This is a genomic window from Leucobacter chromiireducens subsp. chromiireducens (assembly GCF_016758255.1).
GTDB classification, from domain to species: domain Bacteria; phylum Actinomycetota; class Actinomycetes; order Actinomycetales; family Microbacteriaceae; genus Leucobacter; species Leucobacter chromiireducens.
Genome location: NZ_QYAD01000001.1, coordinates 512,256 through 569,926, shown reverse-complemented (window position 1 = coordinate 569,926; position 57,671 = coordinate 512,256). Strand labels below are relative to the sequence as shown.

General features: G+C 67.0%; 44 protein-coding genes and 1 tRNA gene (2 of these 45 cut by a window edge). 19 read left to right on the top strand and 26 right to left on the bottom strand.

The genetic code is table 11. The annotated features are described in order from the left end of the window. On the bottom strand, positions 1-3,993 hold the 5' portion of the coding sequence (locus D3226_RS02605) for an HtaA domain-containing protein (protein WP_202380851.1). The gene continues 192 nt to the left of window position 1, outside the view; only the first 3,993 of its 4,185 coding nucleotides appear in the window; its start codon is at positions 3,991-3,993; the stop codon falls past the left edge of the window. 299 nt (positions 3,994-4,292) lie between these two features. On the opposite strand from D3226_RS02605, the gene msrB reads away from it, so the two are divergent. Together msrB and D3226_RS02595 are read left to right on the top strand one after the other, a co-directional pair. Further along, entirely contained in the window at positions 4,293-4,736 is a 444-nt protein-coding gene (msrB, locus tag D3226_RS02600) for a peptide-methionine (R)-S-oxide reductase MsrB (protein WP_202380850.1), read from the top strand. Then, complete coding sequence (locus D3226_RS02595; RefSeq protein ID WP_420029077.1) at positions 4,733-5,293, top strand: nitroreductase family protein; 561 nt, start codon at positions 4,733-4,735, stop codon at positions 5,291-5,293. Before msrB ends, D3226_RS02595 begins: the two co-directional genes overlap by 4 nt. Here the strand turns inward: D3226_RS02595 and D3226_RS02590 are convergent. The 4 genes from D3226_RS02590 to secA form a co-directional block, all read right to left on the bottom strand. Next, positions 5,280-6,236 carry a DMT family transporter gene (locus tag D3226_RS02590; protein ID WP_337248876.1) on the bottom strand — a complete coding sequence of 319 codons (957 nt, stop codon included), beginning with the start codon at positions 6,234-6,236 and terminating at the stop codon, positions 5,280-5,282. The two genes, D3226_RS02595 and D3226_RS02590, sit on opposite strands and share 14 nt — an antisense overlap. A gap of 60 nt (positions 6,237-6,296) precedes the next feature. Further along, positions 6,297-6,372: transfer RNA gene (locus D3226_RS02585), tRNA-Thr, on the bottom strand. Between the two features lie 37 nt (positions 6,373-6,409). Continuing rightward, positions 6,410-7,363: a DsbA family protein gene (locus D3226_RS02580; protein ID WP_202380848.1), complete on the bottom strand. Its 954-nt coding sequence runs from the start codon at positions 7,361-7,363 to the stop codon at positions 6,410-6,412. A gap of 60 nt (positions 7,364-7,423) precedes the next feature. Next, positions 7,424-10,153, bottom strand: a complete 2,730-nt coding sequence (gene secA, locus D3226_RS02575; protein WP_202380847.1) for a preprotein translocase subunit SecA — start codon at positions 10,151-10,153, stop codon at positions 7,424-7,426. Positions 10,154-10,310: 157 nt separating this feature from the next. Between secA and D3226_RS02570 the strand changes: the two genes are divergently transcribed. The 3 genes from D3226_RS02570 (at position 10,311) to D3226_RS02560 (ending at position 13,181) form a co-directional block, all read left to right on the top strand. Continuing rightward, positions 10,311-10,769: a Fur family transcriptional regulator gene (locus D3226_RS02570; protein ID WP_202380846.1), complete on the top strand. Its 459-nt coding sequence runs from the start codon at positions 10,311-10,313 to the stop codon at positions 10,767-10,769. Positions 10,770-10,833: 64 nt separating this feature from the next. Continuing rightward, the gene (locus tag D3226_RS02565) at positions 10,834-12,294 is read left to right on the top strand and encodes a catalase (protein WP_202380845.1); all 1,461 of its coding nucleotides are present in this window, start codon (positions 10,834-10,836) and stop codon (positions 12,292-12,294) included. 119 nt (positions 12,295-12,413) lie between these two features. Further along, complete coding sequence (locus D3226_RS02560; protein WP_202380844.1) at positions 12,414-13,181, top strand: polyprenol monophosphomannose synthase; 768 nt, start codon at positions 12,414-12,416, stop codon at positions 13,179-13,181. A 41-nt stretch (positions 13,182-13,222) separates the two neighbouring features. On the opposite strand, the gene D3226_RS02555 is transcribed toward D3226_RS02560, so the two are convergent. From D3226_RS02555 to truB, 12 genes are all read right to left on the bottom strand, one after another. Continuing rightward, positions 13,223-20,581 (bottom strand): DUF5979 domain-containing protein, encoded by a 7,359-nt coding sequence (locus tag D3226_RS02555; RefSeq protein ID WP_202380843.1) that lies wholly within the window; start codon positions 20,579-20,581, stop codon positions 13,223-13,225. A 234-nt stretch (positions 20,582-20,815) separates the two neighbouring features. Beyond that, a complete protein-coding gene (hpf, locus tag D3226_RS02550) occupies positions 20,816-21,445 on the bottom strand; it encodes a ribosome hibernation-promoting factor, HPF/YfiA family (protein WP_202380842.1) in 630 nt (209 codons plus the stop codon). 95 nt (positions 21,446-21,540) lie between these two features. Then, the gene (locus D3226_RS02545; protein ID WP_202380841.1) at positions 21,541-22,248 is read right to left on the bottom strand and encodes a ComF family protein; all 708 of its coding nucleotides are present in this window, start codon (positions 22,246-22,248) and stop codon (positions 21,541-21,543) included. A gap of 99 nt (positions 22,249-22,347) precedes the next feature. Further along, positions 22,348-24,057: an LpqB family beta-propeller domain-containing protein gene (locus tag D3226_RS02540; RefSeq protein ID WP_202380840.1), complete on the bottom strand. Its 1,710-nt coding sequence runs from the start codon at positions 24,055-24,057 to the stop codon at positions 22,348-22,350. Beyond that, positions 24,054-25,751 carry an MtrAB system histidine kinase MtrB gene (gene mtrB / locus D3226_RS02535; protein WP_202380839.1) on the bottom strand — a complete coding sequence of 566 codons (1,698 nt, stop codon included), beginning with the start codon at positions 25,749-25,751 and terminating at the stop codon, positions 24,054-24,056. Before mtrB ends, D3226_RS02540 begins: the two co-directional genes overlap by 4 nt. Before the next feature lie 4 nt (positions 25,752-25,755). Beyond that, positions 25,756-26,439 carry an MtrAB system response regulator MtrA gene (mtrA, locus tag D3226_RS02530; RefSeq protein WP_202380838.1) on the bottom strand — a complete coding sequence of 228 codons (684 nt, stop codon included), beginning with the start codon at positions 26,437-26,439 and terminating at the stop codon, positions 25,756-25,758. 127 nt (positions 26,440-26,566) lie between these two features. Continuing rightward, positions 26,567-26,998, bottom strand: coding sequence for a hypothetical protein (locus tag D3226_RS02525; protein ID WP_202380837.1), 432 nt, complete (start codon positions 26,996-26,998; stop codon positions 26,567-26,569). A gap of 20 nt (positions 26,999-27,018) precedes the next feature. Further along, positions 27,019-28,416: a DUF5719 family protein gene (locus tag D3226_RS02520; protein WP_202380836.1), complete on the bottom strand. Its 1,398-nt coding sequence runs from the start codon at positions 28,414-28,416 to the stop codon at positions 27,019-27,021. After that, entirely contained in the window at positions 28,413-31,568 is a 3,156-nt protein-coding gene (locus D3226_RS02515) for a glycosyltransferase family 2 protein (protein WP_202380835.1), read from the bottom strand. Before D3226_RS02515 ends, D3226_RS02520 begins: the two co-directional genes overlap by 4 nt. A gap of 70 nt (positions 31,569-31,638) precedes the next feature. After that, positions 31,639-31,947, bottom strand: coding sequence for a WhiB family transcriptional regulator (locus tag D3226_RS02510; protein ID WP_025134760.1), 309 nt, complete (start codon positions 31,945-31,947; stop codon positions 31,639-31,641). 205 nt (positions 31,948-32,152) lie between these two features. Further along, complete coding sequence (locus D3226_RS02505; protein ID WP_202380834.1) at positions 32,153-32,509, bottom strand: hypothetical protein; 357 nt, start codon at positions 32,507-32,509, stop codon at positions 32,153-32,155. Continuing rightward, on the bottom strand, positions 32,506-33,471 hold the full coding sequence (gene truB / locus D3226_RS02500) for a tRNA pseudouridine(55) synthase TruB (protein WP_337248875.1): 966 nt from the start codon (positions 33,469-33,471) through the stop codon (positions 32,506-32,508). Before truB ends, D3226_RS02505 begins: the two co-directional genes overlap by 4 nt. 75 nt (positions 33,472-33,546) lie before the next feature. Between truB and D3226_RS02495 the strand changes: the two genes are divergently transcribed. Then, complete coding sequence (locus D3226_RS02495) at positions 33,547-33,990, top strand: DUF2871 domain-containing protein (RefSeq protein ID WP_202380833.1); 444 nt, start codon at positions 33,547-33,549, stop codon at positions 33,988-33,990. A 17-nt stretch (positions 33,991-34,007) separates the two neighbouring features. Beyond that, positions 34,008-34,913, top strand: coding sequence for an A/G-specific adenine glycosylase (locus D3226_RS02490; RefSeq protein ID WP_202380832.1), 906 nt, complete (start codon positions 34,008-34,010; stop codon positions 34,911-34,913). A gap of 31 nt (positions 34,914-34,944) precedes the next feature. On the opposite strand, the gene rbfA is transcribed toward D3226_RS02490, so the two are convergent. Further along, positions 34,945-35,379, bottom strand: a complete 435-nt coding sequence (gene rbfA / locus D3226_RS02485) for a 30S ribosome-binding factor RbfA (protein ID WP_202380831.1) — start codon at positions 35,377-35,379, stop codon at positions 34,945-34,947. Positions 35,380-35,475: 96 nt separating this feature from the next. Between rbfA and D3226_RS02480 the strand changes: the two genes are divergently transcribed. The 3 genes from D3226_RS02480 to D3226_RS02470 are packed head-to-tail and all read left to right on the top strand — an operon-like array spanning position 35,476 to position 37,047. After that, complete coding sequence (locus D3226_RS02480; protein WP_202380830.1) at positions 35,476-36,174, top strand: DUF805 domain-containing protein; 699 nt, start codon at positions 35,476-35,478, stop codon at positions 36,172-36,174. Between the two features lie 11 nt (positions 36,175-36,185). After that, on the top strand, positions 36,186-36,629 hold the full coding sequence (locus tag D3226_RS02475) for a helix-turn-helix transcriptional regulator (RefSeq protein ID WP_202380829.1): 444 nt from the start codon (positions 36,186-36,188) through the stop codon (positions 36,627-36,629). Between the two features lie 10 nt (positions 36,630-36,639). Next, entirely contained in the window at positions 36,640-37,047 is a 408-nt protein-coding gene (locus tag D3226_RS02470; RefSeq protein ID WP_202381499.1) for a VOC family protein, read from the top strand. Between the two features lie 112 nt (positions 37,048-37,159). Here the strand turns inward: D3226_RS02470 and infB are convergent, their stop codons facing one another. The 4 genes from infB to D3226_RS02450 all read right to left on the bottom strand — a co-directional run bounded on the left by infB (position 37,160) and on the right by D3226_RS02450 (position 43,359). After that, positions 37,160-39,916 carry a translation initiation factor IF-2 gene (infB, locus tag D3226_RS02465; RefSeq protein WP_202380828.1) on the bottom strand — a complete coding sequence of 919 codons (2,757 nt, stop codon included), beginning with the start codon at positions 39,914-39,916 and terminating at the stop codon, positions 37,160-37,162. A 74-nt stretch (positions 39,917-39,990) separates the two neighbouring features. Continuing rightward, a complete protein-coding gene (locus tag D3226_RS02460; RefSeq protein WP_202381498.1) occupies positions 39,991-40,248 on the bottom strand; it encodes a YlxR family protein in 258 nt (85 codons plus the stop codon). 190 nt (positions 40,249-40,438) lie between these two features. Then, positions 40,439-41,434, bottom strand: coding sequence for a transcription termination factor NusA (gene nusA / locus D3226_RS02455; RefSeq protein ID WP_202380827.1), 996 nt, complete (start codon positions 41,432-41,434; stop codon positions 40,439-40,441). A gap of 158 nt (positions 41,435-41,592) precedes the next feature. Beyond that, the gene (locus D3226_RS02450; RefSeq protein WP_202380826.1) at positions 41,593-43,359 is read right to left on the bottom strand and encodes a proline--tRNA ligase; all 1,767 of its coding nucleotides are present in this window, start codon (positions 43,357-43,359) and stop codon (positions 41,593-41,595) included. A gap of 64 nt (positions 43,360-43,423) precedes the next feature. Between D3226_RS02450 and D3226_RS02445 the strand changes: the two genes are divergently transcribed. Then, positions 43,424-45,025, top strand: a complete 1,602-nt coding sequence (locus D3226_RS02445; RefSeq protein WP_237462195.1) for a dolichyl-phosphate-mannose--protein mannosyltransferase — start codon at positions 43,424-43,426, stop codon at positions 45,023-45,025. 55 nt (positions 45,026-45,080) lie between these two features. On the opposite strand, the gene D3226_RS02440 is transcribed toward D3226_RS02445, so the two are convergent. Both D3226_RS02440 and D3226_RS02435 read right to left on the bottom strand, forming a co-directional pair. Beyond that, a complete protein-coding gene (locus D3226_RS02440; protein ID WP_202380825.1) occupies positions 45,081-45,767 on the bottom strand; it encodes a response regulator in 687 nt (228 codons plus the stop codon). After that, complete coding sequence (locus D3226_RS02435) at positions 45,764-47,200, bottom strand: ATP-binding protein (RefSeq protein WP_202380824.1); 1,437 nt, start codon at positions 47,198-47,200, stop codon at positions 45,764-45,766. The genes D3226_RS02440 and D3226_RS02435 overlap by 4 nt, the downstream gene beginning before the upstream one ends. Positions 47,201-47,313: 113 nt before the next feature. Between D3226_RS02435 and D3226_RS02430 the strand changes: the two genes are divergently transcribed. After that, positions 47,314-49,104, top strand: coding sequence for a PspC domain-containing protein (locus tag D3226_RS02430; RefSeq protein ID WP_202380823.1), 1,791 nt, complete (start codon positions 47,314-47,316; stop codon positions 49,102-49,104). Then, positions 49,101-49,451 carry a hypothetical protein gene (locus D3226_RS02425; protein WP_202380822.1) on the top strand — a complete coding sequence of 117 codons (351 nt, stop codon included), beginning with the start codon at positions 49,101-49,103 and terminating at the stop codon, positions 49,449-49,451. Before D3226_RS02430 ends, D3226_RS02425 begins: the two co-directional genes overlap by 4 nt. Before the next feature lie 68 nt (positions 49,452-49,519). Here D3226_RS02425 and D3226_RS02420 read toward each other — a convergent pair whose 3' ends face one another. Then, on the bottom strand, positions 49,520-51,031 hold the full coding sequence (locus tag D3226_RS02420; protein ID WP_202380821.1) for a histidine kinase N-terminal domain-containing protein: 1,512 nt from the start codon (positions 51,029-51,031) through the stop codon (positions 49,520-49,522). Positions 51,032-51,236: 205 nt separating this feature from the next. Here D3226_RS02420 and D3226_RS02415 point away from each other — a divergent pair, with 205 nt between their 5' ends. Continuing rightward, positions 51,237-51,728 carry an Rv3235 family protein gene (locus D3226_RS02415; RefSeq protein ID WP_202380820.1) on the top strand — a complete coding sequence of 164 codons (492 nt, stop codon included), beginning with the start codon at positions 51,237-51,239 and terminating at the stop codon, positions 51,726-51,728. 29 nt (positions 51,729-51,757) lie between these two features. Here D3226_RS02415 and D3226_RS02410 read toward each other — a convergent pair whose 3' ends face one another. Further along, positions 51,758-52,798, bottom strand: coding sequence for a LacI family DNA-binding transcriptional regulator (locus tag D3226_RS02410; protein WP_202380819.1), 1,041 nt, complete (start codon positions 52,796-52,798; stop codon positions 51,758-51,760). A 213-nt stretch (positions 52,799-53,011) separates the two neighbouring features. Between D3226_RS02410 and D3226_RS02405 the strand changes: the two genes are divergently transcribed. The 5 genes in view from D3226_RS02405 to D3226_RS02385 are tightly spaced (at most 6 nt apart) and all read left to right on the top strand, a layout consistent with a single transcriptional unit that may run on beyond the window. Beyond that, positions 53,012-54,664 (top strand): ABC transporter substrate-binding protein, encoded by a 1,653-nt coding sequence (locus tag D3226_RS02405; protein ID WP_337248874.1) that lies wholly within the window; start codon positions 53,012-53,014, stop codon positions 54,662-54,664. Between the two features lie 6 nt (positions 54,665-54,670). Beyond that, on the top strand, positions 54,671-55,642 hold the full coding sequence (locus D3226_RS02400) for an ABC transporter permease subunit (protein ID WP_202380817.1): 972 nt from the start codon (positions 54,671-54,673) through the stop codon (positions 55,640-55,642). Further along, positions 55,639-56,514 (top strand): ABC transporter permease, encoded by an 876-nt coding sequence (locus D3226_RS02395; protein WP_202380816.1) that lies wholly within the window; start codon positions 55,639-55,641, stop codon positions 56,512-56,514. Before D3226_RS02400 ends, D3226_RS02395 begins: the two co-directional genes overlap by 4 nt. After that, positions 56,511-57,395 (top strand): ABC transporter ATP-binding protein, encoded by an 885-nt coding sequence (locus D3226_RS02390; protein ID WP_202380815.1) that lies wholly within the window; start codon positions 56,511-56,513, stop codon positions 57,393-57,395. Before D3226_RS02395 ends, D3226_RS02390 begins: the two co-directional genes overlap by 4 nt. Further along, on the top strand, positions 57,392-57,671 hold the start of the coding sequence (locus tag D3226_RS02385) for an ABC transporter ATP-binding protein (RefSeq protein WP_202380814.1). Its footprint extends 497 nt past the window's final position; 280 of the gene's 777 nt are visible here — the first part of the coding sequence; the start codon lies at positions 57,392-57,394; its stop codon lies off the right edge, out of view. The genes D3226_RS02390 and D3226_RS02385 overlap by 4 nt, the downstream gene beginning before the upstream one ends.

Genomic DNA, 57,671 nt, shown 5'->3' with positions numbered 1-57,671 from the left:
CTCCTGCTTCGCGGGGGCCTTCGCCTTCTTCTCTGCCTTCACGACGGTGAACACCGCACCGGCGTCCTTGCTGCCCTGGAGCGTGATCGTGTGCTCGCCGACCGGCAGGTCCTTCGGCAGCGAGCCAATCCAGCGGACCACTCCGTTCGCGTCGGCACCGGCCGCGTCATCGAGCACCGTCGGCTCCGAGTACAGCACCACGAGCACATCGCGCTCGCCGGGCTCGAAGCCAGCTGCCTCGAACTCGATCTCGCCACCAGGAACCAGCTTCTTCGCATCGGTGAGGATCCGAATGCCGGTGGTTACCGGCGGCGCATCTGCCGCGGTGCGCTTCGTGCTCTTCGCGTCGACCGTGGTCGATCCGAAGCTCGCACCCGAGACCGCGCCCACAGTGAAGGAGATCGGGTCGGCGCCAAATGCACCGCCACCACCGCCACCACCACCGGCGATCCCGCCGGACAGCGGCACGCCGCTCCAGGTGACCTCACCGTTCTGACCCACGGACTTGCTGCCGGCAGCCAGGTTCAGGCCGAAGCTACGCCCGCCCGCGGTCAGGGTTCCGCTCGACGGTCCTGTCACCGTAATGACCGGGTTCGCGAACGACTCCGACATGAGGCCCTTGTGTCCAGTGAACGTGACGACGCCCGAGTACTGCACGGTGCCCGTCTGGGTCGTGGCGTTCCAGGAGCTCGAGGACTGCGGGAACACGTAGCCCCCGGCTCCCCCGCCCACACCGCTCGTGGAGATGCTGCCCTTGGCAATGCGGCCCGTCGTATAGGCCGCGAAGCCCGACGACACGCCCCACGTCAGCGACCCGGCCTGCTGGCCGCCCGCGCCCGGCGCCACCGGCGCAACGGGCACGTTCGGCTTGGGCTTCGGCTTCACCACGGGCGATACCGGCGGCTTCACCGGCTTCACGTTGGCGGCGGCCCCGATGGTGAAGCTCGCCGAATCCATGACTGCCGTGGTGTCCAAGTAGCTGTCGAAGTACTCGGCCGCACCGGCGGTAGTGAGTTGCACGGGCACGCCGGTGAAGCGTACTGCGTTGCCGCCGGGCGCAGACTTCTTGCCCTTCGAGAGGTCAAGTGTCGCGATCGTCAACAGCTTGCCCTTGTGCACAGCTCGGAGCTCAGCCTTCGACGCAGACAGCACGTGCAGCTCAGGGTTCGCGAGGTTCAGGTTCAGTACGCCGTCATGGCCTGTGAAGTTCACGTTGCCCGCAAACTTGACGGATCCGGTCTGCTTCTTGGCGTCCCAGGTGCCACCCGCAATCTGGGGGAACTTGTACACGGACGACCCCGATGCCGGGTTCGACACAGTGATCTTGCCCTTGGCGATCGAGCCCGTGACGTAGTCGCGGAACTCCTTGCGCACGCCCCACTCGAAGCTGCCGTCCATGGTCTCCACCTTGGGCGGGAACACGGCATCCCAGTTCGCCTTCGTCACATCGACCGGCAAAGTAAGGACGTTTGCTGAGCCTCCAGCAGACTTCCCGTCCCAAACCAGCACCTCGTACGTTCGCGTGCGGTCGAGGGAGCTCCCCGTGGCAACCACCTTGGCATCGAAGGCCCCGTTCTTGGGGATGTCCGTCACCCGGACCGTGCCGATCGGCTTCGGCTTCTCCGAGGTTCCCGCAACAATCACCGCTACGTTGACTCCCGAAGAGAAACGTGCAGGATCGAACCCACGGAGCTTCGCCGTGACTTCGAGCTTGCCGGCGCCCGCACCAGTCACCCCAGCAGTACCCCCTGCGGTGAAGTCGACCCCGAACACCTCGTTCCACTGCGCCTCGGTGATGTCCACCGTGTCGCGCCCCACCATCCGGTCAGGCGTCGGCATAGCGTGAGCACGCCAGACGATGACCTCGTACGACTTAGTTCGGTCGAGCTTCGTCGCGCCTGCGTCAAGGACAACGGTTGTCTTGCCGTCACGAATGGCATCGCGCTTCACGAACGCGTATCCCGCCCCCATGTTCTCAGGCGTGATCAGTCCTTCAGTGCCTCGCTCAATGAGCGACGCGTAAACCCCAGCATCCAGCGAATCCAACGCGATGCCAGAAATGGTGGCAGTTACCGAAATCCCGTCCGCACCCGCGTGCGAGACCCCGGCTTGGACCTTCGCTCCTCCCGTGGGGAATACCTGGTTCCACTGCGCGAGCGAGACATCGAGCGCCGCGACCCCGTACGTCGTCTCCGCGGACGGCATCGAATGCCCCGTCCACGCAACAACCTCGTAGCTCTTCGAACGATCAAGCTTCGCAGCAGGCACCTCAAGCGTGCTCGTCGCAGCACCACCCGTGAACGACGCAGGACGCACCCACTCCATCGCGAGACCCATATTCGACTCGGAAACCTCAGACAGCTTCCCAGCCTCGATCACCGCAACATACGCACCAGTCTTCGACTCAATGTTCGCAAGCTCAGTCGTCACCGTCAGACCCGTCTCCGACGCAGCCGACACCTTCGGCTTCACCGACGCAGCAGCCTTCGGGAACACCTTGTCCCACTCAGCAGCCGACACATCAAACGGCAACACCTTCACAATGTTCGCAGCAGTCGGATTCGACCGCCGCGGCCACACCACAACCTCGTACTCCTTCGAGCGATCCAACTGCGCAACCGGCACCGTCACACTCGACTCGAACTCACCCGACGCAGGAATCACATTCACCGACTGCGTACCACCCAGGAACGACGACTGCGTCGCACCATCAGCAGTCCCACGAAGCACCACACCAACATGCACACCAGCAGGCTGCGAAGCCGGATCAACCCCAGCCACCTTCGCCTGCACCGTCAAACCAGTCTCAGACGCAGCAGACACCACCGCAGAACCAGTTACCTGCTTCGGGAACACCTTGTCCCACTCAGCAGCCGACACATCAAACGGCAACACCTTCACAATGTTCGCAGCAGTCGGATTCGACCGCCGCGGCCACACCACAACCTCGTACTCCTTCGAGCGATCCAACTGCGCAACCGGCACCGTCACACTCGACTCGAACTCACCCGACGCAGGAATCACATTCACCGACTGCGTACCACCCAGGAACGACGACTGCGTCGCACCATCAGCAGTCCCACGAAGCACCACACCAACATGCACACCAGCAGGCTGCGAAGCCGGATCAACCCCAGCCACCTTCGCCTGCACCGTCAAACCAGTCTCAGACGCAGCAGACACCACCGCAGAACCAGTAGCTCCTTCCGGCTGCTGCACCTCCACGACCTCAAGCGTCATCGCTGCCGAGCTGGACGCGACGAACGCGGCAGAATCGGTCGGCGAGAATGCAGCGGTGAAGTTGTGCATCCCGACCGGCAGAGTCGTCGTGGTGAGCGTCGCCGTCCCATCAAGCACGGCAGCAGTGCCGAACTGTGTCGATCCCTCGAGGAACGCGACGTTACCGGCGGCGGCGGGAGCTACCTGCGCGGTCAGCGTTACTGGCGCCCCCACTTCAACGGTGGTGGCCGAGAAGCTCAGCGTTGTTGTGGTCTGAACAGCCGGCACCACGGGCGGGAACACAGCATCCCACTGCTCCGCAGCTATCTCTACAGGAACGCGAGCGACAATGGCGTCGTCGTCAGGGTTGCCGTGAGCCCACCAGAGAATCGCTTCGTAGCTCTGATTGCGGTCGAGCGACGCAGCGGGGATGGTGTACTTGAACGTTCCTGCGCCCCCGCGAATGGCGGCCGTGGGGAGGAAAGCGCCGGTGCCGAGCACAGCAGAGGTCCCAGCCGGCACGAGACCCGCGTACACCCCTTGCTTGTCCGCCGGGACCGCGATACCGGTCGCAGCCACGGAAAGCTCGATCCCGTCCACAGCAGCACGAGAAATGGTCGGTGCTGCCACAACCTGAGTCGCCGCGGCCTCGCTCGCCACCGGGTCAGTCGGCTCAGCGCTCGCAGCGCTCGTTCCGAGGAATGCGGCTCCCGCGACAAGCGCGGTAACCAAAGTCGCTGAGAGGACCCCACGGGCCCTTCGACGTGCAAACATGCGTTGCGTGCTCCTTGTTGTGACACCAAGACCGGGCCCGAGAATGTGGCGATACGCTCACATCGGATCGAACTGAGGTACGCCTTACCTCAAGTCCACCACTTAGTCTGACGAATATCATCCGATGATGCAAGTCGGCTTCGAATCCCGAGGTCTCACATCACCCGATCGGATGAGATCTTCAGCAATGAGGCATCCCAAGGACGCCGGGATTCGCGTGCTGCTCACCCGGGCACCGAGCTGAACACGCGCGCGGGTGCTCGGCGTACACTGTTGCCGACCCTGATTGGAGACCCGTCATGAGCAGCAAGCCCATCGATTCGGCCGAGTACCCGTTCCAGCTTTCCGAGAGCGAGTGGCGTGAGAAGCTCGGCGGCGACGAGTACACGATCCTTCGGCAGGCCGGCACCGAGCGTGCGGGCACCGGCGAACTCCTCGACGAAGAACGTGACGGCCTCTACCGCTGCCGCGGCTGCGGCAACGAGCTCTTTGTTGCGGGCACGAAGTTTGACTCGGGGTGCGGCTGGCCGAGCTTTTACGAGAGCGTGCGCCCGGAGGCGGTTGAGCTGCTCGAGGATCACAGCCTCGGCATGACGCGCACGGAAGTCCGCTGTGCGGAGTGCGGGTCACACCTCGGCCACGTCTTCCCCGATGGCTTCGGCACCCCAACCGGCGATCGCTACTGCATGAACTCGCTTGCGCTCACCTTCGAACCTGGCGCACGCCCCGAGCGCGACGCGTGAGCGCATCGATGCCCGCACGCGCGGCATTCGACGCGCGCCGATCCTTCTCGAAGGTCACTGCCGAGGCGCCCAGCAGCGACGAGCTTCGCGAGCTCGTCGCCCCATTGGCGAGCGTCGCTGATCACTCCGGCTTACGCCCCTGGCGGCTGATCGAGCTGCGGGGCGACGCCCGCCTCCGGCTCGGTGACGCCATGGGCGACGCAGCGGGAGGAAAGCACGAGAAGTACCGCGCCAAGGCGACGCGCGCGCCGCTCGTGCTCGCCATCGTCGTTGCCCCGCAGCCGAGCAAGAAAGTTCCGCTGTGGGAGCAGGAAGCCGTGGCGAGCGGTGTGGCTCACGGGCTCGGGCTCCTCCTCCACGAAGCCGGCTGGGGCTCCATCTGGCGCACCGGCGAGCTCACTCGCACCGATGCTGTGCATGCTGCCCACCAGTTGGGTGCCGACGAGTACCTCCTCGGCTGGCTGTACATCGGGGGGATCCCCGATCGCGGGCGACCAGAAAAGAGCCCCAAGCCCAGGAAGCCCCTCGACTTCACGCGCCACCTCAGCGCACTGTAGTTGGCCCTCCGCGCCACGGCAGCGCGGCAACAACCACGGCAAGGAGCGCAACCGCCGTGCCCGCGATCATGCCCTGTGTGAGGCCACCCGTCAGCGGCGCGCCCAGCTCAAATGCGACCGCAGCGATGAGCTGCCCTGCGACATTCGACATGCTGAGGAGCAGCACACCCGCGGTGCGCACGAGCATGGCGGCGACCGCGATGAAGATCGTGCCGACGAATCCACCGATGTAGTAGTACGGCTCGCTCGGCCAGTTCGTGGGCCAACCCGCGATCCCAATCGAGACCAGCGCCGCGGCACCAAGCAGCGCCGTCCCCACGACGAAATTGATGAATGTCGAGGTGACTGCGCTCTGGGATGCCGCGCGCACCAGTCCGTTCACCATGGACTGCGCGGCAATCCCCGCACCGACGAACACGGGAACGAGAATCAGCCACACTGGCCCGTGGTCAGCGCTCCCGCCCAGTCCCGCCGAAAGCGCGACCGCAATCACGGCGAGCACCGTTCCGGCGATTCGCGTGGGCGTGGGATCGATGCGTCCGCCTGGGCCAAGGCCGACACGGTCCATGAAGAGGCCTCCCAGCACCTGACCGGCGACGATGCCGACCGTGAAGAGCGTGAGCCCCATGAGCGGCGCGACAAGACCCTGGCTCAGCACGAACAGCGCGCCGCCTGCGCCGCCGAGAAGCGCCCAGGCCGGAATCCGCGACGCTCGGAGTTCTCCACGGAGCCGGGTGAATCCAACTCTGCCGCGACGCGAGAGCAGCAGCACCGCGCACATGATGAGCAGACCGATACCGAATGAGACGGCCGCGGTGACGTAGCCGTTGCCGAGCTGCTGACTCAGGCCGCCATTGATGCGCGACTGGAGCGCGACGAGCACGCCGGCGAGGCCGGAACCGAGCAGGGCTGCCCAAACAGGGAAAGAGCGGGTGCGAGTCACTCGCACCACCCTACTCGGGTGTGGGCGGTGTCGGACGCCGAATGGCATCGCCGCGAAACATGGAGCCGCCTATCGGACTCGAACCGATCACCTGCGCTTTACAAGGGCGCTGCTCTACCAGATGAGCTAAGGCGGCACTGTGGGGCGGATCCGAAGAACCGCCCCAGAGCATACTACTCGGACTTCTTGGCGTCCGCGTCCTGCTTCTGCTCGAACTCGCCCTTGACCTTCAGAAGGTAGGACTCGAGATCGCCGTCGCGAGCCTGGTTCCACTGCTGGCCGTTCACAATGACGGTCGGGGTGGAAACGAGTCGCTGCGGGCCGTCAGCCGGCTGCGGGGTCACGCCGTCGGAGCTGAGCATCTGCGCGCCCTTCGCAAGGCCGAGGATGCCGGTCTCGCTCGCGGACTTGTAGTTGCTCGAAATGAAGTTGCCGAAGCGGACATCCTTCACGCACTGGCGCAGCTCGGTGGTGAGCTCTGCGCCGGCAGCCTCAGCCTGCTCAAGCAGCTGATCGTCGGTCAGGCCGGTGGTCTGCTCCTTCGGCTGCACCTCCGGGCTCAGCAGACGGGTGTGCAGGCTGAACGCGACCTCGGGCTGCTCCTCAACCACGCAGCTGAACAGGTTCGCTGCGCGGGTCGAGTACTTCGAGCCATTCGACATGCTGTCGAGGAAGTTCAGCGGGTAGATGCCGAGCTCGATGTCGCCAGCGCCCACGTAGTTCTCGAGCATGGTGCCGTACTGCTGCTCGAACGCACCACAGGCCGGGCACATGTAGTCGGCGTAGACCGTCACGTCGAGCGGCAGCTCATCACGGTTCACCTCACGTGCTTCGCGATCCGCACCCGATTCGAGCGCGGGGGTCTTCAGCACCTCAAGATCCTTAGTGAAGACCGCGGCGCCCGAGGCCATGTTCTTCGGACCGGGGCCCGCCGGCTTCATGGTCTGCGTGAGCACGAGCGCGACAATGCCGAGGATGGCGAGCACGCCGAGGACGATGCCGCCCTGCAGGAAGAGGCGATTCCGCTTCTCCCGCTTCTTTTCCTGCTCACGCGCAACGCGGGCCTGCTCACGGGCCTGAGCGCGGCGCTCGTTCTTCGTAGGACGGTGGTTAGTCTCGCTAGACATCAGTGTTTCTCCCAGTCGGTCCGCTGCTGCGGATCACGGATTGGTATGGCGCTTCCGGCCCTACTTCTTCTTATTCGAGCGGCGCTCAGCGCGGTTGCCCGCGGCCCCGTCAGCGGGCACCTGCTGGCCGAAGGCGCCACGCTTGGTCGCGCCGCCCTGTGCCCCAGGCTCAGGCGCACCGCTCACCGCGGGAGCGCCGTCCTCGTCAGGCGCGCTGTACGACAGCTTGGACTGATCCGGCGTGGTCTGCTCCTCGAGCCCGCCACCCTCAAGGTGCACGTGGCCCTGTGCATCGACCTCTTCGCGAACCTTGACCTCAAGGTTGTAGAGCAGCCCCATCGACTCCTCCTTGATCTGCCCCATCATGCCCTCGAACATGGTGTAGCCCTCGCGCTGGTACTCGACGAGCGGATCGCGCTGCGCCATCGCGCGCAGGCCGATGCCCTCTTTGAGGTACTCCATCTCGTAGAGGTGATCGCGCCAGCGGCGGTCAATCGTGGCGAGCACCACGCGGCGCTCGAGCTCGCGCATGGCCTCGCTACCGAGTGCCTGCTCGCGGTTCTCGTACGCAACGACCGCATCGGAGAGAATCTCGCGGCGGAGGAAGTCCTTGTCGACACGGCCCCCACCGGTCTCGGCGAGGAGCTCGTCGACCGTCAGCCCCACGGGGTAGACCTGGCGCAGGTCACTCCACAGTGCGTCAAAGTCCCACTCACCATCGGTACCGTGCGAGTCGATGATCGCGTCGATCGTCTGCTCGCGGAAGGCTTCGATCCGAGACTGGATTTCTTCGCCGTCAAGGATCTGCTGGCGATCGCCATAGATGGCCTTGCGCTGGCGGTCCAGAACGTCGTCGTACTTCAGCACGTTCTTGCGGATCTCGGCGTTGCGCTGCTCGACCTGGCTCTGGGCGCTCTGGATGGCGCGAGAGACTACCTTCGACTCGATCGCGAGATCGTCGGGGAAGCTATCGCGGTTCATCAGCGCGGCAGCAGCCCCCGAGTTGAAGAGGCGCATCAGATCGTCGGCGAGCGACAGGTAGAAGCGGCTCTCGCCGGGGTCGCCCTGACGGCCCGAACGACCGCGCAGCTGGTTGTCGATACGACGCGACTCGTGGCGCTCGGTTCCCAGGACGTAGAGTCCTCCAACCTCGTGCACCTTCGCGGCTTCCTCGGAGACGGCCTCCTTCACCGCAGCGAAGACATCGTCCCACGCAGCCTCGTAGGCATCCGGATCTTCCTCGGTCGACAGTCCGCGTGCGGTCATCTCCTGCACGGCGAGGAACTCGGCGTTGCCACCGAGCATGATGTCAGTACCACGGCCAGCCATGTTGGTCGCGACCGTGACCGCACCGAGGCGGCCGGCCTGCGCGATGATCGCGGCCTCGCGCGCGTGGTTCTTTGCGTTGAGCACCTCGTGACGCACACCCGCCTTCGCGAGGAGACGCGAAAGGTACTCGCTCTTCTCAACGCTCGTCGTGCCGACGAGGACGGGCTGGCCCTTCTCGTAGCGCTCGGCGATGTCGATGACCACCTGAGCGAACTTCGCCTGCTCGTTCTTGTAGACGAGGTCGGGCTGATCCTTGCGCTGCATCGGCTTGTTGGTGGGGATCGGCACCACACCGAGCTGGTAGGTCGACATAAACTCGCCGGCCTCGGTCTCGGCCGTACCGGTCATGCCGGAGAGCTTCTTGTAGAGGCGGAAGTAGTTCTGCAGGGTGACGGTGGCGAGCATCTGGTTCTCAGCCTTGACCTGCACGCCTTCCTTCGCCTCGATGGCCTGGTGCATGCCCTCGTTGTAGCGACGCCCGGCAAGGATACGGCCGGTGTGCTCGTCAACGATGAGCACTTCGCCGTTCAGCACGACGTAATCCTTATCGCGCGTGAAGAGCGCGTTCGCCTTGATCGAGTTGTTGAGGAACGAGATCAACGGCGTGTTCACCGACTCGTAGAGGTTCGTGATGCCGAGGTGATCCTCGACCTTCTCGATACCGGGCTCGAGGACACCAATGGTGCGCTTCTTCTCGTCGACCTCGTAGTCGATGCCAGCCTTGAGCTTGCGCGCGATGCGGGCGAACTCTGCGAACCAGCGGTTCGCTTCGCCGGAAGCGGGGCCGGAGATGATGAGCGGAGTACGGGCCTCATCGATCAGGATCGAGTCGACCTCATCGATGATGGCGAAGAAGTGCTCGCGCTGCACGCGCTCCTCAGCCGACGAGGCCATGTTGTCGCGCAGGTAGTCGAAGCCGAACTCGTTGTTCGTGCCGTACGTAATGTCAGCGTTGTACTGCTCGCGGCGCACCGTCGGATCCTGGCCAGCAACGATGCAGCCGGTCGTCATACCGAGCGCACGGAAGACGCGTCCCATGAGCTCCGACTGGTAGCTCGCGAGGTAGTCGTTCACCGTCACAACGTGCACGCCCTTGCCGGCGAGCGCATTGAGGTACGCAGGCATGGTCGCAACAAGGGTCTTGCCCTCACCGGTCTTCATCTCGGAGATGTTGCCGAGGTGGAGGTTTGCGCCACCCATGACCTGCACCTCGAAGGGGCGCAGACCGATCGTGCGCTTCGCCGCTTCGCGAACCGCCGCAAACGCCTCGGGGAGCAGATCGTCGAGCGTCTCGCCCTTCTCCAGGCGGCCGCGGAATTCCTCGGTCTCGCCTCGCAGCTCCTCGTCGCTGAGCTCTGCGAAGGACTCCTCAAGGTCGGCGACCAGTTTCGCCTGCCGCTCGAGCTTCTTCAGAGTGCGACCCTCGCCGACGCGAAGGAGCTTTTCGAGAACTGTCGCCACGTTGTCTCTCCTGTTAGTTTGCACGGCTTGCCGACCCGCCATGCGGAGCCACCGTCGTTGCCAAATTGTGACAACGCCTCAGCTTAGCAACGCAAGGAGTTCCAGCGCTGGGAATGCCGTCTTTTGAACGACTCAAAATAAGTAGTAGACTGGGATCATGACCGCAGCAGCCCCGCACCACCCGGTGCACCCCTCCGTCGCCGAGCGACTGAGCGCTGCTGGGCTCCGTTCGACCGCCCCTCGTCGCGCTGTCCTCGACATGCTCGCCACTGGCGGCCACATGGACGCCAGTGCGGTCTACGAGCAGCTGCGGGAAACACTGCCCGGCACCTCACTGCAGGCGGTATACGGCGTACTCAGCGCGCTCACTGACGCGGATCTGGTGCGCAAGATCACCCCCGACGGGGGCCCGGCCCGCTACGAAGCTCGCGTGGGAGATAACCACCACCACCTCATTTGCCGCGACTGCGGCGTCATCGAGGATGTGCCGTGCGTCGTCGGCTCCGCGCCGTGCCTCGAGCCAGCCGATCATCTCGGTTTCACCATTGACGTCGCCGAGGTCGTGTTCCGCGGGCGCTGCGCCGCATGCTCAGCCGCGCAGTCTGACGCTGCCTAACCCCCGGCGCACGGTACCGACACCTCACAAGCCACCCCACCACCCATCCGAAGAAAGAGGCGCTATGTCTGACATCAAGCCCACTACCACCCAGACGGGTACTCCGGTTGCGAGCGATGAGTTCTCGCTGACCGTTGGCACCGACGGCCCCACGGTGCTGCACGACCGCTACCTGGTTGAGAAGCTCGCTTCGTTCAACCGTGAGCGCGTGCCGGAGCGCAACCCTCACGCAAAGGGCGGCGGCGCGTTCGGCGAGTTCGTCGTCACCGAGGACGTCTCGAAGTACACCCGTGCCGCGGTGTTCCAGCCCGGTGCGAAGTCGGAGACGCTGATCCGCTTCTCCTCCGTTGCCGGCGAGCAGGGCTCCCCCGACACCTGGCGCGATGTGCGCGGCTTCTCGCTGCGCTTCTACACGACCGAGGGCAACCTCGACATCGTGGGCAACAACACCCCCACCTTCTTCATCCGCGACGGCATCAAGTTCCCCGACTTCATCCACTCGCAGAAGCGCCTCGGCGATTCGGGACTGCGCGACGCAGACATGCAGTGGGATTTCTGGACGCTGTCGCCTGAGTCTGCACACCAGGTCACCTACCTCATGGGCGACCGCGGCCTCTCGAAGAGCTGGCGCCACCTGAACGGCTACGGCTCGCACACCTACCAGTGGATCAACGCTGAGGGTGAGCGTTTCTGGGTGAAGTACCACTTCATTTCCCAGCAGGGCGTGGAGCACATGTCGGCTGACGAAGCTGAGAAGATCGCCGGCAGCGATGCAGACTTCTACCGCCGCGATCTCTTCGACGCGATTGCGCGCGAGGAGTACCCGTCGTGGGACGTGCACGTGCAGATCATGCCGTACGAGGACGCGAAGACGTACCGTTTCAACCCCTTCGATCTCACGAAGACCTGGCCCAAGGCGGACTACCCCCGCATCAAGGTCGGCACCTTCACGCTGAACCGCAACCCCGAGAACTTCTTCGCGCAGATCGAGCAAGCTGCGTTCTCGCCCGGCAACCAGGTTCCCGGCACCGGCATCTCGCCCGACAAGATGCTCATGGCGCGCGTGTTCTCGTACGCGGACGCACACCGCTACCGGATCGGCACGAACTTCAACGAGCTCCCCGTGAACCAGCCGCACGCGGCTGAGGTGAACAACTACATGCACGAGGGCAACATGCGCTACCACTTCAACAGCGCACAGCACCGCACCTACACGCCGAACTCCTACGGCGCAGCAGGCGGCCCCGTGGCGGATCCGCTGGCGGGCGTCGAGGGCAGCTGGGAGTCGGACGGCGAGCTCGTGCGCAGCGCGTACGCGCTCCGTTCCGAGGACGACGACTTCGGCCAGGCCGGCACGCTCTACCGTGACGTGTTCTCGGCAGAGTCGAAGGCCACCTTCCACGATGTGCTGAACGGCCAGGCCCACGCCATCACCGTGCCCGAGATCCGTGAGCGTTTCTTCCAGTACTGGACGAACGTTGACGCCGAGCTCGGCCAGATCCTGCGGGATCGCTTCGCTGCGTAAGCACACGCCGCACGCACTCGCAGTCGCGTACCTCGCGTAAATCACGCTGCGAGAGAACAGGTGGGAGGTCGCCCCGAATGGGGCGGCCTCCCACCGTCGTTTCTGCCAGGATGAACACCATGACCACTCCGGAGCGCCCCCGCGTCACCCGCGAGTTGCTTGTTGTTCTTCCCACGTACAACGAGCGGGCAACACTTCCGGCGACGGTGGCGGGCATCCTCGCCCACCTGCCGGCCGCGAACATCCTGATCATCGACGACGGCAGCCCAGACGGCACGGGCCGGCTCGCAGCCGAGCTGTCGGTGGACCCGCGCGTCACCGTGCGGCATCGCAAAGGCAAGCAGGGGCTCGGCACCGCGTATGCGCTGGGCTTCCAGATGGCGCTCGAGCGCGGCTACCGCTTCGTGGCCGAGATGGACTCCGACGGTTCCCACCTCCCGGTCGAGCTGCCTCGCCTGCTCGAGACCGCGCGCAAGGGGTACGGCCTCGTCATCGGCGCACGCTGGATCCGTGGTGGCCGCATCGTGAACTGGCCGTGGGCCAGGCGCGCGATCTCGCGCACCGGGACCCGTGTGGCGCGCACTTCGCTCCGCTCACAGCTGCACGACCTGACCAGCGGCTTCCGCGTGCTCGACACCGAATGGCTCGCCCGCCTCGACTTCAGCAAGCTCGACTCGCAGGGCTATGCCTTCCAGGTGGAAACAGCATGGACGCTTGAGCGAATGGGCTGCCCCATCGCGGAGGTGCCCATCACCTTCGTTGAGCGCACCGCCGGCTCATCGAAAATGAGCCCAGCAATTGTCTGGGAGGCGCTTCGCAACGTGCTCCGTTGGGGCTGGCGGCTTCGCGCGGACGAGCGACGAGCACGGGCGGGGCGTCGGCTCTAGGCCGTCGCCCCGCCCGCATCTCGCGTTTCAGCGGCGGCGCATTACCCCACGGTGCGCTTTCGTCGGCGGAGGATCAGCGCCCCTGCCCCCAGCAGCAGGAGCACGGCCGCGCCACCCAGCAGGCCTGAGCCTGCGCCCGTGACCACCAGCCCGCCTCCGGTCTGTGCGTACTCGTTCGTCACCCGCACAGTCGTGGGGAGCGCCGTGCCGTCGCCGTCCGGGCCGCGGAGAGCCACCAACACCGCATCGTCGGCCGGATCCTCATCGCTGAGCGCGGAGGTGGCCAGGTCCACGGTGGTGCGCTTGGCTCCCGCAGGATCCGGCTCGGTCACGGCGCAGCGGCTGCCCGCGGGAAGCTCCGTGATCTGCGCTGGCGTTCCCGGCGCGACGCTCGTGAGGGCGTCGTGATCAGTCACGGTCTTCTGTTCCCCACCGATCGTCAGCTCGCGCGTGCAGCTTGCGCGAATGTCGAAGGTTGCGGGGACCCGCGATTCACCAGCTCCGGCGCCCGTGACCCGCTTCTCGAGCTCGAGCGTTCCCGGCTCGAAGACGTTGATCATCTCGACGATCACTTCCTCATTCGGCAGGATCGTGACGGTTCGGTCGGGCGCCGCCACATGCGCGCCGCCCGATTCCGTCTCGCGCACGGTGCACTCTGCACCGCTCGGGATCCCGGTGACACTTCCCGAGGTCTGGTGCGCCCCAGGCGCGAAGCTCAGCCCGAGGGTGCTCTGCTCGCCCAGCGAGATTGCGTGTCCGCCGAGCGTGCACTCGATGCCGAACGCCACATCACCTGACACGGTGCTCGCGCTCGGCGCCTCGACCGTCTTGAGGATCGTCAACGCGCCGCCCGCCACAAACTCGTTCATAAAGTGGACGGGGGTGATGCCAGCCCGCACGGTGGGAACGTCGGCGGCACGATCAGCGGAGAGCTCCACTGCCTCGCCGTCAACTTCGGCGCTCACCTGTGTGGCACCACGGTGCTCAGTTTCGGTTGCGGTGCAATTCGCGCCGACGGGGATACCGCCCACAACGGTGCGCTCGGTTGCCCGCAGCGAGACCGTTCCCATCGAGCGGGTCTCCCCGCCGAAGGAGCAACTGAGCGCCACATCGAAGGTCGCGGCGTCCGGGAGCAGGCTCGCGGCGTTGCCGGTCACGTCGACCCCCAGCTCAACCTCCGCCTCGGCGAAGCTGTTCGTGATCGCGAGCGTGTTGTCCGCAGCGTCGAGCACGAGTTCCACTCCGTCGGCCGGGGCGACCACCGTGCTGTAGCCCGTGGGCGCTGGCGTCGAGAACGCCGAACCGTACTGCCCTGGTGCGGTGGCGGGCTGCGGCTCGTACCGCATATCCGTCACAACACAGTTTCCACCGACTGGCATCGAGGAAAGCGTGATCGGAGCAATGTTCTCCCCGGGGAATGTAACGTCCCTCACGAGCGCCGTCGCTGGATCTCTCCCTGGCACCGTGCAGCTCACGGTCGCGGTATATTCCTTGTCCGTGATGTGCCAGCTCGTCGCGGGCCCATCTTCGAGCGCAAGCGTGACGGTCAGCGCGGTGTCTTCCCAGCGAGCGCCTGACCTCGGCGACTCCGCTGCCGGCAGCCAATGGCTCACCGCGCTGGGGCGCGCGCTCACAGCAACCGTGTTCCACGCCATCAGCGGGGTGCCTTCGAGCGCCTCGTCGCGTTCCTCCGGCACGTTGACCTGGAACTCGACAATCACGTACTCGCCGCCGCGAAGCTTGTCGCCGGTGAACGCAATGTCAGCGCCCAGCGCGCGGCTTCGTGCGTCACCCGTGTTCGACCAGACGGAGGACGAGCCGTTCTCGCAGCCCAGCGTGTCTGGGCCAGAATATGCGTCCGGCTTCAAGACGCACGGGTCAGCGTTCGCGGAATAACGGAATTCGCCTCCGCTGATCGCTGCATCGCCTCGAGCGCCCAGCTCGGTCGCGGTGTCGCCAGTCAGAAGCCTGGCCGAACCGGGAACGTAGCTCGGCTGCCACGCCGATCCTCGTGCGCTGTCCAGCACCGTCCCGGTGTCACCAATGCCAGGAATCTTGTCGACGAAACGCAGCTCGCTCAGATCCATGTTGCCCGAGTTGATGAGCTTCAACCGGTAAGTGAGCGTGCTCCCCACCGTGGTCTTCGCGACGCAGGGGTTGCGCACCCAGGTGCCGTCGCTCCAGTCGGAGATCGTGCTGGCGTCGCAGCCCTTTCGGTCGATCGTGTCCCATCCGCCGTGCGTCGCGTCGATGTACGACTCTGCACGCACAGAGTCATTGCGCAGTGTCGTCGCAAAGGCCTCCGAGACACACTCTCGGGCGCTTGCGTCGGGAGCCGCACAGGCGGATGGCACTGCCGCTCCTGCAATCCCAGCGCCGACAATCCGCGCGACGTTGCGTACGCTCGCGCCCGCCGCGACGCCGTCGCCCATCTGGAGCGGCACCTGGATCACGATGCGCTCGCCTGGCCGGAGCACCCAATCCTCAGGGGCCGTCCAGCGTATCTGCTGCTCATCATTCACCGTCTCTACGACGAACTTCAGGTCATCAGTTACATCTTCTGGGCTCGCGCCCAGACGATAGATCTGAGCAGCCCACTTCGCACCGTCGTTGACGGCGTTGTACGCGAGCGTGTCGGGCAGTACGTCCGTCCCCGAGACTCCGTACAGGTTGCTCGTTGCGGCCGCGCGGTTCTCGAGCACAACGGTGAAGTTCACCCAACTGCCCGGGTTGGCGGTGGTTGTCGTCACCCCGGTGTTGCGATCGGCGTCGTAGCTGGTGTACTTCTTCACCAGCGGCTGGGGCACACCCGGCTGAATTGTGGCGTTCGCGTTCGCGTTGTCCACCTTCGAGCGGGGTGCGTCGAAGCTCCCAATAAACGAGACCCCGGCAGCGGTGAGCCCCGACTGCCAGCTCTGCGCGTTCTCGGGCAGCTGGGTCGCGGGAGCGAGCTCCTGCGGGTCACTGCGCAAGTGCGTTCGCAGAACGGTGTCGATGTTAAGGGCTCCCTGCGCGCCACGGATGATGCGCTGGTTCAGGCCATCCGCGCCAACGAACTGCACACGGAACCCCGTCACCTCGTTCCAGGCGTGCGGTCCGGCGCCACTCTGCGGCAACACAATCCGGTTCTGCGCGCCGAGGCTCGCCGCTCCCCAGACGCCCGCCTCATCGCGCACCCACACCTCTGCGCTGAGCGCTCCCATGGGGAAGCTCAGGTTCGCCCCCACTGCGTCGAACGCATCGAACGCGGAGCCCGGAGCGATCTCAAAGCCCGCGGGATCTCCGTCCGGCCATGTTCCGCCCAGCAACGCGGAGTCCGTTGCCAAGCGCAACGCGCTGACATCGAGGTTGCCCGTGTTTCTGATCGTTGCGGTCCACCGCTTCTGCGGGCTCGTTGCCTGCGCGGTATCGCGATAGATCGCGGTACTCGGCGCGGTCACGCCGATCTCAACCGCACTCTTTTCAACGTCCACCATGATCTCGGCGAAGCGCCACGCGGGCTGCTTCCCCAGTTCGGCTGCCGTCGCCTGACGAGCCGTGAGTGCCTCGAAGCGGCCGGAGACCGTGGGCGCGATCTGCGCCATCTGATCAACTGTCGCGCCCTCGACCTGTACCGCACCATCGATCTGCACGGTGTTGCTCTCGGTCGCGCCAGACAGGCACTGGGGCACACCCGCGTCAAACTGATAGTTGAACCCGGTGCGCAGCGTGTCGCGGAGCGTCAGGTCGAAGCTGATGGAGCCGCTTGTCCCGCCGCTCGTGCGGTGTACGCCGATGAACTTGCCGGCTTCCGCCCACTCGACTGAGACACTGACGATGTCCGCCCACTCGAGCTCACTCGGGTTGAGATCCTCGAACGGCGTGTCCACCGGTGCGACCACGCTCTCGGTGGCACCATTCGCGTCGGTGTACACGATACGACCGTCGATCCGAGGACCCTTCTCACCAGGCTTGATCTTTGCGGCGTTCTCGGTTGGCCAGTCGAAGTCGCTCACTCCCGCGAAGTCGTTGATTGCGAAGGGATTGCGATCTCGTTCAGCAACGCACTCGTCAACACCAGGCGCCGGCGCGGGCCGGGCCCCTCCCACGCTTGCGGAGAGCTGGTCGAGGCCAACCCCGATGCTGCCGGGCTGCTCCCACTGGTTCCAGGCGTCGACTTTCTCAACGCCGAGCGCCGTGCGGTTCTGCGCGTCGAGCGTGATCCGCGACGGGGTCTCGTTCTGTGCCACGAGGTACCCATCCACCGGCTTCCCTGCCTGGTTGAGACCGCGCCAGGAGACCGCAACATCGGTGAACAATTCGGTCGCCTCAAACACGCCAAACGGGACCGAGCTCGACGTCGTGTGCGTTGTGGTTCCCGCCGCGTCCTTCGACAGGATGGAGGCGGTGTTGCGGTATGTCGTGCCGCTGTTCGAGCCGGTCACCCGCTCACTCGGATCGGAGAGGAAGGTATCGCGCAGCGACATGTCGAGGGTGGCGGAGAACGCACCGAAGCGCTGCAGCGGCTCGTCCGTATCCGCGCGTGTGACGGCGATTTCGACGCCACCGACGCGGGCCATTTCGCCGGTCGCCCAGTCGCGATCCCAATCAATCTCGCGCTCAATCCTCTGGAACGCGAGGTAGCCTTCGCTCTGCGAGTCGCTGATCTCGTCCGCTGTCAGGGTCCTCGTCGCCCCGCCCTCAAGCGTCAGCTCCGTACTGGGCGCCACCGTGCCCACGGGGCCGATCGCGGCACCGGAGACGTCGACAAAGCGGAAGGTGAGCTGCTGGTCGGGCCCCAGGCGGGCACCCCGCACCCCGGTGAGGGCGAATACGTCGAGGGCTTCCTTCGCGCCGCCGCGGTCCGTCAACACGGTCCGCACGGTGTCCGCGGAGCCGGGCACACCGGAGAGCACGAACGCGGTCTTCGGCTGCTGGCCGGCGATGCCTGAGCGTGCGGCGTCCGCCGTGTAGTGCTTGTACATCGCCGCGCGGAGCAGGTCCACCAGGAAGAGGGAGTCAGCGCCATCCGCAAAGTCGCCGTTCTTGCCGGTCGTCACTCGGGCAACGTTGCCCACCGCGAGCAGACCCGGGGTTTCTGGGGCGCCGATGGTGTCCGGCGACACCTTGGCGCCGCCCACCATTTGCGTGTCACGGAACTTCACCGTCGAGCCGTCCGCGCTCGCGCAGCGCACGTTGGTCGGGAATGTCGCCGCTCCCTCGGGGGTGATCACCGTCTCGATGCCCACAATCAGCTCGGGATCGATGCTCTCCTCGTACGCCACCTTCGTGACCTTGGTGGGGTCGTTTGCGCGGTCAACAACCCACACGTTGTGGCTCGTTTCGCTTGCGACTGGCTTCTCGTCAGGAGCCTTTCCGGTGGTGCACACCGCAGGATCGTCCGAGAACGAGGTCACACGAATAGTGTTGAAGGGGCTGCTCTTGAGCCCGGAGAGCTTGGGCTCCTGCTGCGGATCCTGAATCCGCAGTTCGCGTGCGCCCGTTGCTTCGCTGGCGTCTTCCTTCGCGCTCGTCGACGCGACGAAGCGCAGCTTGTGGTCCGCGAAGTCCTGCGGGTCTCGCTCGGGATCGTACAGATCCCCCGCGTGTGCGATACCTGTCAGCGGGTACACCGTTTGATCGCTGCCGTCCTCGTTGCCGAACCGCTTGCCGAGCTTCACGGTGATCTGCGGCTTCACGAGCCGGAGCGTGGCCTGAATTGTGGTCTCGGAGATCTTCGCGCCGGTCGCGGTCTCCGCAACGATATTGGCAATCGCACCGACCGTGGTCTCCCCGCTCCCGCTCGCGGGGGGCACGATCTCGGCGCCCGTGTTGCGCAGGTGGGTGCGGAGCGTGCTCGAGAGCTCGATGCCGCCTGCGCAGCTTGCGGTCTCCTCGCAGGCGCCCGAGATGACCGACCCGTCGGCCGCGGTGAACACGACGATGATGCCGCTCACCTGCGCGAGCGCGGGAAGCTCGTCATCGGGCACGGGCGCATCCGTCTCGGGTCCGGGAGCGGGCGTCCATGCACCCGCGGAGCCAGTCACATTCTGCACCGCGCCCGGAGTCTTGTCGTTCCCGTAGAGATACTGGATCGTTGCCGCGGTCGCGCCCGCGGGGAAGCGCAGCCGCGGCGCACTCGTGAGTTCCTGGTAGTCGAAGTAGCGGCTGTTCAGCGCTGGCAGTGAGATCGAGAGGTTCTTGAGGCCAGGGATGCCCGAGTTCCACGACTCCACCGTGAGCGTCGAGGGCTCTGCCGATCCGTAGACGCTCGTCGATTCACCGGAATCCGTCTTCCAGCTGACATCGTGCTGAATCGAGGGCAGCACGGCCTCAACCGTAATCGCCGCAGCGAGCTCCTTCGTGACCGATGGGACACCGCCCGCAGCCGGACGGTCGACCGAGTCCGTCACATCAGCTGCGAGGTGAATGGCACGCGAGTTCGTCCCCTCGAGGACGATCCGGTTGCCGGAGCGGTCCGTCGACCTGAGCGTGTACTCGGCCGTGAGCGACACAGTGCGCCCGCCGGCATCAGCCATGTCACGCCCGGGAACGCCGCGCAGCGCCACGTCGTAGCCGACGACGTTCGCGGCAACAGGCACGACGAGCTCGCCCTGAGGGATCGTGGTTTCGCTGGTGCTGCCGTCCGCGTGTGTGAAAACGACCTTGGCACCCCCGGGATTCGCACTGAGGCTCAATGCAGCGAGATCAAAGGCCTCCGAAACAGGAAGGGACGTGCCCGCGGGCGGCTGCGTGCCTGGAACCCGGAACCGCAGCGTGCTGGGCGCATTCGCCTCGGCAGTGCCGCTGAACGTCGCGATCGCGCGGGCGTCGTTCCCCGTGGTCTCCTCGGTCACAGCACTTCGGTTCCAGCTCGCGCTCGCGTTCTCCAGCCCGGCGCGCTCGTACGCGCGCAGCGTGACGGTCACATCGCTCGTGATGGCGTCCTCTGCAACCCCGCCCGGGATGAGCGTGCCGGTCGCCGTGAGTCGTGTTCCGTCAAGCCCGGCGTCCACCATCGTGTCGATCTGTGCGGGCAGGAACGCGATGGCGGTGCTGCCGAGCTTGTCCCACACGAGCGTGAGCACCGTGCTCCCGTTCGGGCCAGGCACCACGCTCTCGACGCGGGAGCCCGTGGGGGCGTTGAATCCCCCTTCAACGAAGTTCACCGGGGCGGGGAAGGTGACGGTCAACGCCACCGGGCCACAGCCGTCCGGGTCAGGACAACCGACGCTCGCCACGTATGTGAAGTCGTCTCCCGCGTTCACCTCGGTGACCGGTGCGCCACTCGCCAGATCCACGGTCGATAGCGCGAACGTCACCGGCGGGGCCGCGACGGCAGCGGGTGCACCAAGCGCCCCGAGCCCCGCGATCAACGCTCCGACGAGCAGCGCGGCCAGTGTTCCTCTGCCGCGATTCACACCGCTTCGAACTGATTTCTTGCGCACCTGGTGTCCTCCCCAAGGCCCGCTACAGCGCCCCCATGAGAACACACCATTCTCGCGCAGCAAGCTAGATACATAGCAAGCTACCAAGAAAAAACAAAAAACTACAGGGGCTACAGCAATCCTTCATGCCGAAGACATACGAAAGCCCCGAGGACTCCCTGAATCCTCGGGGCTTTCATCTCGATCCCGGCCTCGCGGGATGCCCGGCTATGCCTCCGCGAGGCTAATCACGCCGTAGTTCCATCCCTTGCGCCGGTAGACCACGCTCGGGCGGCCCGAGCCGTGCTCCACGAACAGGAAAAAGTCGTGGCCGACAAGCTCCATCTGGTCGACTGCATCCTCGACCGACAGACGCTCCGCGGGGAACTCCTTGCTGCGGATCACTACGGGCGTGTACTGCTCCTCGCCCGAGTCCGAGGCCACGGGGATCTCGCCCGTCGCTACCGACTCGAGCACCTCGAGCGGGGCGGGCGTGACGTCGATCATGCCGAAGTCGTTCGCCGCGGCATCCCCGAGCGAGGTGCGGCCGCGACCACGACGGTCGTGGCGACGATCCTTCATCCGCCGAATGCGTTCCAGGATCCGACCGTAGGCGATATCGAAGGCGGTGTACTTGTCGGCGCCGGCCGACTCCGCACGGATCACCGGCCCCGGGCCGATCAGCGTGAGCTCCACCTGATCGCCGTTCTGGGGGCTGCGGTCGCTCTGTCGCGAGACACGCACTTCGAACGATTGAGCCTTGGGCAGCAGCCCAGCCACCTTGTCAGTCTTCGACTCGACATACTGCTCGAATCGATCGGTAATCCCAACATTCTTGCCGCGGATGTTCACGTCCATGGTGACCTCCCAGGTGACTCAGGCGGGTGGGCCAGTGCGGCGCACCGCTACGCCTTTCTCGAACTCTACTCCACTCGCCAGCGCCGCTGCCACCCTCATCTGATTTGCGCTCCCAGTACCTGTTCAGCACGCGATTCAGCAACACACAGCACGGCGATCGCGACGACCCGGGAGCCCGCTGATTCACAGGCATCGCGGGCCGCAAGGAGCGTCGCGCCGGTGGTCATGACGTCGTCAACGAGCACCACCTCACGCCCGCCGAGGCCCGGGCGTGCCGCATGCCGAACCGCGATCATCCGCGCATTTCGCGCCCGCTCACGCGGTGACAAACCGACCTGGCCGCGGCGCCCCCGCGTCGTGCGGAGCGCTCGCCTCACCTGCCCTCGCATCGCCTGTCCACGGCGCGCGTGTGCGAGGAGAAGTTCGACGGGTCGGTACCCTCGCTCGCGGAAGCGCGCCGGCGTGGAGGGCACCGGCACGAGCACGGGCGGCGCAGTGTCCGTGCACTCAGCGACGGCTCGCGCGAGCGGTTCACGCAGCTGTGCGCCCAGAAGAGCGGCGCCTCGGGCACGGCCGCCGTTCTTGTAGGCGAGAAGGAGCGCGCGGAGCGGCCCGGCGTAGAGTCCGCGCGCATACGCCGGGATCCCGATCTCGACACGTAGCGGCGGGGTGGGCACGTGGATCTCAGCCACACAGTCGTCACAGAACTCGCGGTCGGGAGCCCCGCATGCGAGGCACTCGGTCGGCCACACAAGAGCCAGTAGATCCAAGGCGAGCTCGCGGAGCAGGTGAGGCAGGGGCATGGCTCCAGTTTCCCCGGCTACCGCGCGCTCACCAGCTTCACCCACGAACTGGGGATCCGTGACGCTGCGCTCCTGCGTCGCCAACCCTGTGAGCGGGGCTCACCCCCGCTTCGCGAGGATCTCGATGTCGTCGTCAACCCGCTGCCAGCCGCTCCCCTGCGGTGCATACAGCGAGCCGTCAGCACTCAACACACGGAGATAGTTCTTTCCGCCGCCACCGCTCACCTTGACCCCGTTCTGCACCGAAGTCTGCTCGGAGCTGATCGCGCCAATTCCACCGAGGCTAATCTTCCCCGCGGTGCCGACACGGGTGAGCGCCGCAAAGCGGAGCTGCCCCACCCAATCGAGATCAAGCGGTGCACCAGACACCCACAGCGTCGTCTCGGCCTCCGCAGTGGTGCGCACCGGCACACCAGCCGCGTCACGCACGATCCCGCCCATCAACACGGCGCTCTCGTCGCCGTCCTCAACGAGCGCCGCGATCCTGCTGCCGTCGGGGGACACACGGACCGCAACAACGGTGCGCCCAGCGAGCCAGGGAGCCGCGATGCCCACCGCGACACCCTCGGCGTTCGTCGCGAGCAACTGCTCCGGGTGCGCCGCAGACGCCGTCCAGATGTACCCGAGCGGATCGAAGCTGGGTTCGAGGAGCTTCGGTCGGGTGTCGATCAGCGTCGCCCCGTTCTCGTCGACACGACTCACCCCACCCGGATGTCGCACCGCGGCAGCCCGCTCGTCGAGCGCAAGGGTCACTGCGCTCGGGTCGAGTTCGTGAATCAACGGGCCGAACTGTGGCGTCTCCGTCAGTTCGCCGGCAACTAGTGCACCGAACTGGTCGTCGATCATCACGGCGGGAGTGCTCGGCACGCTCACCATGCGTGGCGCGTTCGCTTCGTCACCGACATTCGAGCGGAGCGGGGTGCCGTCGACGAGCAGCTCAAACCCGGTGACGCCCGGCACCGTCTGCAGACTCGACTTGAGCTGCTGGCGCAGCTCAGCAAGTGCGGCCGGCTGCGCCTCCATGAGCTGGTTCGTGAGATCAATGCGCGCGGATCCGTCGACCACCGGCACCGAGCTCTTCGCCAGCGCGGTCCCGGATGGGAAGCCGCTGCGCAGCACCTCGCGCATTCCCTCACTCGGCCCCTCGAGCAGCGCCCCAACGATCTCGGTGGTGAGCGAGCTGCGGGTGAGGAACCAGCGCGTCTCGGGCACCAACAGGTTACCGGCGCCGATGTAGTAGAGCTGGTGCGGCGACCAAATAGTCGAGAACATCGTGGAGTCGAGAATGATCCCGTTCGGGGCCGAAGAGATGCGCCACTCGGCGCCGACTCGCTCGAACTCGAACCGCATCTCGAGGCTCGGCCCCGGGCCGACGGGCAGCATCTCGCCAGCGGCGTCGACCTTCGCGGACACGGCAAGCGACAGCACGCCCGCGGTGTCGCCATCTGCGCGGTAGGGGCGGCTCCCCCCGTCGATCAGTACGCCCGAATTGGGATCCCACTGGCCCGCGTACTTCGTGGTGAGGAACTCACGCGCTGTCGCGTACTCATCCGCGGAAGAGGTCGCCGCGAGCACAAAGCCGCGCACCAGGTCCTCCTGACTCGCCCCGGTCACGGGCCCCGGCGGCTTGTACTGGTACACCTGGTCCGCCTGCTTGAGGTCGGTGAGCCCGACCTCAACGGGGCCGGCTGTGGGAATCGCCACGCACCCGGCGAGCGCGAGCGCCGCCGCGGTGACGAGCGCACCGCGCGCCCCGCGGCCCGCGCGTGTGCGCCGCGCCGCGCCGCGCAGTTTCCGATTCCCGCTCATCGGCGCTTGTCCTTCCTGATTCGGCGGCCGGGCCTCCGTAGCCAGCCACCTGTCGTCCCGATATCGCCCTCCGCCGCAGTGGCACCCTCCGGCACGAGCGGCAGCGGCGAGACGAAACTGGTCACGTGCTCGCCGCGCGGGAGCGTCAGGCGGAAGTTCGATCCCTCCCCCGGCTGCGACCATGCGTCGAGCAAGCCGCCGTGCACAGCGGCGTCTTCCTGGGCGATCGCGAGCCCCAGGCCAGTGCCGCCGAGCGTCCGCTTGCGTGAGGGGTCGGCGCGCCAGAACCGATCGAACACGTGCTCGGTCGCGTCCGCCGTCATGCCGATGCCCCAGTCACGCACCGCCACGGAGATCGCCGATGCGTTCGAGTCAATCGTCACGAGGATCGGCTGGCCCTCACCATGCTCAATGGCGTTGCCCACCAGGTTCGAGACGATGCGTCGGATCCGGCGCGGGTCAACCTCGACCGGAGCGTATCCACCGAGCGCGCGCACCTCGATCTGGCTGTCGGACAGCGTCTGCAGCCCATCGACCACCTCACCGACCAGCGCAACGAGGTTGGTGGGCTCGGTCTCGAGCGTCACTCTGCCGGCGTCGTAGCGCGAGATTTCAAGGAGATCGCCGAGCAACAGTTCGAAGCGCTCCACCTGCGTGCCGAGCACCTCGACCGCGCGCTGCTGCCCGGGCTCGAGGCCTTCGGCGTTCCCCTGGATCACCTGGCTCGCGAGCCGAATCGTGGTGAGCGGGGTGCGCAGCTCGTGCGACACATCCGAGACGAAGCGCTGCTGCATCTCCGAGAGATGATCAAGCTCGCGGATGCGGGCCTGCAGCGTGTCGGCCATGTCGTTGAAGCCTTCGGAGAGCACATCGAAGTGCTCATCATTCTGGAGCGGCATGCGCGCATCGCTCTCACCCGCGGCCAGCCGCCTGCTCGTGTCGGCCGCCGCCCGCAGCGGACGGAACACGATGCGCGACATGATCCACACCAGGATGCCGATGAACGCCATCATCGCCGCAGCGGTGATGAGCAGCGTGCGCAGCACAAAACTCAGCGTGTTCTGCGTATCGCCGAGGTTGTAGCCGATGAACAGGTCGTAGGTGCCGGCCCCCGCGGGAAAGACCAGTCGCGAGGCGACGAGAATGCCCGGCGCACTCGAGCCGTCCTCCTCCACAAACGTAACCGGCTGGTAGTACTGCGGCTCGGTGCCCGAAGCGACGGCTTCCGACAGCTCGGCGCTCACGGATTCGATGAGCAGGTTCTTCGAGGTGATCGCGGGCGGCGCGTCCGGGTTCGGCGCTTGGCCCGGTTCTCGCCGCAGGTAGACGAGCTGGCTCGACGAGGCGTCCTGCACCGTGCGGCGCACTGAGCCGGCAAGCAGCGACAGCGATCCGCCGTCGGAGGCGTCGGAGGCGTCGATGAGCCGCTGCGCCGCAAGCGTGGCGCGCGCAGAGTCCTGCAGCGCCTGATCTCGACGCGAGGAGTAGAGGTCGCCGCTGATGCTCGTGAGGAGGAAGACTCCGGCTACGAGCACCATGAAGCCCGTCACGAGGCCCGTGATCGTCATGGTGCGCACCATGAGCGACCGCCGCCAGCGCGCACGGAACGGCCCGAACACCGGCTGCGTGAATCGCACCCAGCGCAGGTGGAGGCGCCGCAGCGCGATCCCAAGCCGAGAGCGGCGGGCTGCCACGCGGCTACTCCGGGGAGGAGCCGGCGCGATACCCGACGCCACGCACCGTGGTCACGATGGTCGGGTGATCGGGATCCTGCTCAATCTTTGCCCGCAGCCGCTGCACATGCACGTTCACGAGGCGGGTGTCAGCCTTGTACTGGTACCCCCACACTTTCTCGAGCAGCACCTCACGCGTGAACACCTGCTGCGGCTTCCGCGCGAGGATGGCGAGCAGGTCAAACTCGAGCGGGGTGAGCGGAATCACCTGGCTGCCGCGGCGCACCTCGTGGGCGGCAACGTCAATCGTCAGGTCGCCGATGCGCAGCGTCTCCGTTGCCTCCTGCTGCGGCTCGCGCAGGCGTGCGCGAATCCGCGCGATGAGCTCGACGGGGTTGAACGGTTTCACCACGTAGTCGTCGGCGCCGGCTTCGAGGCCGCGCACCACGTCGCGGGTGTCCGTGCGCGCGGTCAGCATGATGATCGGGGTGCCCGACTCCGCGCGGATCTTCTCTGCCACCTCGATGCCGTCGAGGCCCGGGAGCATGACGTCGAGCAGCACGAGATCGGGGCGCATCTCACGGAACTTCTCGACCGCTTCAGCCCCGTCCACCGAGAACTCCGTCTCGAAGCCCTCGCCCTGCAGCACCATGCCCAGCATTTCGGCAAGCGCCCGGTCGTCGTCTACCACCAAGATGCGCGCACTCATGGTCCCATTATGACTGGCTCGGGCGAGGAATACGTGTGACGCGGGCCATTCCGCGTCGGATCAGGCAAAGCTTGGACACTCTCCGGGAGGCCGGCCCTGCTGCCAGCGCCCTCAAACGCCGCGCAACTCAGTAGTGGTCGAAGCGGCCGGGCAGTACTTCCCACGGCTCGCGGCCCAGATACTCAGACACCGCAAGATGCACGCAGTGCTCAACAAAGTACCGGCGGTGCTCGTCGTCGTTCACGTGGAGACCACGTGCGCGCTGGATCGGCATCCGGAAGAGCATGATGGTGCGGGCCTTCCGGTCGATGGCATAGAGCAGCGGATGGCGGCTCTCGCCGCGGCCGCTCGGAGCGGTCTGAAACCCAATACGCACCCCGTCGAGCTCTGCGGGGAAGTGCTGCTGCAGGAGCTGCACCGCACCGCGGGCATCGGCTTCAAATCGCGGAACCCTGCCCGAGACATCAGGCAGGTGCGGCCCCACGAGCGCCGACCGGATCGGTCGTCGCCCGTGCCGACGAGAAACCCTGCTGCGCTGGGCACGCTGACGACCGAACATGCCCCCAGTCTAGGCCCCCGCTACCGGGTGTAGACGGTCAGCTCACCTTCGCGCGGGTCTGGCGCAAGCACCGGGTATCCCGCGATGTCGGCGTCCTTCAGGTAGCGCACGCCAGCGGCGATGGGCGCCGAGGATTCGAGCATCGCGTCAGACGGAGCCGAAACAGCAACCGCGGCGCCCGCGGGAACCGTCTCGGTGCTCGGCTTCCCCTTCCCACTCGCTGCCGTGATCTGCACCGTCGCAGCCTCCGTGCCGGAGTTGACGAGCACCAGTTTGCCCCCGGACACGACGGGCGCGGCCACCGGCTCGCCCGCTGCCATTTCTGTGGCGGGGACGAACCACTCGTAGTCGTGTTCGCGGCCCTTCGTCGCAGAACCGAGCACGCTCGCGAGCACCGGCGCGTCTGCCTCGATGACCACGGCGTTCGCGTTCGTTGGCCACGTCGTGATGCTCAGCTCGCCCACTGCGCTCGGCAGGAGCTTCAGCTCACCCAGGTCGGTGCTGCCACCCTTCGCGTCGATGGCGCGTGCGCGGAGCGTCGTCTCCGTGCCCCCGGGTGCGAGCGCACGAATGAGCACGGGGTAGTCGTCGCCCTCGCCGGAGTCGCTCGGCCCGCGCTCGTGATCGCTCTCGTTCGCCACACCGGGGATCACCAGCCGCTTGGCGGGCTCCACCTGGCGGCCCACGGAGGACACCCCGTACGCGTCAAGGCCCAGCCGGTGTGCAATGCCGAGGCTCGCTGTCACCGGTGCACCGGTGCTCACCACGCGCACCGCGAAGCGATCCCGATCTGGAGCGTAGCCGTTCAGCGAGATGGTCTGCTCGGTTCCCGGAGCGATGAGCACGCCCGCGGTCTGCACCGCATCGACGGCGCCGTTCTCGTCGTGCACGGAAATCTCGACGGTCGCGGGCACGCCGCCCGGGTTGCCCAGGCTGAGCGTCGTAGAGACGCCCAGGCTGCTGCCGCCGCCAAGCAGCCACTGCTCGTTCAGCGGTTCGGCGCACGCGCTCGCTGTGGCGCCACGAAGCTGCTCACCGTTCACGGCCTGCACCTGCGCTGCCGCGAGCGGCTGCGCGATGGGGGCCGTGATCACCGAGGGGAGGCCCTGGCCGCCCTCGCTGCGCTGCAGGCTCGCGGTGCCAGCAGCCTCGCCGGAGACCGTCACCGAGGGCGAGCCGATGGGGATCGCGGCCCCAGGACGCGCCTCGTCGGCGCCCAGCACGGAGAACGCGCCGGCGCACACGAGCGTGCGGTTCGTGTTCTGGGTCGTGTCGACAACGAGGGGCTGCGGGGCGCGCGTCACTTCGGGAAGCGTCACGCTCCCGAGGGCGACCACCGCGGCGCCCGCGGCAGCGGCCACGAGCAGACCGGTGAGCGCGCGGGCGCCGCCACGCAGCATGCGGGTGCGGTCACTCATCGTGCGTCTCCGTTCGTCGCGGTGTCTGTGTCGGTATCGGTCGCGGCCTCGCTTGGAGTCGCCGCATCCGTGTCGGTGCCAGAAACCGCGCCGGCGTCGGAACTCGTGTCGACGTCCGTGTCGACGATCTCGACGTTCTCGACGTCCTCCGCTTCTGGCGCTTCCTGCGCAGTCTCAGGCTCTTCAGGCTCTTCAGGCGCTTCCGGCGCAGCCTCCGGCTCTTCCGGCGCCGCCGCGGAGCTCTCCGCTACTGGTTCCACTTCCGATTCCGATTCCGCTGACGCTTCGGGCTCGGCAACCGGCTCGGCCGACTCAGCCACCGGCTCCGCGGGAACGACCGGGGTCACCGTCACCTGACTCCCGCGCTTCCGACGCTTCGGCCGCTTCCGACGCTCGGGGCGGTACGTCACCTCACCGGTGGGCAGAGCGAGCAGCAAGACACCCAGCAAGACGACCAGCTGCACCACCCAGATGGTGCTGCCCGTCAGCGTCGTGCCGTCCACGCGCTTTGCGGCATCGCCAGGATCCGCATCCTCGGTCTCCGGCTCCGCCACGCGCCACAGCAGACCCTGCTCCGTCTGTCCTGCGTTCACGAGCGCCGGGTGCTGATCGAACAGCCGCTGCAGCTCGGCGCGCTCAACATCGCTTCCCGAGCTCGGCAGCAGCACGAACCCCACACCGGCGTCGCGCAGCGACCCGGTGAGGTCGGGGCCACCCACGCTCGCGAGTCCCCCCACGAGCTCCGCGATCTGCCGGTCAGTGTTGTTCACCTCGGGAATGCGCTCGACGCTGCGCACGCGGTCAAGCCGCTCTCCCGCTCCAGTTACCACCTGCGCACGCACGGCGTGCGAGGCCTCGGCGGTGATCACGAGGGTGCGCACGCCCGGCTGCGTCTCCCCGGCGGCCTGCACAAGCGCGGGCATCTGCGTGGTTGCGGGGCCGAACGGCACGCGTCCGAGGAAGAGCTGCGCGCTCACCGGCACCACCGCAAGGATCGCGGTGACGAGTGCGACCGCAACCACGGGGGCCGCGCCCTTGCGGAGTGTCGACGCCCCCACCGATGCGAGGCTCAGCACGGCGAGCCAGTACACGGCGAGACCGGACCCGGTCCAGAGCGCAACGCTGGTGTCGCCTACAACGGTGAGCTGCAGCTGCGCCGCACCAATGGCGGTGAGCATGCCCAGCCCGCCGAGCAGCGAGCTGAAGAGCGTCACCGCGACGCGACCGGTGAAGAGGCCGAGTACCGCGAGCAGCGCGATCGGCAGCATGAGCACACCAACGAGCAGCGTCGCCGGCGGGCCGCCGAGGCCGATCGCGTCGAGGATGCCCGCCCAACCCGCAAGCCCGAACTCCGGGAAGCCGAGCAGCATGTGCCACGGCGTACCCGGCTCAAACGGCAGCACGATGCCGGGATCGAGCAGAATGTCGAGCGGTCGCCCACTCGTGATGCCCACGACGATCTTTGGCGCAAAGAGCACGAGCGGCACAAGCGCGGTCGTGAGGACGCGCGCGGCACCGCGCAACGTCGTGAAGAGCCCAATGATGAGCAGCAGCACCGCGGCCGGGATCAGCACGGGAGCCGCGGCAAGTGCGACGCCGGCGAGCAGCGACGCGGTTCCAGCCCAGCTCCAGGACTCGCGGCAGCGCGTGGCGGCGAGCAGCAGCCACGGCAGCGTGATCGTGAGCACGAGCGTGGGCAGTCGGCCCGAATCGAGCGATCCGAGCAGCACCGGGCTGAGCGCGAAGCCGAGCGCGGTGAGCGCGCGGCCGGCCTTCGACTCGGTGAGCTGCGCCGCCCAGATCCAGGCGCCCAGCGCGGTGAGCGGAACCGCCGCAATGACCAGCAGCACGATCGCGTGCGAGGGGTTCCAGAACGTCAGCGTGCCGAGCAGCGCGAGCACCCACGTGAACGGATCGGCGGGCACGCCGTCGAGCGAACGAGTGTTCCACCACAGCTGATCGAGTGAGCTGAGTGGCGCGAGTCCCCCACCGGCGAGGCTCGTCTGCGGGAACGCCCACCAGGCAAGCGCAGCCGTCGCAACCAACGCAGCGACGAGCACCGCGAGTCCACCGGAGGAAATGAAATGCAGTTCGCGGCGCTGCATCCCCGTACTCGCGAGAATCGCCTCGCGGTCGATCATGCGCGCGGTGCGCACACTCTTCGGGTCGATGCGCAGGGGCCGGATCGCAGCCCACCCCGCGGTGTTGTTCCGCTTGATGCGCCGTCGCGACGCAATGATCGCGTGCGGCCTGAAGAACACACTGAAGGCGGCAACGAACTCGCCCAGCATGTTGCCGGGCTGCTCCCGAATGAGGGACCACACGACGCGCAGCACCGCGAGCACGGGCAGGCCGAGCCAGGCGAGGAACGCGAGCGGCGCGCGGGCGTAGGCGATCCGGCGGTGCAGGTGTGCGGTGCGGGCCTGGCGGTGCGCCTGGCGCAGCACCGATCGCTTCCGATCGATGCGGGGGCCCGCGACGCCGCTCTGCGCGAAGCGCACGCGAGACTCGGGCGCCACCTCGACACGGTGACCCGCGAGGCGGGCACGTACACAGAAATCGAGACCGTCGTCATACACCGGCAGCGCGGGATCGAACCCGCCGAGCTGCTCCCACACGTCGCGACGCACGAGCATCCCGACCGGGCCCACGCCCAGCACGTCCTGCAGGTGGTCGTACTGCTGCTGATCGAGCTCCTGCCGCCGGAGCGTCCAGCGGGAGCCGTAGCGAGTGAGACTCTGCCCCAGCTCGATGATGCGCTCGGGTCGATCCCAGTCCACAAGCTTGGGGCCAGCAACGGCGACCGAGGGTGCGCGCTGCACGGCGCGGAGAATGAGTGCGAGCGCCTCAGGCTCAGGGCACGAGTCCTCGCTGAGCAACCAGAGCCACTCGCTCACTTCGGGGTCGTCCACGGACTCCACGGCCTGCGCGCCGTGCGCGACGGCCTGTCCGAAGGAGACGCGGTTGCCAATGCCGATGACGCGTTCCGCGCCGCTCGCCATGAGCTGTGACCCCACCCCATCCGAGCCGCCGTTGTTCACGGCGATGATGGCCGCGGGCGCGACCGATTGAGCCGCGATGCCGGCGATGGTCTGGTCGAGCCATTCGCCACCCTGCTGGGCGACGAGAATGGCCGTTACTCTCGTGCGCATATCGCGCCCAGTCTAGGCTGCTCCGCGGCGTGAAAGATGGAGCCGCACCGCGTGGCCCGGCATCCGAGTGTTAGATCGCCTCGCGGCGGAGGCGACGGCGCTCGCGCTCAGAGAGGCCACCCCAGATACCGAAACGCTCGTCGTTCTGCAGCGCGTAGTCGAGGCACTCAGAGCGCACCTCGCAGCTCTCACAGATGCGCTTCGCCTCGCGCGTCGAGCCGCCCTTCTCGGGGAAGAAGGCCTCAGGGTCCGTCTGCGCGCAGAGCGCGTCGCTCTGCCAGGCGAGGGCCTCGTCTTCCTCGCGCACACCCGGCACTCCGAGGAATACGGGATCGACGAACCAATTACCGGGGACCGGAGTCTGCGGTGTTTCGTTCACTTGTCGCCCCTTTCCTGCCAGTACCGCGTGTCGCGGCGGGAACGCCGGGACAATGCATTAATTACACCGTTGTGATTCGCGCAAGTCAAGCCGGAAAGTGTAAACCCTCAAGTCCAACTTGAAGTTCATTGACACGCGAGCGTGTCTCAGTCGCGATCTCACCGGGCGTGTCCAGGGCGCCGGAGCCTGCACGATGCGCGCTGCCTCAGCCCCAAATCACGAGCATGCGGTACGTCATAACCGCCGCCGAGAGGTGCACCACCGCAAGCACGAGGTTGGCCCAGCGAGTCCGATCCACGAGCGCCCAGAACCCCGCGCCGAGCGGCAAAAGGAATGCGACAATCAGGTACATCCAAAACTCAAGCGGGTCCCCCGCCGCGGTGTTCCCCGAGAACGGCGCCGCGATCGAGATGATGATCTGCACGAGGAGCATGAGCGCCACGACGAGGGTGGCTCCCATCGTGAAGTCGTTGGGACCCCGTTTGCGGAGCGCCTCAACGAGGCACAGCCCCGCGCCCACCAGCGCAACAGCGATCAGCGCGATCGCGTACCCGAGAATCATTCGCCGCTCCCGCCCTTCACCCCGTCCGGGGTGGGGAAGTTCGTGGCCACGAACGTGCGGCCACCCTTCACCACGACGAGCCCGATGAGCCGCCCGTCCGGGGCGAGCGCAGCAGCGAGCTTCGCGTCGTGCTCCTCACCCACCGTCACGCGCTTTCCGTGCCCCAGATCGACAGCCTGCTGCGCGTCGAGCTGCAGCGTCGGGAAGAGTGTCGTGGCAACCGTCGCGGGATCGAGGATCCGCACGTTCTCCCCGGCAACCAGCTGCTCGATTGTGCCGGCGTCGGCGACGTCGAAGGGGCCAACCGCGTCACGGCGCAGGGCGGTCAGGTGCCCGCCGAGCCCAAGCGCTGCGCCCAGATCCCGAGCGAGCGCACGAATGTACGTCCCCGTCGAGCAGCGCACGGTCGCATCGATATCGATCACCGGAGCGCCCTCGGCGGTCTCCGCCGCGCGTGGCTCGCCAATGTCAAAGGCGTGGATCGTCACGGGGCGCTGCTTCAGCTCGACCGTCTCGCCCGCGCGCACACGGTCATACGCGCGCTGTCCGTCCACCTTGATCGCGCTCACCGCACTCGGCGACTGCAAAATGTCGCCCGTGAGCTCGCGCACGGCTGCCGCAATTCGATCGGGATCCGCAAGTACGGCTGCCACGTCAGCGGCGTTCGCGACCGCGGTCGTGTCGCCCTCGCGGTCGTCGGTCACCGTTGTGACGCCCAGGCGGATCGTGGTGCGGTACGTCTTATCGAGCCCCACGAGGTGCGTGAGCAGCCGGGTCGCGGGGCCCGCGCCGAGCACCAGAAGCCCGGTGGCCATGGGGTCAAGCGTGCCCGCGTGGCCCACCTTGCGCGTGCCGAGCGCGCGGCGCGACTTCGCCACCGCGTCGTGGCTCGTCCACCCCTCGGACTTGTCGAGCAGCAGAATCCCGCCGTGCGCGGGCAACAAAACGGAAGCAGAAGTCACCCCTCCAGCCTACTGCGCGCGAATGTCATCAATTCGGCTGATGCCCCGCGCCGCAAGGCAGGCGAGGCTGGAGGTATGAAGAAACCTCTGCAGCATCTCCTCGTCTCCGCGTTCGTCTACGCCGGGCTCGGCGTCGCCGCCGGCGTGTTCTTTCGCGAGTTCACCAAGCTCAACGATTTCCCGGAGGGCGCGTTCACGCAGCTCGGGGTCGCGCACACGCACCTCTTGGCGCTGGGCTTCTTCCCGTTCCTCATCCTCCTCGGGCTCGAGCGGGTCTTCACCTTCTCCTCGTCGAAGCGCGCATTTGGCTGGTTCCTCGGCCTCTACCACGCCGGTGTCATCATCACCTCGGCGATGCTCATCGTGCACGGCACGATGACGGTGCTCGATGAGCCCGTGTCCGCGGCCATCTCTGGCATCGCGGGGCTCGGCCACATCGCCATCACGGGTGGCATCATCGCCCTCTTCGTCGCGCTCCGCGCCGCCGTGCGCCGCACTGAGGTTCCCGCCACGGCATAAACCGTAGACTGGTGCGAATGGACACCACGGGGATCGCGCCGGCCGTGAACGCCTGGTACGCGCGGAACGCACGCGAGCTGCCGTGGCGCGAGCCGGCCGCGACCCCGTGGTCCATCCTCGTCTCCGAGTTCATGCTGCAGCAGACGCAGGTCGATCGAGTGCTCCCCCGCTGGACGGACTGGCTGGAGCGGTGGCCCACACCGTCCGCCCTCGCGGCCGCAGAACCCGGCGAAGCAGTGCGCGCGTGGGATCGGCTTGGCTACCCCCGCCGGGCACTGTGGCTCCACCGCGCCGCCGTTGAGATCGCCGAGCAGCACGGAGATGCCGTACCGGCGGACGTCGATCAGCTCCTCGCGCTCACCGGGATCGGGCCGTACACCGCTCGCGCGGTCTCGGTCTTCGCCTTCGGCGAGCACCACCCGGTCGTCGATACGAACACCCGCAGAGTCATCGCCCGTGCCGTGCACGGACGGGCCGCGGCGGGGATGCCCGCGGCGCGCGACCTCGAGGACATGGCAGCGCTCCTACCCGCGGAGCCAGCCGCGGCAGCGACGTTCAACGCGGCAGCGATGGAGCTCGGTGCCATCGTCTGCACCGCCCGAGCACCGCGCTGCGACGAGTGCCCGATCGCCGCACTCTGCGAGTGGCGGGGCGCTGGCTACCCGGACAATGCTCCAACGAAGCGGCCCAAGCAGGCACGCTTCGAAGGCAGCGATCGCCAGGCGCGCGGCCGCGTCCTCGCGCTCCTTCGGAAATCCGCGGGAGCGGTGTCCCGCGCCGCCGCGCTGCACGCGGCGAGCGACGATCCCGAGCAAGCCGAGCGCGCGGTCACCACACTTCTTGCCGACGGTCTCGTGCAGGAGGAAACTGCGATCAACGACGGCGAGACGGGCGCAGTCGTCCCCGCGCTCCGCCTCCCCTAACCGAGCCGCGGCCCGGTACTACTGCGCGGTACTACTGATCGTCGTCCTCGTCGCGAGGCTTCGTGTACGGATCGGCCTCACCCGCGAAGGTGGCGTTCGCCGCAAGTGCGGCCGACTCATCGTCACGACGCTTCGCCTCAGCGAGCAAGTCGCTCAAGTGCTGCGCGCTCTCGGGCAGCTCATCGTGAATGAACTCGAGCGTGGGCGTCAGCCTCGTGCCCAGCTGCTTCCCGACCTCGCTGCGCAGCATGCCGGTCGCGGCCTTCAGCGCTGCGGCGGTGTCAGCCTGCTCCTGCTCGTCGCCGTAGACCGTGTAGAACACGCTCGCCTGCTGCAGATCGCCCGTTACGCGGACGTCCGTGATGGTCACAAAACCGAGCCGCGGATCGCGCAGCCCCTTCTCCAGGCGACGAGCGATGATCTGCTGGATCCGCTCCGCTACCTTCCCCGCACGTGGATTCGTCATACCCCAATACTAGCCGTGAGTGCCCCGGGAGGTCCCCAGGCTCGCGCCCGCGCGGTAGCGTGGAGGCCACCGCCCCTCCCCAACGGAAGTTGCACTGTGAACGACACCGCTTCAGACCCCCACCCGGATCAGGATGAGCCTGCGGCGCCACAGCACTCGGCCCCGCAGTACGCGCCGCCTCAATATGCGGCTCCGCAGTACGCGCCCCCGCAGTACGCCGCGCCCCAGTACGCACCCCAGTACGCACCCCAGTACGCCGAGCCCCAGTACGCAGCGCAACCCGGCGCAGCGAACTGGGCTCCCGCGCCGGGCACGGGCGAACCCTTCGATGGCGCAGCTGATCCGCGCGATCTGAGCCGCCCGCTCTACGGCGCGACACTCGGGCAGGCGATCGCCCGGTTCTTCCGCGGCTACGTCCGCTTCGAGGGGCGCGCGTCCCTCAGCGAGTATTGGTTCGCCCGGCTCTTCCTCGCGATGCTGATGCTCGGGTGGGTGCTTGGCACCGCGGGCGTACTGAGCCTCCCCGATTCCGCGGGACAGCCGGCCGCCGGCGCTTGGATCACGCTCGGGATCCTCGTCACGCTGGGCCTCGCGCTCCCCTCCATTGCGAGCATGTGGCGGCGCCTCCACGACGCGAACTTCCCGGGCCCGCTCTGGTTCCTGACGTTTGCCCCCGCGGGTGATCTGGTGCTGCTCGTGCTGATGCTCATGCGTTCTCGCCCCGAGGGTCGGCGCTTCGACGCAGCACCGCAGGGCTCCTTCGCCAGCCCGGCCGGCCCCGCCGCGGGCCGCTAACCGACGCACGCATGCCTCCCCACTCTGCCGCGGAAGAGCGGCGCTTGCAGGCGCTGCGCCTCCTGCGGCAGGTGCGCGACCGCATCGATCGCGACTACGCGGAGCCCCTGAACGTCGCTGAGCTGGGCCGTGGCGTGGGGATGTCGGCCGGCCACCTCAGCCGCGAGTTCACCGCAGCGTACGGGGAGTCGCCGTATAGCTACCTCATGACGCGCCGAATCGAGCGGGCGATGACGCTTCTCCGGCGCGGGGATCTCTCAGTCACCGAGGTGTGCTTTGCCGTTGGCTACGGCTCGCTTGGTACGTTCACTACACGGTTCACGGAGCTTGTCGGGGTCTCCCCCGGGCGGTATCGGCGCGAGGGCGGCCCGCTCACCGGTCTGCCGGGAATCGTCACGATGCGCGCCACAAAACCCGTCAGGAATCGAGAAGTTCCGGCGACCGGCGAGGAGTAGCGTGACCGGCATGAAGATCAACATTCACGTCACCTTCCTGCCCCACACTGACGCTGAGTCGTCGCTCACGTTCTACCGCGATGTGCTCGGCTTCGAGCTGCGCAATGATGTCGGCTACGGCGACATGCGGTGGCTCACCGTGGGCCCGGAGAACCAGCCGGAGACCTCCATAGTGCTCGGACCGCCGGCGGTGGACCCCGGGCTCACCGATGATGAGCGACGCGTGATCGCCGAGCTCATCGCGAAGGGCTCGTACGCCTCGATTGTGTTCGCCACCGACGAGCTCGAGCCGCTCTTCGCGCGAGTCGAGGCCGCCGGGACCGAGATCCTGCAAGAGCCCATGGACCAGGACTGGGGCACACGCGACTTCGCATTCCGGGACCCTGCGGGCAACACGGTGCGTGTGCAGCAGCTCTGACAAACGTATTTCCTGCGCGGCGGTGCAGGGCGGCCTCACCCGGCCGCCGACAACGGAGAAAGGCCCGGGCAGCACACTCGCTGCCCGGGCCTTTCTCCGTTACACCCTGCGGTTAGTCGCGGGGCTTCTCAACCATCTCGGTGGTCTCGATCTCGTCGCCGACCTGGATGTCGTTGTACTTGCCGAGGCCGATACCAGCCTCGAAGTCCACCTTCACCTCGGTGACGTCGTCCTTGAAGCGGCGCAGCGACTCGATGGCGAGGCCATCGGCGATGACAACGCCCTCGCGGATGACGCGAGCCTTCGCGTTACGCGTGATCGTGCCGGAGCGAACGATGACACCCGCGATGTTGCCGAACTTCGACGAACGGAAGACCTCGCGGACCTCCGCAACACCCGACTGCTTCTCTTCGTACTCAGGCTTGAGCATGCCCTTGAGTGCACCCTCAATGTCATCGAGCGCGTTGTAGATGACGTTGTAGAAGCGGATGTCGATGCCCTCGCGCGCTGCGCGCTCGCGAGCCTTGACGTCGGGACGCACGTTGAAGCCGATGACGATCGCGTTGTCGATCGTGGCGAGATCCACGTCCGACTCGGTGATCGCACCCACACCGCGGTGGAGGATACGGAGCTGGACCGAATCGTCCACCTCGATCTTCATGAGCGACTCCTCGAGCGCCTCAACGGCACCCGACACGTCACCCTTGATGATGAGGTTGAGCGACTCAACCTTGCCATCCTCAAGCGCCTTCGTGAACTCTTCGAGGCTGATGCGCTTGCGGGCCTTGGCGAGCATCGCGTTGCGCTCAGCGGCCTCACGCTTCTCAGCGATCTGGCGGGCCGTGCGGTCCTCGGGCGTCACGATGAAGTTATCGCCTGCACGCGGCACGCTCGAGAGACCCTGCACCGAAACGGGACGCGAGGGAAGTGCCTCGAGCACCGGATCGCCGTTCTCGTCGTGCATCGCACGGACGCGGCCGTAGGCCGTGCCCGCAACAATTGCGTCGCCAACGCGCAGCGTACCCGACTGGATGAGCACGGTGGCAACCGAGCCGCGACCCTTATCGAGCTTCGCCTCGATGGCCACACCACGTGCGTCCTTATCCGGGTTCGCGCGCAGGTCGAGGCCAGCGTCAGCGGTCAGGAGGACCGCGTCGAGGAGTTCGGTGATGCCCACGTTGTTCTTCGCGGAGACGTCGCGGAACATCACGTCGCCGCCCCACTCCTCGGAGACGAGGCCGAACTCGGTGAGCTGCTGACGCACCTTCTCCGGGTTCGCGTCTTCCTTATCGACCTTGTTGACCGCGACCACGATCGGCACGCCCGCCGACTGTGCGTGGTTCAGCGCCTCAATCGTCTGCGGCATGATGCCGTCATCGGCCGCGACCACGAGGATCGCGATGTCGGTGACCTGCGCACCACGGGCACGCATGGCGGTAAACGCCTCGTGACCCGGGGTATCGATGAAGGTCAGCGCACGCTCGACGCCGTCGTGCTCGGTGTGCACCTGGTACGCACCGATGTGCTGCGTGATGCCGCCGGCCTCGCCGCCGCCCACGTTCGCCTTACGGATCGCGTCGAGCAGTCGGGTCTTACCGTGATCGACGTGGCCCATGACCGTCACTACGGGCGGGCGGGGCTGCAGGACGTCGTCGCCCTCTTCCTCAAGCTCCGACTCGATGTCGATGTCGAAGCCCTCGAGCAGCTCGCGGTCCTCGTCCTCAGGCGAAACGACCTGGATCTTGTAGCCCAGCTCCTCACCGAGGATCTGGAACGTCGCCTCGTCGAGCGACTCCGTTGCCGTCGCCATCTCACCGAGGTGGAACAGCACGGTCACGAGGTTCGATGCGCTCGTATCGATCTTGTCCGCGAAATCGCTCAGCGATGCACCACGGCGCAGGCGGATCGGAGTCGATCCGTTGCCCCGGGGTACGCTCACGCCGCCCAGTGACGGCGCCTCGCGCATCTCGAATTCTGCCCGCTTCGCCCGCTTCGACTTGCGTGCCTTGCTCTTGGAGCCACCGCGACCGAATGCGCCAGCGGTGCCTGCACCACGGCCACCACGACCGCGACCAGCGAAACCGCCGCCGGGACGGGGACCACCGAAACCGGTTCCGGGCGCGCCAGCGCCGCCGCCACCACCGGGACGGTTAAAGCCACCGCCACCACCGGGACGACCGCCGCCGCCCGGGCGACCGGGGCCGCCGGGACGACCTGCACCGGCTGCACCAGGTGCGGGACGCGGCGAGGGACGCGGGATGTTGCCCGGGTTCGGGCGACCTGCTCCGCCACCGGGGCGGGGCATGCCCTGGTTCGAGTTGAAGGGGTTGTTGCCGGGGCGCGGCGGGCGCGGAATGCCCATGCCCTGGCTGGAAGCGAAGGGGTTGTTTCCGGGGCGCGGGCCGCCGGGCTTCGCAGCGGCACCGGGCTTCGCGCCCGGCTTCGCAGCAGCACCGGGCTTCGCGCCGGGCTTTGCCGCCGCAGGCTTCGGGGCACCGGGCTTGTCGGCCGCAGCGGCCTTCGGCGCAGCGGGCTTCTCCGCCGCAGCGGCCTTTTCAGCAGCGGGCGCGGCCGGGGCTGCGGGAGCCTCGGGCTCAGCGACCTTCGGGGCAGCGGGCTTCGGACCAGGCCGGGGGCCGGGCTTCTGCGCCGCAGGGGTCTTGGGGGCAGCGGGGGTCGCCGCCGACTCGGCGGGGGTGCCGCTCACGCCATCAGCTGCGAGCGCAGCCTTGACCTTGCGCGCCACGGGGGGCGCGACGCTGGAGGAGGACGCCTTGACGAACTCTCCCATTTCTTTCAGCTTGGCCAGAACGACCTTGCTATCGACACCGATCTCCGCAGCGATCTCGTGTACGCGTGGGTTTGCCACTTTTCTCCTGTCTGGGTTCACGCCAGACAGGCGAGAACCAAAATTACTGGACGGGTCTCATCGTGAGCCGCTCATTAGTTGTCCATGAGTGTTTTCAGCCTGTTCTCTAAGGGGCCGGCATCGGGCTTCCCCGATGCTCGCAGCGCGCGGGGAAAAGCCCCACGCTTCACAGCTTGATCCAGACACTGAGCCAGGGGGTGAACCCAGGCTCCCCGCCCCGGAAGCACCGCACGATCATCGACGCACAGTCGACCTTCGTGCACCACGACTCGAAGCAGTTCCGTGCGTGGAGCGCGTTTCCGACACGCCACACAGGTCCGAACCGCATCCATCTTACCAGCTTCCTGTCTGTGTCTCGCGCTGACGGCGTGCCGTCCGCTGCGGGCAGACTCCTCCCCAAAGGGTACGTACTTCATGCATGTTCGGCACCCGCTCGTCGGCAATCCACCCGGCGGGGGCGGGCCCGCGCGAAACGGGCGATGCCGGGGCTCCCCAGCACCGCCCGTACGCAGACTCGGTGAACTAGTCGTTCATGATCGAGTCGGGCTGAATGTCGATCTTCGCGCCCGTGAGCTTCGCTGCGAGGCGAGCGTTCTGCCCTTCCTTGCCGATCGCAAGCGACAGCTGGAAGTCGGGCACCAGCGCGCGCACCTGCTTGAGCGACTCGTTGAGCATGAACACGTCGGTCACCTTTGCGGGAGACAGCGCGTTGGCGACGAACTTCGGAAGCTCGGGCGAGTAGTCGACGATGTCGATCTTCTCCTCGCCGAGCTCGCTCATCACGGCACGCACGCGGCTGCCCATCTCGCCGATGCAGGTGCCCTTCGCATTGATGCCGGCCTGCTTCGCGCGCACAGCAACCTTCGAGCGGTGGCCCGCCTCGCGCGCGAGCGACACGATCTCGACCAGGCCCTCAGCGAGCTCCGGAACCTCCCGTTCGAAGAGCTTGCGCACCAGCCCGGGGTGGGTGCGGGACACAACGACCTGCGGTCCCTTCGTGCCCTTCGACACGCTCGTCACGTACACGCGGATGCGCATGCCGTGCGGGTACTTTTCGCCGGGCACCTGCTCCTCGGGAGGCAGGATCGCCTCGAGTTCGCCGAGGTCGACGTGCACCATGCGCGGGTTCGGCCCCTGCTGCACGATGCCCGAAACGACCTGACCCTCGCGGTCCTTGAAGGTGCCGAGCACGGCGTCGTCGCTCAGGTCGCGCAGTCGCTGGTTGATGACCTGCTTTGCGGCACTCGACGCCACGCGGCCAAACTCGTCGGTGGTGATGTACGCTTCACCGATCTTCTGCCCTGCCTCGTCGAGCTCGGGTACGAGCACCGAGATCTCACCGCTCTTGCGGTCCAGCGTCACGCGCACATCAGACTCGCGCGGCACTGGGATGTTCTGGTTTTCCGCGTGACGAATGTACGCGGACTGGATGGCCTGCTCAATAATCTCAACGAGCTCGTCGAACGGAATTTCCTTCTCGCGTTCGATCTGTCGCAGCGTTACCAGCTCGATCTTCACCGTGGCCTCCTTGTATTGAACTGTCTATTCAGATGTCACCCGGGGACAGCCCCGGGCGGAAGAGACTAGATTACTCCAGCCACATGACAAGTGCCACCTGTCGCCCGCGCGGGTGCGTCGGCAACAGGTGGCACGTGCAACGAGCCGGGGCTCCGGGGCTACGCGGAGAACAGCCCCGGGATGTCGGCGATCGCAACCTTTTCCTTGGTGCCATCAGCGCGGTTCCACACCTCGGCAAAGCCTTCAGCGGCGTCACGTCCGACGACCACCACGCGCGGCACGCCGAGCAGCTCAGCATCGCCAAACTTCACGCCGGGCGACACCTTGGGGCGATCGTCGAACAGCACGTCAGCCCCGGCGGCCTCGAGCTCGCCGGCCAGGGTCTCAGCGATCTCGAACACGGCAGCGTCGCGACCGGTGGCCACGAGGTGCACATCGAAGGGCGCGATCGCCTCGGGCCAGATGAGCCCGCGGTCGTCATGGTGCAGCTCGGCAAGGATCGCCATGATGCGGGTCACACCGATGCCGTAGGAGCCCATCGTCACGGTGACGAGCTTCCCGTTCTCATCGAGCACCTTGAGCCCCAGCGCCTCCGCGTACTTGCGTCCGAGCTGGAACACGTGGCCGATTTCCATGCCGCGCGCGGCCTCAATCGGGCCGGACCCGTCGGGAGCGGGATCACCGTCGCGCACCGACGCGATGTCGGCAACGCCGTCGGCGCTGAAGTCGCGCCCCATCACAAGGTGCGCCACGTGCTTCTCCGACTCGTTGGCGCCGGTGATCCACTCCGTGCCCGACACCACGCGGGGGTCGAGCAGGTAGCGCACGCCGGTGCTGCCCTCGGTGCCGAGCACGGCCTGGCCGCCGAGCACGGGCCCGATGTAGCCACGCACGAGGCCCGGGTGCTTTTCGAAGTCTGCCGCCGTGGCCGGCTCAACATCGGCGCCCCCGAAGACGACCTCGGCACGCTTCATGTCGGCATCACGGTCCCCCGGCATTCCGACGACCACGAGCTCCCGCTCGCCACCGATCGGCGTGATTGCGAGCACCACGTTCTTGAGCGTGTCCGCGGCCTCCCACGGGCGACCGTCGGCCCGCGGAATGACTGCATTGGCGTGCGCAACGAGCGTCTCGATCGTGGGGGTGTTCGGGGAGTCGAACACAGCGGCGGCCGGTGCGTTCGTGAAGTCGATCGCCTCGGGCACCGGGGTCTCGTACGCCTCAACATTGGCCGCGTAGCCGCCGGCCGAGCGGACGAAGGTGTCCTCACCGATCGGCGTGGGCAGCAGGAACTCCTCGCTGCGCGAGCCGCCCATGGCGCCCGCGTCGGCGGAGACGATGACGTACTCGAGGCCGAGGCGCGTGAAGATGCGCTCGTAGGCATCGCGCTGCTTCTGGTAGCTCGCGGCAAGCCCCTCGTCGGTCACGTCGAAGGAGTATGCGTCCTTCATGGTGAACTCGCGGCCACGGAGCAGACCGGCGCGGGGCCGCGCCTCGTCGCGGTACTTATCCTGGATCTGGAAGAGCTGCAGCGGCAGGTCCTTGTAGGAGGACACGATGTCCTTCACCATGAGCGTGAAGGCTTCCTCGTGCGTGGGGGCGAGGAGGTGATCGGCGCCGTGCCGATCCTGCAGGCGGAACATCGTCTCGCCGTACTCGTCCCAACGGCCGGTTGCCTCGTAGGGATCGCGGGGCAGCAACGCGGGGAAGTGCACCTCGTGCGCGCCGGCCGCCGCCATCTCCTCGCGGATGATCTGCTCGAGCTTGCCCTTCACGCGCAGGCCGAGTGGCAGCCACCCAAAGACGCCCGGCGACTGCCGCCGGATGTAGCCCGCCCGCACCAGCAGCTTGTGGCTGGCGACCTCGGCGTCCGCGGGGTCCTCGCGGAGAGTCTTCAGGAAGTAATTGCTGAGCCGTGTGATCACCCCACCATCGTAGCCCTCTCGACGCGCGCGCTCACCCGCTGCGGCGAGCGCCTAGGCTGGGCGCATGCGCGAGTGGGTGAGGTGGCTGGGTCCGATAGCGGTGCTCGTCCTCGCCGCGCTGCTCCGTTTTTGGGCGCTCGGGCGCCCGGGCACGCTCGTGTTTGACGAGCTGTACTACGTGCGCGACGCGATCAGCCAGCTTGCACACGGGTTCCCCACGGTGTGGCCGGACGATGATCCCTCAATGGCTGGGGATCGGGCCACGGCGTTCACTGCCGAGGCGTCGAACGCGGTGCACCCACCACTCGGCAAGTGGTTGATCGGGATCGGGATCCTCGTGTTCGGCCCCGAAAGCGGCTGGGGGTGGCGCAGCGCAGCGGCACTCGCGGGGGTCGGCACCGTCGGCGTGGTGATGCGCCTCGCCTGGCTGATGTCGCGCAGTCTCATCCTCGCGTGCCTCGCGGGCTTCCTCCTCGCGATCGACGGCGTGCACGTGGTGCTCAGCCGCGTGGGCCTCCTCGACGGCTTCCTCGCGTTCTTCGTTGCGCTCGGCGCGCTCTTCGTCTGGCGGGATCAGCTCGCCCGGGCAGAGCGCGGGCCACTCGGCGAGGGGGGTGGCACAGCCCGGATCCCGATCTGGTGGCGCCGTCCTTGGCTCATCGCAGCGGCGGTGGCCTTTGGCGCAGCGGCCGCGGTGAAGTGGTCGGGGCTGTACCCGCTCGCGTTCTTCCTCGTGTTCATCACGGTGCGGGATCTGCTCGCACGGCTCCGCGCGCGCGAGCCCCGCGCGGTCTGGCGTGCGACCTGGCAGGCCGGGGCAACCGCCCTCGTCGCGCTCCCCACTGCGGCACTCACTTACCTCGCGAGCTGGGTCGGCTGGATCGCGACGGCCGGCGGTCACGCACGCGAGCCGGGGGTCCCCTGGCCCGTGTCGTTGCTGCGCTACCACCGCGAGATGCTCGGCTGGCACAGCACGCTCAGCGCCCCGCACCCGTACCAGGCGAACCCACTCACGTGGCCGCTGGCGCTTCGCCCCACCGGCATGTACGAGCAACACTGGACGAGCGGCTGCCCGTTCACCGAGTGCGTTGCAGCGGTGTCTCCGCTCCCGAACGCGCTCGTCACATGGGGTGGCGTGGTGGCGCTCGGGGTACTCGGCTGGTGGGCGGTGCGCTCACTCTGGGTGGGCCGGCGACCCGCACCGCTGCACGCGGGATCCGCGTGCGGTTCAGAGCCCGCGCCGCGCCCTACGCAGAACCTGGCACCGCTCCTTCCCATCACCACGGCCGCTGGTTTCGTGCTCGTCGGCTACCTCTCCGGGTGGCTCCCCTGGGTCGCGACCGTGAGTCGATCCGCGGTGTTCCAGTTCTACGCGGTGGTGCTCACGCCGTTTGCGGCACTCGCGCTCGCGCTGTGCATCGGAGCGGTGTGCCGGCTCGGCCCGAGCTTCAGCGCCGCACCAGGATTCCTTCCTGAACGGAGTTTCCACACGACGTTGGAGCTCCGAGTGCTCAGCCCCGAGGAGCTCCTTGGGCGACGCCTCGCCACCGCGGTCTTCCTCGCCCTCGCGCTCGCGGTCGCCCTGTTCTTCTTCCCGCTGTGGTCCGGGCAGCCGATCGCCGAGTGGTTCTGGCGCGCGCACCTGTGGCTGCCCGGCTGGAACTAGACCCGGCTGAAGTAAGACCCGGCTGGAACGAGCTCCCGCTGAATTGAGACCGAGCTCAGAGCAGCCGCCGGGCGAGCGCCCACGCGGTGAGCTCGTGCCGGTTCGAGAGCTGCAACTTGCGCAGCACCTTCGACACATGCGTCTCGACGGTCTTCACGGAGAGGAAGAGCTCGGCCGCGACCTCCTTGTAGGCGTAGCCGCGCGCAATCATGCGCATCACTTCCTGCTCGCGTGCGGTGAGCCGGTCCAGCTCATCGTCTGCGGCGGCGATCTCCCCACCGCCCGCACCGAACGCGTCGAGCACGAAGCCCGCCAGCCGTGGCGAGAACACCGCGTCTCCGCCATGCACGCGCACAACCGCCGCCGTCACCTCCGCGCCCGATGCGGTCTTCGTGAGGTACCCACGCGCGCCCCCGCGGATCACGCTCACCACGTCGTCGGCAGCGTCTGAAACGCTGAGCGCGAGCACCCGCACCTCAGCCGCGCCGGGGAGCCCCGCAATGCGGCGCAGCACCTCGGCCCCGCCCCCGCCCGCGCCACCGGGCAGGTGAACGTCGAGGAGCACGACATCGGGCGCAGTGTCCGCGATCACGGCGACCGCCTCATCGACAGTCGCGGCCTCCGCCACCACTTCGAGCTCGGCGCCCAGCTCGGCGCGCAGCCCCGTGCGGAAGATCTGGTGGTCGTCGACGATCACCACGCGGATCGGGGCGGGCAGCTGCGCCGTCTCAGGTGCGCTCATCGTTCTTCCTCCGGGGTTCTCGTGTCGGGCACAGCTCCATTGTCCTCGCTCGCGGCACGCAGCATGGAGAGTCGCACGGACGTGCCGCCGCCCGGGCCGGGAACGATGCGTGCGGTGCCGCCGGCGCGCTCCATGCGGCCGAGGATTGACTCGCGCACGCCCATCCGATCAGCGGGTAGCTCGCTCGGGTCGAGTCCCGGCCCGCGATCGGTCACGTCGATCGACACGCGTTCGCCGTTCGACTCGAGATACACGGTGACATCGCCGCCCGCGTGCCGCGCCGCGTTCAGCATCGCCTCGCGCGCCGCCGCAACGATGGCCTCGGGCGCAACGCCCGCCGCGCCCACCTCGACCACCTCAAAGCGCACGGCGTGGTGTTCCTCGAGCCCGGCCGCATGCGCACGAAGCTCTTCGGCCGCCGCCTCGCGTTCGCGGGGAGCCGCGCCGTCCGCGGTGCGGAACAGCCACTCACGTAGTTCGCGCTCCTGTCCACGGGCGATCCGCGCGACCTCGCTGCCCGGGGTGGAACGCTGCTGAATGAGCGCGAGTGTCTGCAGCACCGAGTCGTGGAGGTGCGCCGCGATGTCGGCGCGCTCGGCCTCCCGGGCGCGCGCCGCACGCTCGGCCATGAGCTCCCGGTTGACGCGCAGCAACCACGGTGCGATCGCGAGCGCGACCCCAGCGAGCACCGCGAACGCCGCGGTAATGACCGTCCAGGCGTTTGGCTCGCGCGCCGTGATGAAGAACATGAGGACGCCCGCGGCGACAAGCGCAACGGCGCCCAGCACCCGCGGCACTTGGTTGCGGTCGGGCCGGTCCCGATCCGCGATCTGCCACCAGGTCAGTCCGACTCCCACGAGCACTGCCATGGCGGGCAGAAGCACCTCGAGGTTCACGCGTACGCCGAGGCGCACGAGCACGAAGCCGACGCCAACGACGAGGAGGCAGCCGCCCAACAGCAGCTCCGCGATCGGCCAGCGCGTCCCCCGCTCGCCCGCGGCAGGCGCGGCAGGTTCAGGCGAAGCAGTGCCAGGCGAAGCAGTGCCAGGAGAAGCAGTGCCAGGAGAAGCTGTGCCCGACGAAGGGCCATACCCCCGTGCAGGAGCAGGACCAGGATCAGAGACCCAGGGAGCCGCGGCATCGACCACCGAGTCCGCTGGGAGGGCGGGCTCTGCCTGTTCGGCGGCGAGCGCGGCGGAGTTCGGCTTCGTGAGTGCGCGGCGCAACGGCACGACCCCGTCGGTCTCGCCCGCCTTTGGCACGGTCGCCCACAGCCACGCGTAGAGCAGTGCTCCCGCGCTGCCCATGAGCGCGAGCACCACCATTGCCACCCGCACGGCCACGACCGGCACTCCCAGATGCGCGGCAAGCCCACCGCAGACTCCAGCGAGGAAGCGGTCGTCGGTCGCGCGGACGAGGGGCGGTCGTGTCATGCACCTATCCAAGCAGCAACCCGGGCAGCCGCGGGGTCGGGTTGGGGTTCTTCAGGGTTCGATCAGGGGGAACCCCCATAGCCGCGCGCTCAGCATTCGCTCAGACTAGAACCATGAACGACACCCCCTCATCCGATCACCCCGGCGGCCAGCCCTCAGGGCACCCGGCCGGGCAGCCCGCGGGACGCCCGTTTGGCAGCGGCTTCTTCGCGTGGATTCGTGGACTCGGCATCGTGCGCGGCAACGAGCGTTGGTTCGCCGGCGTCGCGGGCGGCGTCGCGGCGAAGGCCGGCATCGACCCGCTGATCGTGCGAGGCATCTTTGTCGTGCTCGCGGTTCTCGGCGGCCCGGGCATTCTGCTCTACCTCCTCGGTTGGTTGCTCCTTCCCGACTTCACCGGGCGCATCCATGTGGAGGACATTTTCCGGGGGCGAGCGACCGCCGGGATCGTAACTGCGGCGATCGTCATCGCCACCCTGGTTGTGATTCCGGCGTTCTTCTCGATCTTCTCCCCGGTTTCGACCCCCTTCAGCGTGTGGGGCTGGGGCGTATGGAACGCGATGGGCATCCCTGAGTGGCTCCGCGGCACCATTGCCTGGGTCTTCTGGATCGCCATCATTGTGGGCGGCGTCCTCTGGCTGCGCGCCGTGATGCTGAAGCGCGGCCGAGCCGCCTCAGCAGAGCGCGGTGCCGGGGGTCGGGCTGGCACTCCCACCAGTCAGCCGACGGCCGATACGAACGGCACTCCGGATTCCCCCACGGACTCCGCCACGGACTTCACCGCGCATACCCGCGCGTTCGCCGACCGCACGGAAGAGTACGCGCAGCGCGCGTCTGAGCAGGCGAGCGACTGGAGCAAGCGCGCGTCTGATCAAGCGAGCGATTGGGGCAAGCGAGCAACCGAGCAGGCCACCCGCTGGAGCGACGAGGTCGGCCGGCAGGCTGACGAGTGGAGCGCCCGCTACGCCGAGCACCATGACACGCACCGCATGGGCACCGCGCAGTCCGTGATCACCCTCGCGCTGGCGCTGCTGGCGGGCGGCGGATCTGCCGCGTGGGCGCTACTGAACCTCGCCGTGTCGCCGACGACCGCCTTCATCGGCGGCCTCACCGTAGCGGTCGCAGTGCTCGCAGTGTCTCTCATCGTCGCCGGCATTCGGGGCCGCCAGACCGGCTGGGTCGGGTTCCTCGCGAGCTGCGGTGTGATCGCCCTGCTCGTCACCGTGGTGCTGCCCTGGGGCACCAGGTTCCAGCCGTTCGGCACGATGCACGTGGCCGGTACGTCCGCGCCGGGAACGGTGCTTCTCGCGGGCACGAGCGAGGTCGATCTGACTGTCCTCGACGACAGCACCCCCACCGGTGAAGATCTTGAGGTCTGGCAGCTCGCCGGCAACGTCGAGATCGAGATGCCCGACTACGCACCCGCGGTTGTGCAGGTCCGTGTCCTCGCCGGGGCAATCCTTGAAGAGGGCGACGAGCCCCGCGGCGCAGGTGGGCCATTGCTCGCCCGCACCATCACCGCCAATATGCCGACCCTGGGTACGGCAGGGTACGAGCAGGCCGCCGCAGAAGCCTCGCACGTCACCGTGTATCTGCTCGCTGGCCGCGTTGAGGTGAGCGGCGTGACGGCGAACGGGCGGGATCGAGCGACAGACAAGGAGCAGGCGCGGCTGGACACCGATGAGCAGAAGCGACTCAGTATCGAAGAGCAGAAGCGACTCAGTGCCGAAGAGCGAGAGCGGCTCAGCGCCCAGGAGCAGAGCCGCCTCACCACGGAGCTCGAGCGCGTGGAGTGGAAGCTCTCGGAGCCCGGGCTCAGCGCCCGCGACACCGCTCAGCTTGAAACCACCCGCAATGAGCTGCAGGACCAGCTCGACGAGTTGAAGACGGAGGTCACCCGATGAACGAGCGCGAGCAGACTCCCGCGGAGCTGCCACAGCAGCCCCCGATGTACGTGCCCGAGGCGACCGCACCGCAGCCGGTGCCACCCACACAGACTGCACCGCCGGTGCAGTCAGCGCCGCCGGCCCAGTCGGCGCCGGCCCGCCCCGCACCCCGGCGCCCGGCACCCCGCACCAGTCCCATCGTGTGGGGTGCGCTCATTCTCGCGTTCTGCGGATACATTGCCCAGCGCATGCTTGGCACCGGTGAGCTCGATCTCGCAACCTGGGTCGCCGCGATCACCATCGGGCTCGGAGTGCTGCTCCTCGGAGTCGGCGCGGCCGTGCTGATCCGCAACCGCCGACGGTAGACAAGACGGGAAACAGCTGTGGGGAGTGACGACGTGTCGTCACTCCCCACAGCTGTTTCGATCCCGATCTATCCGCGAATGCGGGGAATCTCGCGAGTCTGCGTCGAGATCCAGTGCAGCGGCACCTCGATCGACACCTTCGTTCCGCCGCCCTCGTCTGGGGCCCAGACGATGCTGCCGCCGAGCTCACCCTCCACGAGCGTGCGCACGATCTGCGTGCCGAGGCCGTCACCGACCGTGCCGCCGGGGAGGCCGGTGCCGGTGTCGACGACCTCGACCGAGAGCCGTTCTTCGGTGCGATCCGCGCGCACGAACACCGATCCCTCGCGACCAGCCAGGCCGTGCTCCACAGCGTTCGTGACGATCTCGGTCAGCGCGAGCGCGAGCGGGGTCGCGTACTCCGAGGGCAGTTCGCCGAACTCGCCCTCCTTGTGGGGATGGACGGTCGTGCCATGCAGGCTGGCCACCTCGGCGGCGAGCCCCACCACCCGGTCGAACACCTGGTCGAAGTCCACGATCTGGGACAGGCCAGTCGACAGGGTGTCGTGCACAACGGCGATTGCGGCGACTCGGCGCATTGCCTGGCCCAGCACTTCCTTCGCCTCTTCGCTGCGCGCACGTCGCGCCTGCACGCGCAGCAGTGACGCCACCGTCTGCAGGTTATTCTTCACGCGGTGGTGGATCTCGCGGATCGTCGCGTCCTTCGTGATGAGCTCCTGCGCCTGCTGGCGCAGCTCGGTCACATCGCGTGTCAGCACGATCCCGCCCACGCGCTTCCCCTCGCGCACCACGGGGATCGAGCGAAGCGTCACCGTGCGCCCACGCGCGTCGATCTCCACACGCTTCGCGATCTTGCCCTGCGCGATGAGTGGCAGCGACTCGTTCGTGTCGAACTGCCCCTTCACGATCTCGGCGAGCACCTCGGCGAAGTTCTCACCCTCGATCTCGTCGCGGTACCCGAGGGTCGTGAACGTGGTCTGCGTGTTCGGGCTCGCAAAGGTCGCCTCGCCATCGAGGTTGATACGCACGAGCCCATCCGAAGCGCGAGGAGACCCCTGCTCCCCGCCGCGGGTGTTGCCGGGCGCGGGGAACAGGCCCTCTTGGATCATGTCGAGCAGGTCGCCAGCCACCTCGCGGTAGGCCGCGCCAATCCGCGATGCGGGCTGCGTGTCGGCCACGCTCGTGTGCACGGTCATCACGGCGAAGGGGCCGTGGACGTTGCCCTGTTCGTCTCGGCGGCTCACCGAATACGCCGTGAGCCGCATGGGGTTCTCCTCGTACCACGCGGGCGAGGTGGAAGCTGCGCGCTCCCCGGTCTCGATCGTCTGGTCGACGAGGCCGCGCCAGTCCGGGCGCAGGAAGTCACCGATGACATCGCGGTAGAACAGCGTCACCGACCCCGCGGGGCGCGAGTGCGCTACTGCAAGGTAGTCGCCGTCCTCCGTCGGCACCCACAGCACCACGTCGCTGAGCGCGAGATCGGCGAGCAGCTGCAGGTCGAGAGTGAGCAGCTCAAGCCACTCGATCTCCTCTTCGCTGATGGAGGAGTACTTCGTCGCAAGGTTCCGGAGAGTGGCCACCTGACCAGAGTAGAGCACCTGGACAGCTCCCACTGGAGGACGCGATCGGGCGGCGGAAAAGTCCTGTGCCTAAACGCCAGTTGACTCTCCATAGTCGGGCCTTCCTATGGTGGGGTCACGACACAACCGCACTCCCGGCCACACGGGCGACGCCGGGGGAACACCGCACAGGGCACCACACCACGGGAGGCGCGAAAGGACCCCGATGATGCCCACCACCGGCGCCGCACAGTGCAACGCCCCCGACCCTTCGATCACGACTGCGGCGTCCCCAACGCACTCGACGCCGCGCAACTCCGCGAATCGCACGGCGAAGCCGCGGCTAGAACTCGTGCCAGACGATGCCAGTCAACCAGTTGCGCCCCGGCTCCCCGCATCGGCAGTGCAGCGCATCGCGCTCAGCGCGTTCGAGGTGCTTGAGGGCAGCCGTGCGATTGCGCAAGTCGCGAGCTCGGTGACGCTCGAAGTGGCGCGGCAACTCCGCGTCCGTCGCGCGCTCCGCACAGAGCAGCGCACGCTGCACCGGGACGCGCGCAGAATCGTCGCGTCCCCGGGCCGGCCGCACATGACTTCCCCGCGGGAGGGGGTGGTTGACGCGGTGGTCGTGCTGCATACCCCGGGCCGCGCGTACGCGGTTGCTCTGCGGTTCGAGCTGCGAGCTCGCCAGTGGCGCGCCACGCATCTCACCGTGCTGTAGCGCAACTCGAAAGAGCAGTGGATCCCGCGTCAGGCCCGTTCTTCCGACTCAGCGCTTGAGCCCGCGGTCGATTCACGCACGATCAAGCGGGACGCAACCAAAGTCCCTGCGCCAGTGTCCTCACCCCGGATTAACGCGTCAAGTTTCTCGACTGTAGCGACGGCAAGCGCTTCGGGTTCAAGATCAAAGGCCGTAATGGGCGGGTCCGCTCGCCGAGTCTGCTCTGCGTCAGAGGCAGCAAGCAGCAAGTAGTCACGAGGAGTGCGTAGCCCCCGTTGAGCAAGTTCCGACTGCAGGCCGGCAGCATGTCGACCCGTCATGCAGTGCACCGCATCCGGGAACCCGTCAGCGAGCAACATGAGGGCGGCTCGTCGACCTCCCGCTTCGGCGTCGGCCTCCGGCACGCGGTACACCCGCGACTCGACACCACGGGCGGCGCACCATGCACGGTATGCCTCTTCGTAGTCGTGATTCCACGAGTTCTGGTCCGTTCCCGCCACCATGCTGATTGAACGCGCACCACGGGATGCGAGATGTTCGAACGACTCCCACGATGATCGCGTGTCATCAGACGCAACCCAGTTCGTCACCTCCGGGCGGAACACATCGCGGTTGAGTGTGACGTAGGGCATCTCTCTCCCGGTGAGGAGCCGGACCACGGGGTCATCGGCCATCGGGTCCATCACGATGTAGCCGTCGAGCGAGAACGCGAGCGGAGTGATCGGCCGCTTCGTGAGATCACCCACCTGCATGAGACCGAGCCCCAGATCCAACGCGCGAGCGGCGGAAGCCCCCGCGAACCTCAGAAAATAGTCCACGCCGTTGGGAGCGTAGCTCCCCAAGCTATCGAGCGGACGGAGCACCAGTCCGATCACGCCCATGCGTGAGCGCCGCAACCCCCTCGCGAGAGCATCCGCCTGATAGCCCATATCGTCCGCGATCCGCTGCACTTTTTCCCTGGTCAGATCGGATATCGTACCCTTCCCGTTGAGCGCATGCGAGACCGCGGTGATCGACACCCCAGCCCTTCGTGCCACGTCGCGGATGGTGATTCCTCGCTTGGTCGGCATCGTTCTACGCTCCCGCCATTGGTAGCCACTCGTTCGTCGTGACGATCAGCGTAGCCGCTCACAAATCGTTTTGTCACGGTTTGATCACACCGCACATAAAACGTTTTACGCGTGTAGCGTTCCGATCGCCGGGTACTTCCGGGGTCACTCAAGAGTGGCCTTGCCCCGGAGATCGGCACTACAGCGCCACACACCATGCCAAAGGAGACAACGGTGAAACGCACACATCCCCACACGCGAAAGTTCGCGAGCGCGGCCCTCATTCTCGCGCTCGGCGGCGTGCTTGCCTCTTGCGCTGCGACCCCGGGCGCCGCAGGCGGCGACAGCGCCCTCGTCGGCACTCAGGAAGAAGTCGCCCCGGGCTTCCTCGCGGTCGCCGCAGAGAATGACGCAACCGGCGCAGCGACGGTGCAGGTTGACTACGACACGCAAGAAGCCGACGGCCTCGACCCACAGACCGCTCAGACCGCACGCTCGTGGATGATCATGGGTCTGGTCTACGAGACGCTCGTCACCACGGACGAGAACTTCACGGTACAGCCGGGCCTCGCCACTGAGTGGTCGCAGCCGGATGACACGAGCTACGTGTTCACGATCGATACGAATGCCAAGTTCTCGAACGGTCGCACGGTCACCACCCAGGACGTGGCCGGAAGCCTCAACCGTCTCGTTGCAGGCGGAGGTGTCTGGTCCGGCCAGGTGGGCCCGATCACCTCGGTAACCGCGACCGATGACACAACGGTGACCGTGAAACTCGACCGCCCATACGCACCGTTCCTCGCCTCACTCGCAAACACCCCAGCTGCTGTGCTCCCAATGAAGGAAATCGAAGCTGGTTCGGTCGATTTGAAGACCGAGATGCTCGGCACGGGCCCATACGCAGTCGCGTCCCATCGCCAAGACGAAGCTTGGAAGTTCACCGCGAACCCCGAGTGGCGAAACGCGAAGTCGTTGCACATCACGGATCTCACACTGCAGATTGTTGGCCAGGAGTCCACCCGCCAGGCTGCGCTGCGAGAGGGCAGCGCAGACTTCGTCAATTTCAACAACGTCGACTCCCTGACACTGCTGTCAGATAGCAAGACCGCGAAGGTGGTCAACCAGCTGCAGAGCGACTACTACTACCTCAACATCAATTCCCAGCGCCCGGACTCCCCACTCGCCAACGAGGACGTGCGCTTCGCGATCAACTCGGCGATCGACCGCCAGGCAATCGCGGACATTGTGCTGGCGGGCGAGAGCGCGCCAACCGGAGTCACACCGTCGAACCTGCCTGGCGCGTGCTCGGTCGCGGATCTGCCATCGACTACCACGACCGTTGAAGCGGCGAAGAAGCTCATCGAAGACAGTGGTGAGGGACCCATCACCCTCAATCTGCTCGTCTACACGGAGGAGCCGATTTTCGCTCAGATGTCCCAGCTCATCCAGCAGCAGCTGGCCACCATCGGGGTCACCGTGAAGATCGAGCAGTACGACACCGCAACCTTTACCGAGCGCGTTTTTACTTCTCAGCCAGGCAACTTCGATCTGGCGCTCAGCTGGTTCGCTGGCTACAGCGATCCGTCGATGATTACTCGCTGGTGGAACCCCGAAGTCGCCGGCTTCAATGTTGGCTTCACCGGCTCACACGATGACCTCAACAAGCTGATCGAGCAGGGCTCCTCGGAGACCGACCCAAGCGCGCGTGAAAAGACCTTCACCGAGCTGTGCGCGGTCGCAGATCAGTACGCCGAGATTTTGCCACTCGTGCACCGGCCTGCTCTGCTCGGGTACAACACGGAAACGATCAGCCCGACCATTCAGTCGACAGAGGGTACGGGCAACTTCCTCCGCCACATCGGCGCGTTCACTCGGGTAGGAAAGTAGGCTCCCGTGCTCGGCACCCTTAAGTGGTCGGCGGGGCGCGTCCTCAGCGCTCTGCTCACGCTCTTCGGGGTCTCGGTGATCATCTTCGTGGCCGTCCGGCTCATGCCTGGCGGCTTCGAAGACATCATCCTCGGCCCCCTCGCGACGGAAGCGGAACGCGCACGGCTCGCCGCTGCCTACGGACTCGACCAGCCCGTCATCATCCAGTACTTCGCGTGGATCACGCAGCTGCTCCGAGGCGACTTGGGCATCTCGCTCGTCACGCAGACCCCCGTCTCCGCGGAGCTCGCACAGCGCATCCCGGTGACCGCGATGCTCGCAAGTATGGCCATCGTCGCCACGCTCGTGGTGGGTATCCCGCTTGGGATTTACACCGGTGTGCGCGCTTCTGCTCGACGTGGCGGAGCAGCCGCCCGCATCGTCTCAAGCCTCGGGATCAGTGTCCCGGAGTTCGTGCTCGGCAGCATCGTTGTTTATCTCTTCTCGCGATTCAGCCTGGGCCTTCAGGTCGGAGGATTCGCCCGGGTGGGCGAGAGCTTTGGGGCAACGTTCACCGCGCTCCTCTTGCCCGCGCTCGTCCTCACAGTGTTCTGTGTCGCCGCGACTGCACGCACCACGCGTGACGCTGTGATGAACGTGCTCGTCGAGCCGTACATTGGCGCGGCCGTCGCTCGTGGTGAGACGCCCTGGTACATCGTGCGCCACCATGTGATCCGCAACGCCGGGATACCGATCCTCACGCTGCTTGGAACCATCACGGCGTACTTGCTCGGCGGGGCCGTCATCGTGGAGACCCTGTTCAATATTCCCGGGCTCGGGTCCTTTATGGTGACCGGCCTGGACCGACGTGACTTCGCGGTCGTGCAGGCTGCGGTGCTCTTCGCTGCCTCCGTGTTCATCATCGTGAGTCTGGTCCTCGACCTCGTCACGAGTGCCATTGACCCGCGCGTCGCCATCGTGGGAGGGCGAAGGAAATGACCAGCACCACGCTAACTACCCTGTTCAGGCGAGGCTCCGCTCCGAGCGCAGCGCCGCCGCGAGACGGGCTCTTCGTCGCTGCTGTCGCAACGCTCGGAGTCATCGTTCTCGTCGCCATCATCGCCCGAATCATTCCGATCGCGGGAGACCCCACAGCGATCGTGGGGCCACGCTTGAGCGCGCCCTCGTTCCAGTTTCCGCTCGGCACCGACGGGCTCGGGCGCTCACTGCTCGCGCGTCTACTTGAGGGCGTTGGCACCACACTCGTGCTGTCGGCATTCGCTGTTCTGTGCACCTCAGTGATCAGCGTCGCGCTCGGTCTTCTGGCCGGCACCGTCGGTGGCTGGCTGCGCGAGCTTGTCATGCGCGTTGTCGACGTTCTCTACTCGTTCCCCTCAATCGTGCTCGCCATTCTCGTTGCCGCCGTCGTGGGCCCGGGTCAATCCGCTGCCCTCGCCAGCATCGTGCTGGTCACCGTGCCGCTCATGACCCGCATGGTGACATCGGCCGCGATGTCGGTAGCCGAACGAGACTTTGTCACCACCGCCCGGATCAGCGGAGTCTCACTGCCGGTGATCCTCGTGAGGCACATCTTGCCAAATGTCAGCGGCACCGTCGCGGTGCAGGGCACGTACGCACTCTCGGTCGGGATCCTGGTCGAGGGCGGACTGAGCTTCCTGGGATACGGCGTGCAGTTGCCCCAGTCGTCCCTCGGCCTCCTGATCCAGGAAGGGGGCGTGTACATGGTGCATGCCCCGTGGCTGCTGTTCGGGCCTGCTCTGGTACTCGTTCTCGCAATCCTCGCGATCAACCTGATCGGCGACACGCTGCGCGATCGACTCGACCCTCGAGAGACTCGGAGCCTCACATGACCACGAACTTCATTCCGGCGGCGCCCCTCGGCGCCCCGACCTCGGTCATCTCGGTCGAAGCGTTCAGCGCCGAATACCGGACCCGACGCGGTGTCGTCCGAGCACTAGACCGAGTGTCGCTTGAGATCAGCGCTGGTGAACGTCTCGCAATAGTCGGCGAATCGGGCTCCGGGAAGTCCACGCTCTCACAGGCGCTCGGACGCCTCCTCCCCCGCGCCTGCCGCATCGTCGGAGGAAGCATCACCGTGCTCGGGCGAGAACTGGACAGCCTCAGCCCCCGCGAGGTTCGCGAGCTGCGGCGAGATGCCCTCGGTTTTGTGCCACAGGACCCGATCGCAGCGCTCAACCCCACCGCTCGAATTGGACGGCAGCTTGCACTCGCGCTCTCCCCGCTCGGAAAACCTACCGACCGCGCGAGCCTGGTGTCACTCCTCACCGAAGTGAAGATTGCAGACCCGGAGCGCGCTCTCGGGCTCTTTCCTCACGAGATGTCGGGAGGCATGGCGCAACGTGTGTCTATCGCGATGGCGATGGCCCGCGAACCTCGGATCATCATCGCGGACGAGCCCACAGGCTCGCTCGACGCTCAAGTTCGCGAAGAGATCCTCGACCTCATCGTTCGGCTCACCGAGGCGTCCGGCGCGAGCCTGATCTGGGTGAGTCACGATCTCAGCGCTGTGCGCCGCTGGTGCGACCGTGTGGTCGTCATGCACCAGGGACGGATCGTCGAAGACGGAGCTACAACGCGTGTATTCACACATCCAGAGCATGAGTACACGCGTTCCCTTCTTGCTGCGCTCCCTGAAGCCGCTGCGATGGACGGCGCATCCGTGCAAGCACTGAAGAAGTCCGCAGCCGCGGGCGGAACGGAAATCGTATGACCGGCAACCTCCCGCACCCGGTACTCGAACTCGAACGAGCAAGCGTGACATTCACGAGCGGGCTCGGCAAACGAAGACGCGTCATGACCGCGATGCGTGATGTCAGCTTCACGATCGCTCCCGGGGAGACACTCGGAATAGTGGGCGAGTCTGGCTCCGGGAAGTCGACCACCGGCGCTGTGGCGCTCGGCCTCCGTACACCCGACACCGGCACTGCCCGCCTGCTCGGCCGCCCCTTCGACCGCGCTACAAAGCGCGCGCTTCGTGGCAGCATTC

Bases quoted from the DNA above. Each gene is read 5' to 3' on its own strand.
- mtrA (WP_202380838.1), bottom strand. From the start codon at position 26,439: ATGAGTGCGCGCATCTTGGTGGTAGACGACGACCGGGCGCTTGCCGAA.
- D3226_RS02435 (WP_202380824.1), bottom strand. From the start codon at position 47,200: ATGACACGACCGCCCCTCGTCCGCGCGACCGACGACCGCTTCCTCGCT.
- hpf (WP_202380842.1), bottom strand. From the start codon at position 21,445: ATGGACGTGAACATCCGCGGCAAGAATGTTGGGATTACCGATCGATTC.
- D3226_RS02515 (WP_202380835.1), bottom strand. From the start codon at position 31,568: ATGCGCACGAGAGTAACGGCCATTCTCGTCGCCCAGCAGGGTGGCGAA.
- D3226_RS02505 (WP_202380834.1), bottom strand. From the start codon at position 32,509: ATGATTCTCGGGTACGCGATCGCGCTGATCGCTGTTGCGCTGGTGGGC.
- D3226_RS02490 (WP_202380832.1), top strand. From the start codon at position 34,008: ATGGACACCACGGGGATCGCGCCGGCCGTGAACGCCTGGTACGCGCGG.
- msrB (WP_202380850.1), top strand. From the start codon at position 4,293: ATGAGCAGCAAGCCCATCGATTCGGCCGAGTACCCGTTCCAGCTTTCC.
- D3226_RS02560 (WP_202380844.1), top strand. From the start codon at position 12,414: ATGACCACTCCGGAGCGCCCCCGCGTCACCCGCGAGTTGCTTGTTGTT.
- D3226_RS02475 (WP_202380829.1), top strand. From the start codon at position 36,186: ATGCCTCCCCACTCTGCCGCGGAAGAGCGGCGCTTGCAGGCGCTGCGC.
- D3226_RS02495 (WP_202380833.1), top strand. From the start codon at position 33,547: ATGAAGAAACCTCTGCAGCATCTCCTCGTCTCCGCGTTCGTCTACGCC.
- D3226_RS02545 (WP_202380841.1), bottom strand. From the start codon at position 22,248: ATGCCCCTGCCTCACCTGCTCCGCGAGCTCGCCTTGGATCTACTGGCT.
- D3226_RS02430 (WP_202380823.1), top strand. From the start codon at position 47,314: ATGAACGACACCCCCTCATCCGATCACCCCGGCGGCCAGCCCTCAGGG.
- D3226_RS02580 (WP_202380848.1), bottom strand. From the start codon at position 7,363: ATGTCTAGCGAGACTAACCACCGTCCTACGAAGAACGAGCGCCGCGCT.
- D3226_RS02410 (WP_202380819.1), bottom strand. From the start codon at position 52,798: ATGCCGACCAAGCGAGGAATCACCATCCGCGACGTGGCACGAAGGGCT.
- D3226_RS02520 (WP_202380836.1), bottom strand. From the start codon at position 28,416: ATGAGTGACCGCACCCGCATGCTGCGTGGCGGCGCCCGCGCGCTCACC.
- D3226_RS02460 (WP_202381498.1), bottom strand. From the start codon at position 40,248: ATGGATGCGGTTCGGACCTGTGTGGCGTGTCGGAAACGCGCTCCACGC.
- D3226_RS02565 (WP_202380845.1), top strand. From the start codon at position 10,834: ATGTCTGACATCAAGCCCACTACCACCCAGACGGGTACTCCGGTTGCG.
- D3226_RS02425 (WP_202380822.1), top strand. From the start codon at position 49,101: ATGAACGAGCGCGAGCAGACTCCCGCGGAGCTGCCACAGCAGCCCCCG.
- D3226_RS02570 (WP_202380846.1), top strand. From the start codon at position 10,311: ATGACCGCAGCAGCCCCGCACCACCCGGTGCACCCCTCCGTCGCCGAG.
- D3226_RS02440 (WP_202380825.1), bottom strand. From the start codon at position 45,767: ATGAGCGCACCTGAGACGGCGCAGCTGCCCGCCCCGATCCGCGTGGTG.
- rbfA (WP_202380831.1), bottom strand. From the start codon at position 35,379: ATGACGAATCCACGTGCGGGGAAGGTAGCGGAGCGGATCCAGCAGATC.
- D3226_RS02445 (WP_237462195.1), top strand. From the start codon at position 43,424: ATGCGCGAGTGGGTGAGGTGGCTGGGTCCGATAGCGGTGCTCGTCCTC.
- D3226_RS02470 (WP_202381499.1), top strand. From the start codon at position 36,640: ATGAAGATCAACATTCACGTCACCTTCCTGCCCCACACTGACGCTGAG.
- D3226_RS02395 (WP_202380816.1), top strand. From the start codon at position 55,639: ATGACCAGCACCACGCTAACTACCCTGTTCAGGCGAGGCTCCGCTCCG.
- D3226_RS02390 (WP_202380815.1), top strand. From the start codon at position 56,511: ATGACCACGAACTTCATTCCGGCGGCGCCCCTCGGCGCCCCGACCTCG.
- D3226_RS02415 (WP_202380820.1), top strand. From the start codon at position 51,237: ATGATGCCCACCACCGGCGCCGCACAGTGCAACGCCCCCGACCCTTCG.
- D3226_RS02525 (WP_202380837.1), bottom strand. From the start codon at position 26,998: ATGTTCGGTCGTCAGCGTGCCCAGCGCAGCAGGGTTTCTCGTCGGCAC.
- D3226_RS02540 (WP_202380840.1), bottom strand. From the start codon at position 24,057: ATGAGCGGGAATCGGAAACTGCGCGGCGCGGCGCGGCGCACACGCGCG.